Source organism: Azorhizobium sp. AG788, assembly GCF_004364705.1.
Taxonomy (GTDB): domain Bacteria; phylum Pseudomonadota; class Alphaproteobacteria; order Rhizobiales; family Xanthobacteraceae; genus Azorhizobium; species Azorhizobium caulinodans.
Window position 1 is genome coordinate 341,444 of sequence record NZ_SOBM01000007.1, and the last position, 45,584, is coordinate 387,027.

Here is a 45,584-nt window from a genome sequence, read left to right on the forward strand (position 1 = left end):
ACGTCTCCATGCTGCGCCGGGCCTGCGTCGGTCCCTTCCTCGAGGAAGATCTCGTCCCCATGGACGAGCTTCAGGCCCGCGCCGAGGCAAGCGAGGCGGACCTCTTCGACGCGCTTGATCCGGTGGATTCGGCGCTGGAGGAAATCCCGCACCTGTCCGTCACGCCCTCCGACGCGCACCGCCTGCGCTGCGGCCAGAGCGTCATCCTGCGCGGCCGCGACGCGCCCATTCTCGACGGGCATGTGGCCATCTTCTGCCAGGAGGCGCTGATCGCCATCGGCGATGCGCAGGGCGGCGAGGTGCTGCCGCACCGGGTGTTCAACTGGGCGAAGTCCCACCGCCCGCGTCCGGCCGGCGGCGCGCCCGCGGCGCGCCTGCATCGCGACCCGCCGGCAGAGGAAGCCTGACGTAACGCGAATGTTGGCGTGAGGCATGCCATATGCGGCATGCCTCTTGCTTTTCCGGCGGCGGGGGAGTTTCCGCCGTTTGGGAAGGACGCCGTCTGATGACGTTCCGATTGCTACGCGCCGCCGCTTTGATAGCGAGCGTTGCGCTTGCCGGGGCCGCCAAGGCCGAGTCCGTGGTGCGCTACGGAATCTCCATGGCTGACATTCCGCTGACCACGGGGCAGCCAGATCGTGGTGCGGGTGCCTATCAATTCACCGGCCACACCATCTATGACCCGCTGGTGGCCTGGGAGATGAACGTGGCCGATCGGCCGGGCAAGCTGGTGCCCGGCCTTGCCACCGAATGGAAGGTGGATCCGGCCGATCCGAAGACCTGGATCTTCACCCTGCGCAAGGGCGTGAAGTTCCACGACGGATCCGACTTCACCGCCGATGCGGTGGTGTGGAACCTCGACAAGGTGCTGAACGACAAGGCCCCGCAATATGACCAGCGGCAGGCCGCGCAGGTGCGCACCCGCCTGCCCTCGGTGGCCACCTGGAAGAAGATCGACGATTACACGGTGGCGATCACCACCAAGGACGTGGACAGCTTCTTCCCCTATCAGCTGCTCTGGTTCCTGATATCCTCGCCCGCGCAATACGAGAAAGTGGGCAAGGATTGGGACAAGTTCGCCTCCGCGCCCTCGGGCACCGGCCCTTTCAAGCTCGACAAGCTGGTGCCCCGCGAGCGGGCCGAACTCGTGAAGAACGAGGCCTATTGGGACAAGACGCGCATCCCCAAGTCAGACCGCATCGTCCTCATTCCCATGCCCGAGGCGCTGACCCGCACCAACGCGCTGCTCTCGGGGCAGGTCGACATCATCGAGACCCCGGCGCCGGACGCCGTGCCCCAGCTCAAGGCTGCGGGCATGAAGATCGTGACCAACGTGACGCCGCACGTCTGGAACTACGACCTTTCCAAGCTGCCGGACTCGCCCTGGGCCGACGTGCGCCTGCGCAAGGCGCTCAATCTCGCCATCGACCGCGAGGGCATCGTCGCGCTGATGAACGGCCTCGCCATGCCCGCCAAGGGGCAGGTGGACGCCTCAAGCCCCTGGTTCGGCAAGCCGACCTTCGACGTGAAGTATGATCCGGAAGCCGCCAAGAAGCTGGTGAAGGAGGCGGGCTACTCCGTGGAGAAGCCGCTCAAGACCACCTTCATCATCGCCCAGGGCGGCACGGGGCAGATGCTCTCGCTGCCGATGAACGAATACATCCAGCAGAACCTGAAGGACGTGGGCATCGACGTGGAGTTCAAGGTGGTGGAGCTGGAGACGCTTTATACCCACTGGCGCAAGGGCGCGAAGGACCCCATCAACAAGGGCATCTCCTCCAACAACATCGCCTATGTGACCTCGGACCCGCTCTATGCGCTGATCCGCTTCTTCGACAGCCGGCAGGTGGCGCCGGTTGGCGTCAACTGGGGCTATTATTCCAACCCCAAGGTGGATGCCCTCATCGACGAGGCGAAGAGGACCTTCGATCCCAAGAAGCAGGATGAGCTGATGGCGCAGGTCCATGCGCAGGTGGTGGACGACGCGGCCCTCGTCTGGGTGGTGCACGACACCAATCCCCACGCCATGACGCCGAAGGTGAAGAGCTTCATCCAGGCCCAGCACTGGTTCCAGGATCTGACCACCATCGGCCTGCAATGACGAAAAAGGGCGGCCCGTCAGGGCCGCCCTTCATGTCCGGATCGGGTTTTGATCCTGCCGGGGGCGGCCGTCGCACCAGACCCCCCGTGACACCGGCCCTTGAGCCAGCGTCCGGTGGAGCGACGGCGCCCCTGCCAGATCAAAACCTGACAGGATAATCATGAACACGAATGATCAATTGATCAATATCAAATCGCCCCGTTCCGGATCGGTCGGGCGTAGAAAACGGGCTGCATTTTCCGTGTTGTAGACAGGCGCTTGGCGCGCGGCAGCAGACCGACGCACAAGGCTGGCCACCGCTGTTCGCCCTCCCGGTCCGAGAAATGGACGCGCGCTGTCGCTGCGGGGCCAGTCGCGGCCGCCATCATGCCAAGCGCAAGCTTGTCCGTACCTTGCCCTGGGGATTGAGGCGAACGGCCGGCTCAGCCGGCGGCGCTCATGGAGGCCCGGAAGGCCCAGCCGGCCATGCGGCGTTCCAGCACCGCGAAGACCGCGTACATGAGGATGCCCTGCACAGCGAGCGCCAGCAGTCCGGCGAACACCAGCGGCATCTGGAAGTTCGAGCCCGCCTGCACCATCAGATGCCCGACGCCGGCATTGGCGCCGATGGTCTCCGAGACCACCGCGCCGACGAAGGCCAGCGTGATGGCCACCTTCAGCGAGCCAAACAGATAGGGCGCCGTGCGCGGGATGCCCACCTTGCGCATGATGTCGAGCTTGGAGGCGCCGAGCGCCCGCAGCACGTCCTCCAGCTCCGGCTCCGTGGTGGCAAGGCCGGTGGCCACATTCACCACGATGGGGAAGAAGGAGATGAGGAAGGCGGTGAGGATGGCCGGGATCTCGCCGATGCCGAACCACATGATGAGGATGGGCACCACCGCCACCTTGGGAATGGAGTTGAAGCCGATCATCACCGGATAGAGGCCGCGATAGATGGCCCGCGACCAGCCCACCACGAGACCGAGCGCAATGCCGAACACCACGGCGAGCGCAAAGCCCGCCACCGTGGTCCAGAGCGTGACGAAGGAATTGCGCAGCAGCGGCCACCAGTACTGCGCCGCCGCAGCGAAAATGGCGCTCGGCGCGGGCAGGATGAAGGCGTCGATGCGGAACAGGCGGCAGGCCGCTTCCCAGATGACGAAAAGCCCGACCGTGAAGGCGACGGGCGTGATGTCTTCGGCCGTGATCTTCATGCCTGACGCACCTCGGCGATCTTGCCGCGCAGTTCGTGGACCAGTTGGGTGAAGGCCGGCTCGTAGCAGACCTCCAGCGGGCGGGGGCGGGGGAAGTCCACCCGGCGGGTCTCCACCACGCGGCCTGGGCGGGCGCTCATCACATGGATGGTGTCGGCCAGAAACGCCGCCTCCCGCAGGTCGTGGGTGACGAGGATGACGGTGAAGCCGAGCCGCTGCCACAGATCGCGCAGCACCACCCAGAGCTCCTCGCGGGTGAAGGCGTCGAGCGCGGCGAAGGGCTCGTCCAGCATGAGCAGCGCCGGCTCATGGATCAGCGCCCGGCAGAGCGAGGCGCGCTGCTGCATCCCGCCGGACATCTCCCACGGATAACGGTCCGCGAAATCGCGCAGGCCGACGACGCCCAGCAGATCCAGGGCCTGCTCCCGATAGGCGGCCTTCTCGCGCCGGTAGCGACTGCGGTGGGGCTCCACGATCTCCAGCGGCAGCATCACATTGTCCAGCACCGAGCGCCACGGCAGCATGTTGGCGTGCTGGAAGGCCATGCCGGCGAGCTTCACCGGGCCGTTCACCGGCTTGCCCTCGACGCTGACTGCGCCTTGGGTGGGCCGGATGAGGCCGGTCACCAGCTTCATCAGCGTGGACTTCCCGCAGCCCGAAGGGCCGACGACCGCCGCGAATTCGCCCCGCGCCACCTCGATGGAGGTGTGGGCGAGCGCCGTCACATCGCCGGTTCGGCCCTTATAGGACAGGGTCACATCATCAAGCCGGATCAAGGCGGTGGGCTTTCCTTGGGGTGTGGCGGTTAACGCCCTCCCCCCTTGTGGGGAAGGGCCGGGGAGGGGGTAATGCCCTCTCCGCCGGAGCGGCATTGGGGGAGCAGATGGGAAATGGAGCGTCCTTCCCTGCCTTTCTACCCCCCTCCCTACCCCTCCCCCGCAAGGGGGGAGGGAATGCGCTTTCACGGTAGAGGGTGTCGGACCCTCAGAGGTCTCCAACTACCTCCCCCTTGAGGGGGAGGGTTGGGGAGGGGGGTAGTGCCCTCTCCGCTTGAGCGACTCACGGAAGCATGGATCGGAGCCGCGCCCTTACTTCGGCATCCGCTCGGCGGCGGGGGGCAGGAACTCGGCGGTGAAGACATCCGCCGCCGCCGGCTTCTTCTCCTTGAAGTCGTAGGTGACGGCGATCTGCTCGATGGACTTGGTCATGCGGTCCACGTCGATGCCGCCGATGCCGTTCTTCGTCACCCATTCGGTGATCATGTTGTCCTTGAGCGCCATCTTGAGGCGGGCGAGCTCGATCTTCTCGTCACCCGTCTCGTTGCGCTTCATCACCGCCTTGATGGCGGCGTCGGGATCGCGCGCGGTCTCGATGATGCCCTTGATGGTGGCGCGCACGAAGCCGGCCACTTCCTTCGGATGCGCCTTGGCGAAGTCGGGGTTCACGATCACCGCGTTGCCGTAGAGCACGAGGCCGTAATCGGACATCAGCAGCACCTTGATGTCCTCGGGCTTGATGCCCTTCTGCAGCAGGTTGAAATAGGAGGAGAAGGAGAAGCCGGTGATGGCGTCCACCTTGCCGTCCGCCAGCATGGGCTCGCGCACCGGGAAGCCGACATTCTCGATCTTCACCTTGTCGGCGTCGATGGCGTTCTCCTTCACGAAGGCCTTCCACTGGGCATAGGCGCCGTCGGGTGCCGGGGCACCCAGCACCTTGCCTTCCAGATCCTTCGGCTTGGAGATGCCGGTCTTGACCAGGGTCACGATGGAGAAGGGCGGCTTGTCATAGACCATGAGGACGGCTTTCAGCGCCTTGTCCGGGTTCTGGTCGTTGAACTTCACCAGCGAATTGATGTCGAAGAAGCCGAGCGGATAGGTGCCCGCCGCCACCCGCGCGATGCCGGCCACCGAGCCGGGCCCCGTGTCGACGGTGACGTTCAGGCCCTCGGCCTTGTAGTAGCCCTTGTCGATGGCGACGAAATAGGGCGCGGACGGGCCCTCGAACTTCCAGTCGAGGGCGAACTTGATGTCGGTGTCCGCGCGGGCGGGCAGTGCCGCCGCCGCGATGAAACCGAGCGCCCCGATCAGGCCGCGAAGCATATGCCGCATGGGTCTTCCTCCTGTCCGCTGACAAGAGGCAAGGCACATGCCACCGCCGGAGGCAGAGCGGCCGGATCAGAGGTGGCGATGTCTGCCTAAACGTTGGGCAAATGGACGCGCCGCCGCCCTTCCCCTGGGCGAGCTCAGAAGGGGCCGCCCTGATCGAGGAAGGTTTCCATGCGGGCCTCGTGGGAGCCAAGCTCGAAGCCCTGCGCCGCCACCCAGGCATCGTCATAATAGCTGCGCAGGTAGCGCTCGCCCCGGTCACAGATAAGGGTGACGAGCGAGCCGGTCTCGCCGCGCCCCATCATCTCGGCCGCGAGCATGCACAGCGCATGGAAGGCGGTGCCGGTGGAGGGGCCGACCTTGCGGCCGAGCCGGCGCGCCAGCACGCGCATGGCGGCGATGGAGGCGGCGTCGGGCACGCGGATCATGTGGTCGATCACCTCCGGGATGAAGGAGGGCTCCACGCGCGGCCGGCCGATGCCCTCGATGCGCGATCCGGGGCAGGAGGTGAGGCTGCGGTCGCCGGTGCGGAAGGCGTCGTAGAAGACGGAGCCTTCCGGGTCAGCTACGCACAGGCGGGTGGCATGGTGGCGATAGCGCAGGTAGCGGCCGATGGTGGCCGAGGTGCCCCCCGTGCCCGCGCCCATCACGATCCAGGTGGGGACGCTGCGCGGCTCGCCCTGCATCTGCTGGAAGATGGATTCGGCGATGTTGTTGTTGCCGCGCCAGTCGGTGACGCGCTCGGCATTGGTGAACTGGTCCACATAAAGCCCGCCGAGCCGTTCCGCGAGGGCGGCGGCCTCCGCATAGACCGCGCTGCTGTCGTTCACGAAATGGCAGCGCCCGCCCTCGCGCTCGATGTCCGCGATCTTCTCCGGCGAGGTGGTGCGGGTCATCACCGCATAGAAGGGCAGGCCGAGCAGGCGGGCGAAATAGGCTTCTGAAACCGCTGTTGAGCCGGAAGATGCTTCCACCAGCGTGATGCCTTCGCGGATCTGGCCGTTGCAGACGCCGAACAGGAAAAGTGAACGGGCGAGCCTGTGCTTCAGGCTGCCGGTGGGGTGGCTCGATTCATCCTTGAGATAGATGTCGATGCCGCCGAGCCGGTGCGCCTCGAAGGGCAGGAGGTGGGTATCTGCCGACCGCCGGGCGTCGCGCTCGAGAATCCTGAGCGCCTGATCGGCCCAGATCCGGCGGGCGTCCCGCTCGCTCGGTGTGGCACCGGCGGCGGGGGACGTGAGGGACGGAACGGCGGAGAGGGGCTCGATCTTCATGACCAGACCATTATTCACAGGGGCCGCGGCGATTTGCGGATAACGCAATCATGACCGCTCGCGCGCAGAAATCATCACCGCCGGCGATGCTTGCGGGAGCCCTTTTGCGCAATCTCATTTCGCTCTGCGCCGGATACGCGAAAAATTCCTCGCGCCGGCTCCATTCGGGAGCAGTTGCATCTTTGCCTGACACCTTGTCTCCTACCATACGGAGGGGAGGGTCATTTCATGGAGTCGAAATCGCTTAAGATCTTGGAGCAAGATGTGTCTGGACAGCGCTCAGATGAGCAGACGTTCGGTAGTGATCCGCTGCAGCGGGTGACGCTCGGGTATCTGATCAACCTGATTGCACGTTTGCTGGCCCAGTCGCTCAAGGCGCGCAACGGCGTCGAGGGAATCTTGCCGGGACAGTATCCGATCGTGCTGGAATTGCTGACGAAGGACGGGCCGACGCAGCGTGATCTCTGCGACTTCGTAAAGATCGAGCAGAGCACCATGGCCAATACTTTGAAGCGCATGGAGCGGGACGGCATCATCGAGCGGCGGGCCTCGCTGGAGGACGGTCGCCAGGCGACCGTCCACCTCACCGAGCGTGGCCGGAAGCTGGCCGAGGTGGCGGTGGTCAACGCGTTCGATGTGAACCGCGTCGCGCTGGAGCCGCTGGATCGGGAGGCCCAGGTGCAGTTGCGCACCAGCCTGATCGCCATGGCCGAGCGTCTGGAATCGGATCTGGCGGAGCATCGGGGCGGGCGCGGACACGGCGCCTGACGCAACGTATCGCTTACGCTGGAAATATATTGCTCAACATGCGACCGTGACGCCGGCAGGCGCCACGGTCCACCATCCGCGAGCCTGCTCACCAAAAGACGTGGGAGGCGTGCGTGAAGGCGGCGATCATCCGGTCTCACGGCGGGGCCGAGGCTCTGGAACTGGTGGAAGACTGGCCGCGGCCGGTTGCGGGTGCCGGCGACGTGGTGCTCCGCGTCAAGGCCAGTGCCTTGAATTATCATGACGTTTTCACGCGCCGGGGGATGCCCGGCATCAAGCTCGACCTGCCGGTCGTGCCCGGACTCGACCTCGCCGGCGAGGTGGTGGAGACCGGCGAAGGCGTTACTGACTTCACGGTGGGCGACCGGGTTCTGGTCGATCCGCTGAACCGCGTCGAAGGCGGCCTCATGGGCGAGACCGTCGATGGCGGCCTGCAGCAATATGCGCGCGTGCGCGCCCATCAGCTCGTGCCCATTCCCGAAGGCGTCACCTATGAGCAGGCAGCGGCGCTGCCGGTGGCCTATGGCACCGCACATCGGATGTTGTTCACCAACGGCGGCATCAAGGCGGGCGACACCGTGCTCGTGCTCGGCGCCTCGGGCGGTGTCGGTACCGGCACCGTGCTGCTGGCGAAGCTTGCCGGAGCCCATGTGATCGCCTGCGGGTCCAGCGCGGAGAAGCTGGAGCGGCTCAAGGCCATGGGCGCCGATGAGGTGATCGACTACACAAGAAGCGATTTCACAAAGGACATCTACGCCCGCTTTGGGAAGCCGCACCGCCGTACCTACGATGGTGGTGTTGATGTGGTGGTCAATTTCACCGGCGGAGACACCTGGATACCATCCCTGCGGGCGCTGAAGCGGGGCGGCAAGCTGCTCACCTGCGGCGCCACGGCGGGTTTCGATCCGAAGGAAGACCTTCGCTTCATCTGGACCTTCGAGCTGAAGATCCTCGGCTCCAATTCCTGGGCCCGCGAGGATCTCGTCGCGCTGCTGGATCACATCGCCGCCGGCCGCCTCTCTCCGGTCATCGACCGCGTACTGCCGCTTGAGGATGCCCGCGAGGCGCTGCGCCTCATCGAGGAGCGGGAAGTGATCGGCAAGGTGGTCATCGCGCCTTAGGCGCGGCCCCGTTTCCGCCTGACCTTTTCCGAACGGAGCCCGCTTATGAACGAAACGCCTGTTCCGGCCGTGCCGGACCGCGCCGAACTCGACGCCCGCATCCGCCGCGCGCCCTATCACCAGTGGCTCGGCCTCACCGTTGTGGAAGCGGGCGACGGGGAAATCGTGGTGGAGGTGCCCTGGCGCGAGGAATTCGTGGTCAATCCGGACATCGGCTACACCCACGGCGGCATTCTCGCGACGCTGGTCGATCTCGTCGCCGACTGGGCCATCGCCACGAAGCTCGGCCGGCCCTTCCCAACCGTCGATCTGCGGGTGGACTATCACCGCCCGGCGCTCAAGGGCGTGCTGCGCGTGCGCGGCAAGGTCATCCGCATCGGCTCCAGCTTCTCCACGTCAGAAGCCTATGTGGAGGATGAGAGCGGCAAGCTGCTGGCGAGTGGGCGGGGCACCTACGCCACTTCCACCAAGTAGCGCTCGGCTGCCGGCCGTCTCCGCTGCTGCGACGGACCGATCCGCGATTCGGTCCCGGTTTGGTCTCGCACCGTTCGTATGGGGCGAGCGCGGTGTGCCGTTTCGGGACGGGCCTCAACGGGCGTTGCGCCTGTAGAACGCCTTGTGAACTTCGTCATGCGAGCGATTCGGACGCCCTTTGATCCCCGCCCGTTCACCGTCGGCCGGGACCGCGTCCCGTTTCGGGACACGAGACCGCAAAGCGGCGGCCGGAATGCTCCGGCCGCCGTACTCCGTCAGTTCGGGCTTACTCGCCTTGCGTCATCAGCGCCGCATTGCCGCCGGCGGCGGACGTGTTGATGGTCACGGTCTGCTCGCTGGCGAAGCGCAGCAGATAGTGCGGTCCGCCGGCCTTCGGGCCGGTGCCGGAAAGGCCGTGGCCGCCGAAGGGCTGCACCCCCACCACCGCACCGATGATGTTGCGGTTCACATAGACATTGCCCACCGGCAGGCGCTCCGTGACCTTCTCCACCAGGCTGTCGATGCGGGTGTGGAGGCCCAGCGTGAGGCCGTAGCTGGTGGCGGCGATGGCATCGAGCACGCCGTCAATGCCGCCCGCCTTGAAGCGCACCACGTGGAGGACGGGGCCGAAGACCTCGTCCTTCAGGTCCGCCGCCTGCTTCAGCTCGAAGACGTGCGGGGCCACATAGGTGCCGCGCGTCGGCGCGGTGCCGGCATAATGGACACGAGCGGTGCCAGTCAGTGCCCGGATGTGCGCCTCCAGCTTGCCCTTGGCCTCGGCATCGATCACCGGCCCCACATGCACCGAGGCGTCGCGCGGATCGCCCACCTTCAGCGCATCGGCGGCGCCGACGATCATCTCGATCATCTTGTCCGCCACGTCCTCCTGCACGAAGAGGATGCGCAGGGCCGAGCAGCGCTGGCCGGCGGAGCGGAAGGCGGAGGTCACCACGTCATCGGACACCTGTTCCGGCAGGGCCGTGGCATCCACGATCATGGCGTTGATGCCACCCGTCTCCGCGATCAGCGGCACGATGGGACCGTCCTTGCCGGCAAGCGTGCGGTTGATGATGCGGGCGACCTCGGTGGAGCCGGTGAAGACTACGCCCGCCACCTTGGGCGCCTCCACGAGCCGCGCACCGATGCGGCCGTCGCCGGTGACGAGATGCAGGGCAGAGGCGGGGACGCCGGCCTCATGCAGCAGCCGCACCGCTTCGAAGGCGATGAGGGGCGTCTGTTCGGCGGGCTTGGCCACCACCGCATTGCCGGCGGCAAGCGCGGCGGACACCTGCCCGAGGAAGATGGCCAGCGGGAAGTTCCAGGGCGAGATGGCGACAAAGACGCCGCGCCCGCGCAGGCGCAGCACGTTGCTCTCGCCGGTGGGGCCGGGCAGCGTCTCGCCCGCGCCACACAGACGCTCGGCCTCGCCCGCGTAATAGCGCAGGAAGTCTATGGCTTCCCGCACCTCGGAGATGCCGTCATCCAGGGTCTTGCCCGCCTCGTCCTGAAGGAGCGCGAGGAAGGCCGCCTGCCGGGCCTCCAGAAGGTCTGCCGCGCGGCGCAGCCGGGCGGAGCGCTCGCTTGCCGGCGTGCGGTCCCAGGCCACAAAGCCCTTCAGCGCGGCGGCGACTGCCGCATCCGCCGTGGCCGCATCCGCCTCCACCACGCGGCCGATGGCGCTTCCGTTGATGGGGCTGACCACTGTACGGGTCGCGCCCGCATGGGCCACACCATCAATGAGCGTTGATGCCGTGACCTCGCGGCGGTGGCCCGCGATGTCCTTCAACGTCGTCGCCAGCACCGAGCGGCAGCCCAGTTCCACCCCGTGCGAGTTGCGGCGGCCGGGGCCGTAGAGATCGGGCGGCAGGGGGATATGGCGGTTGCGGGCTTCCTCCGCATTGCCGATGAGGGTGGCCGGGCGGCGCAGGAGATCGCTCACCGGCACGTCCGGATCGCCGGCCACGGAGACGAAGGAGGAATTGGCGCCGTTCTCCAGCAGGCGGCGCACCAGATAGGCGAGCAGGTCGCGATGCCCGCCCACCGGGGCATAGGTGCGGCAGCCCACATCCGGATGGGCGGCCAGCCGCTCCCCATGGGCCGCATCGCCCATGCCGTGCAGGCGCTGGAACTCGAAGCCGCCGGTGCCGCCGGATAGTTCCGTGATGGTGGCGATGGTCAGCGCATTGTGGGTGGCGAACTGCGGGAAGATGCGCGGCCGCAGCGCCAGCAGCTTGCGGGCGCAGGCCATGTAATTGAGGTCCGTCATCGCCTTGCGCGTGAAGACGGGATAGTCGTCCAGCCCGCGCTCCTGCGCGCGCTTCACTTCCGTATCCCAATAGGCGCCCTTCACGAGACGCAGCATGAGACGGCGGTCCAGCCGCTCGGCCAGCGCCGCCATATGGTCGATCACCGCCGCGGCGCGCTTCTGGTAGGCCTGGATGGCAAGGCCGAAGCCGTCCCAGCCCGCAAGGCCGGGATCGGCGAGAACCGCGTCGATCACGTCGAGGGAGAGTTCGAGCCGGTCGGCCTCCTCCGCATCGATGGTGAAATTGAGGTCATAGGCCTTCGCCTTGCGGGCGAGCTCGATGACCTGCGGCACCAGTTCGATGAGGACGCGCTCACGGTTCACCGCGTCATAGCGCGGGTGGAGGGCGGAGAGCTTTACCGAGATGCCGGGCCGGTCGGGCAGCTTCATGTTGCCGGCGCGGCGGCCGATGTCGTCGATGGCGGTGGCGTAGCTGTCGAAATAGCGCTTGGCATCGGTGAAGGTGCGCGCGCCCTCGCCCAGCATGTCGAAGGAATAGCGATAGGCCCGTCCGCTCGCGGATTCCGCCCGGTCGAGGGCCGCATGGATGGTCTGGCCGAGCACGAAGTGATTGCCCAGCACCTTCATGGCCTGCCGCGTGGCGGTGCGCACCGCCGGCAGGCCGATGCGCTTGGCAAGCTTGCCCAGCACCCCTTCCGGCGTCTCGCCCGGCTGGATGACGCGGGCGGTGACGCCGAGCGCCCAGGACGAGGCATTCACCAGCAGGGCGCTCGATCGCGAATCGTGGTTCAGGAAGTCGCCCTGCGCCAGCTTGTCCTCGATCAGCCGGTCGGCGGTGGCGGAATCGGGGACCCGCAGCAGCGCTTCCGCCAGCGTCATCAGCGCCAGCCCCTCCTTGGTGGACAGGGCGTATTCGCGCAGCACTTCCTCGATGCCGCCGACCCCGCCTGCATTGCTGCCCTTCCGGATGGCGGTGATGAGCCGGGCGGCGAGCGCGTCGATGCGGGCCTCGGCTTCCGGCGCCAGCGTGCCCTGCGTGAGCAGCGGCCGGGCAAGGGCCACGTCGTCGGGTGCGAACGGTGCCTCGAAGGGCGGCACGAGCGACGGCGGGAGGGAGGCGGAAACGGGGGATGTGGGGGCAGGCATGGCACTCTCCGGCGGATATGTTTGCGTAATCCACGAACGGCCGTGCTTCGATGGCTCTTTTCGCCATTGTGCCTTATCTTTCACGGAAACACCCTGACGTGACCGTGAAACATGAGCGCGCTGGACCGCACCGACCGAAAAATCCTTCAGATCCTTCAAAAGGATGGCCGCATTTCCGGCGTCGAGCTGGCGGAGCAGGTGGGGCTTTCGCCCACCAGCGCCGGCGAGCGGCTGAAGCGGCTCCAGCGGGACGGCTTCGTCTCGGGTTTCGGCGCACGGCTTGATCCGCAAAAGCTGGGGCTGGGGTTCCTCGTCTTCATCGAGGTGCATCTCGACAAGACAACGCCGGACGCGTTCGAGCGCTTCGCCCGCGCGGTGCGTCTCGCGCCCGAGGTGCTCGAATGCCACATGGTGGCCGGCGGCTTCGATTATCTGCTGAAGGTGCGCCTGCCCGACATGACCGCCTACCGCCGCTTCCTTGGCAACGTCCTGCTGGGATTCCCCGGCGTGCGCGAGACCCGTTCCTACGCGGTGATGGAAGAGGTGAAGAGCGACGCGCCGCTGCCCGTGTGAGGGGCTGTGACGAAAGTCCGGCTTTGAAACGTTGGTCTCCTGCCGCCTAATGCGCGCCCCGGCCCCAAGGCTGCGGCACGAATGTTCAGGAAGGGAGAGACATGTTCCCCGAGCTTCGCCTTCTGTGCTTCGAGGATCTGGCCACCGGCATGACCGAGACCCTCACGAAGACCATCGCCTCCTCCGACGTGGTGGGCTTCGCCGAGGTGACGGGGGATCGCAATCCCATCCATCTGTCCGAGCATTTCGCTGCCCGCACGCCCTTCGGCACCCGCATCGCCCACGGCCTCTACACGGCGAGCCTCATCTCGGCCGTGCTCGGCACCCGCCTGCCGGGGCCCGGCGCGGTCTATATCTCCCAGACCCTGAACTTCCGCGCCCCGGTGAAGATCGGCGACACGGTGGAGGTGAAGGTCGAGGTGGCCGAACTCATCCCCGAGCGGCGCCGCGCCCGTCTCGCCTGCACCTGCCGGGTCGGCGAGGAGGTGGTGCTGGACGGCGAAGCCTGGGTGAAGGTGCCGCCGCGCAGCGAGACCGAGCGCTCGCCCCTGGCTCGCCCTGCTGCCGGCTGACCCAGCCGAAACGTCATCGTGATGCGCGGCCGCGCGCCTTGGTTTCGCGCGGCGCCGAACGGCTGTTGCGGGCGCCGGGCCGATCTGGCACGCAGGCCGGGACCACGACAGACGAGGAGGGCGCCGTGCAGATCTGGGGCCGCGGAAATTCAACCAATGTTCGCAAGGTGCTGTGGTGCGCGGCCGAGCTCGGCCTCGCCTATGAGCACGTCAATGCCGGCGGCGCGTTCGGTCTCGTCAACGAGCCGGCCTATCGCGCCATGAACCCCAACGGTCTTGTGCCCTGCCTGAAGGACGGGGATCTGGTGCTGTGGGAATCGAACGTCATCGTGCGCTATCTCGCCCGCCAATACGGGCAGGAGCCCTTTGCCCCGAAGGATGCGAAGGCCTGGGCCAGCGCCGACAAATGGATGGACTGGGCGTCCCTGTCCTTCGGCGCGCCGTTCCGGGATGTCTTCTGGAACCTGGTCCGCCTGCCGCCCGAGCAGCGGAACATGGCGGAGGTGGCGCGCGGCACCGAGCAGTGCGCCCGGCTTATGACCCTCGCGGACGCGGCTCTTACCGAAACGCCCTATCTCTCCGGCCGCGACCTCGGCATCGGCGACATTCCGCTCGGCTGCATCGCCTATGGCTGGTTTTCCATGCCGATCGAGCGTCCGGAACTGCCGCATCTGGCGGCCTGGTATGCGCGCCTCACCGAGCGGCCGGCGTTCCAGTCGGCCGTCATGACGCCGCTGACCTGAGCCGAGCGGGCCAGAGGCCGGTTGTCCGGCGTCTGGCCCCGGTCAGGGCTCACTTCATCGAGGTGTAGAGAGAGGCGCCCGTGGTGGCCGGCGAGGACACCAGGACGAAGATCTGCATCGCCTTCTGCACGTCGGTGATCGGCGCGTTGGTCACGTAGATCACGTCGCGATTGAAGATCGGGAAGTGCTGGGCCACGAACAGGCTGTTCGTGTCACGCAGGTTCAGGCGATACACCACGGGGGTCAGGCCGCCCGGCACCACCAGCGGGCTGCCGGGACGCAGCTTGCGGGCAATGAACTCGGGCTCGTAGCGAATCACGAACACGCCCGACGGATCGGAGCGATTGTCCTGAAGGCCGCCGGCCTTGACGAGGGCGGTGGCCAGCGTGATGCCCGAGGAGTTGAACGGCACTTCCGCATTCGCGCCCGTCGCGCCATAGGCGAGGAACACCTGCGGGTCGCGCACCACGGTGAGCACGTCGCCGGGCTGCATGTAGACGTTCTCGCGCGGATCGCTGACCACGCGCTCCATCGACACGCGCACCGTGCGGTTGCCGCGCGAGAGCTGGATGAAGGTCTCGTTCACCGGTGCGCGCACGCCGCCGGCGGTGGCGATCACGTCGAGCAGGCGGTCGCCCTTGGCGGTGAGCGGCACGCGGGCACCCTGAACCACTTCGCCGGTCACGGTGACAGTGCTGCTCACGGGCTTGGTCACGGTGACCAGGACCTGCGGTTGGATCGCCTTGCCGGTCAGCGCCTTGACGATCTCGTCCTGGATCGCCTCGGTGGTGCGGCCCGCGGCCTGCACTTCGCCCGCATAGGGAATGGAAATGGTGCCCGAGGGCTTCACCACCTGATCGGGAATGGTGGCGGTCTTGGAGCCGGTGGTGAAGCTGCCGGCCACGACGGGCGCGGAGAACAGGCCGCCGGCGCCGGCTTCCCAGATGTTCACGGCCACAAAGTCGCCGACACCCACGAGAGGCGAACGCGCCGGGCCGGAATGACCGAAGCTGGTATAGAGCGTGTCCTGCGCACGCAGGCGCACCACGTCGAGCACCGCATTGTCGATGTCGACAACTTCATAGCGCTGCGTGTTCTGTTCTACGGACTGGGAGACGACTTCCTGCGCGTTCGGACCCACCTGTGGCAGGGATTCGCAGCCGGAAAGGGACAGGGCCACGGCGGGAAGCAGAAGCGGCCAACCAGATACTTTCCGCATAAACGTTCCGTCTCCAATCCCGACGCCAGATACCATGGCGCACTGCGGCGACCAACCCCGACCGGTCACCGCCCAGCCGATACAGTCTACGCTGTTTCCCTATTGCCACACCTTTGGGCAATGGCAAAAGGTGCGCATCGTTAACGGAAGGTCGTGCCCTCCCGTTGCCCTGGACCCACCGCCTCCGACAGCGCCGCCGGACGCTGGCGCGGGGCAAGTCCACTTCCGGTTACGATCTTGTATGGTATCAAAGTAATGCCTTGAGGGCGCAAATGCCGCTAGGGAAGATTGGGCGCATCCGCCGATAGCCGGGTTGATCGAATCCACAATCTCTGGTTTTCGAGCTAATGTCCCCACAAGGCGTGCGGTGCAAAATGCAGAGCTTGCGGGGTTTCGGCTTCATATTGACCCACCCCCTGACGCCTTGTGATAACGCGAATCGTCCCGTGCGGGGGCGCGAGGGTTCGGTGGCTTTGATGACGGGTGGGCGCATTGCGGTTTAAGGGACCTCTCCGGGAAAACCCGGCTGGCACAACCAGCACCGCAATCATCGGGGCGGCCTGCCGCCTGCCCGGGGCGCCCAACGAGGCAGCCTTCCGCCGGTTGCTGAAGGATGGCGTGTGCGCCGTGCAGCCGGCACCGGTCGGCCGCTGGAGCGTCGAGCGCTTCCTGCATCCGCGCGCCAGCGAGCCCGGCTTCAGCTATTCCTTCGCCGGCGGCTTCCTTGAAGCGCCGTTCGATTTCGACCCCACGGTGTTCGGCATGTCGCCCCGCGAGGCGGCGCAGATGGACCCGCAGCAGCGCCTGCTGCTGGAAGTGGTGTGGGAGGCGCTGGAAGATGCGCGGATCGCGCCCTCCAGCCTCGCCGGCACCGAGGTCGGCGTCTATGTGGGCGCGTCCAGCCTCGATCACGGCAATCTCCTGGCCTCGGACCCGGCGGCCATCGAGAGCCACTTCATGACCGGCAACACCCTCTCGGTGGTGTCGAACCGCATTTCCTACGCCTTCGACTTGCACGGGCCGAGCTTCACGGTGGATACCGCCTGCTCGTCCTCGCTCGTCGCTTTCGCGCAGGCGCTGTCGGACCTGAGGGCCGGGCGCATCGACACGGCGGTGGTCGCCGGCGTCAACATGCTGCTGACACCCGCCTCCTATATCGGCTTCTCCCGCGCCTCCATGCTCTCGCCCACGGGCCTGTGCCGGCCCTTCTCGGCGGCGGGAGACGGCTATGTGCGCTCGGAAGGCGCGGTGGCCTTCGTGCTGCGGCGGTCCGATCTTGCCGCGCCCGGCTCCATCCGCGCGCTGGCGGTGGCGGGCGGCGTCAATTCCGACGGCCGCACCTCGGGCATCGCCTTGCCGGGCGTCGAGGGCCAGCGGGCGCTCTTGGAGCGCCTTTATGGCGAGGCGCGGCTGCGGCCGGACGACATTGCCTTCGTGGAAGCCCACGGCACCGGCACGCGCATCGGCGATCCGGTGGAGGCGACCGCCATCGGGTCCGTGCTCGGCCGGGGGCGCGCGGCGCCGCTGCCCATCGGTTCGGTGAAGTCCAACATCGGCCATCTGGAGCCGGCGTCCGGCGTGGCGGGCATCCTCAAGGCGGTGCAGGCGCTGGAGACGCGCGAGCTGCCGCCCTCGCTGCATCTCGATGAACTGAACCCGCTCATCGATTTCGCGGACCTCAACCTTCTTCCGGCTCGCGAGGCAGTGGCGCTCGACCGCTCTGCGCCGGTGCTTCATGCGGGCGTGTCGTCCTTCGGCTTCGGCGGCACCAACGCGCATATCATTCTTGCGAGCGCGCCTCCGGCTGTGCCCAAGGCCGAGCCGCAGGCGGAGGCGCCGCAGCATCTGGTGATCTCCGCCGCCACGGCCGACGCCCTGCGCGCCGCCGCCGGCGCCTATGCGGATGCACTCTCGAACGGGATCGACCCCGAGCGTCTCGCCGCCGCCGTCGCGGGCGGGCGCGAGACGCAGCGCTACCGTGCTGTCGCCGTGTTGGACGCGGCGGACGTGGTGGCGGCCGGCTTGAAGGAACTGGCCGAGACCGGCACCTCGAAGGCCGTGGCCACGGGCGCCGCCCCGGCCGGCGCGCCCAAGGTGTGCTTCGTCTATTCCGGCAATGGCGCCCAGGCGGTGGGCATGGGCCGCACCGCTTATCTGCGCAACGCCGCCTTCCGCCAGCGCTTCGACGAGATCGACGCCGCCTTCAAGGCCATCGGCGCCGGCGGCGTGAAGGAGGACATGTTCGCCTCCGATCTCGACGCGCGCATTGGTCTGGCGTCAGTGATCCAGCCGCTCATGTTCGCCGTGCAGGCGGCGCTCTCCGCCGCTCTGGTGGCGGAGGGGCTCAAGCCGGACATGGTGCTCGGCCACAGCATCGGCGAGGTGGCGGCGGCGGAAGCGGCCGGTGCCATCGACCTGCTTCAGGCCGCACGCATCATCCACGCCCGCGCCACCAGCCAGGAAGGCGCGCGCGGGCGCGGCCTCATGGCGGTGTTCGCGGCGACGCGCGAGCGCATGGAAACCTTCCTCGACGGCTTCGGCCGCGCGGAACTCGAGATCGCCGCCGACAACGGCCCGGCCTCCATCACCCTCTCCGGCGCGACGGACGCGCTGAAGCGCGCCACCAAGGAGGCGCGCCGCCAGCGCATCGCTAGCCGCACGCTGGACATGGAATATCCCTTCCATTCCCGCTTCCTCGACGACACGGAGACCGCCTTCCGCACCGCCGCCGGCAGCGTCCGCGCGCGGCCGGCGACGACGGCGATGATCTCCACCGTCACCGGCGCGCCTATCGGCGCCGATCTGCTGGGCGAGGATTACTGGTGGCGCAACGTGCGCGCCCCCGTGCTCTTCCGCGACGCCATCGAGGCGGCGGCGGGCATGGGCGCGACGCTGTTCGTGGAAATGGGCCCGCGCCCCATCCTCACCTCGCCCATCACCGAGACGCTGAAGGAAAAGGGCGCGGTGGCCGCCGTCCTGCCGAGCTTCACGGAAGCGGACGACCGCGAGCCGCGCCGCGATCCCGTGCTCTGGGTGGTGGCCAACGCTCGCGCCAATGGCGCCCCGCTGCCGCCCGCGCCTGTGGGCGCGGTGGACCGCACCCTGCCGCTGCCCACCTATCCCTGGCAGCGCACCACCTATCATTTTCAGGGCACCACGGCGGCGCTCGACCTGTTCGGCGGCGCGGCCCCGCGCCATCCGCTGATCGGCGGCCGGCTGGCGGAAGGCATGCCTGAATGGCGCACCTTCCTCGATTATGAGGTGGTGCCTTATCTCGCCGACCATGTGGTGGGTGGCGAGGTGGTGGTGCCCGGCGCCGCCATCGTCGAGATGGTGCTGGCGGTGGCCCGCGAGCTTCGGCCCGAGGGGCCTCTGGGCGTCGAGGACTGCGACATCTTCCAGCCCCTCGTGCTGGCCCCGCAGGCCATGCGCGAGATTTCCGTGCGCTATGCGGCCGCGACCGGTGATGTGGAGCTGTTCAGCCGCCCGCGCTTCGGCGCCGACGAATGGACGCTGCACGCCCGCGGCCGTCTGGTGGACGTGGCCCATGCGCCGCGCACGCCGGCAAAGCCCCGTGGCCGCCTGATCCGCGCAAGCGCCGACGAGATCTACGCCCGCACCGAGGCGTGCGGCCTCGGCTATGGTCCGGCCTTCCGGCTGGCGAAGTCCATCAAGCGGGATGCCAAGACCATCGAGGTGGAGCTGAAGCCGGCGGACGCGGGCACGGGCGCCTTCACCCGCCCCCAGCTGCTGCATCCGGCGAGCCTCGATGCCGCGCTCCACGGCCTGTTCCTGCTCATCGAAATGGAGCCGGGCGTCCGGCGCACCTATCTGCCGATCCGGCTGGGGCGGCTTGCGCTGTTCCGCGACCATCCCGTCGTCACCGCCGCCACCATCACGGTGGACCGGCACACGGACCATTCGCTGAAGGTCCACATCCTGCTCAAGGATGCGGACGGCGCGGTGGTGGCCGAGGTGGAAGACGCGCTGCTGAAATCGGTGGTGCTCTCGCGCACCGATCCCGATGACGGCTTCCTCTATGTGGAACGCCACCGCACCGCCCGCAGCGGCGCCGTTCGCGATGTGGTGGGCGAGGTGCTGGCTGGCGTTAAGGCCGATGCCCCGCCCTCCGACGCCCCGCTCATGCTGCGCGCCGTGCTGCGCGCCGCCGCTCATCGCAGCCTCAGCCGGCTTGCCGATGCGGACGGCTTCATCGACTGGCAGGCGCTGGCCCTCACGGGCCGCCTCGCGGCCCCGGCCCGCGCCTATGCCGCCATGCTGGCCGAGGAACTGATCCTCGCGGAACTGGCGACGGTGGACGGCGAGGGCGTGCGCCTCGTGGCCGAAAGCGGCCTGCCCGAGCCCGCGCGCATCCTGCGCACGCTGGCGGCCGATTATGCCGGCGCATCCGCCGACCTGCTGCTGGCGACCCGCATGGCCGGGGCGCTGGACGAATTCCTCGCCACCGTCACTCCCGTCGCTCACCGCCCCGAGGTGCTGGAGCAATTCGCCGCCCAGAGCGTGCTCCTCAGCTCCGCCGCCGAAGCGCTGGTGCGCGCTGCCGAGGCGGTGGCCAAGGACGAGACGCCGCGCATCCTCATTGCCGAGCCCGATGGGCGGGGCCTCGTGGCGGCCCTGCTGCCGCTCGCCCGGTCCGGTCGCGTCCGGCTCACGGTCGGCGGCCTTGATGCCGCCCGGCTGGAGCGTCTGGAGCGCCGCCTTCCGGCGAGCGTGCCGGTGGAAATGCTGCTGCTGGACGCCGCCGAGGGTACGCCCGCCGGCTTCGATCTCGCGCTCGTCGCCGGCTGGCGGCTCAGCGGAGAGGACAGCGCCACCCTGCTCGGCCGCCTCGCCACGCAGGTGAAGGCGGGCGGCGCGCTTGCCGTCGCCCAGCCCGCGCCGGATGCGGTGGTGGACTTCCTGCTCGGCACGGAGGCGGACTGGTTCGCCCGTTCCGCCGATCCGGCCTTCCCGGTCGGCCGCATGCCGTCCACGGACGAGACCCGCTCCAGCCTTCTCGCCGCCGGCTGCCGCCGGGTGGAGACGGTGGAACTGGCCGATGGCGGCGCGCTTCTCGTTGCGCAGGCGCCGGACGTCGAGGCCGGGGCTGCCACTGGGCGCACCGTGCGTCTCCTTGAGTCCGACGCTAGCCTGCTGGCCAATGCACTCACGGGCGCCTTCGCCGCGCGGGGCGTGGTGCTGGAGAGCGCCGGCGTGGCGGCGAGCCTCGCGCCCAGCGATGCGGACCTCGTGCTGCTGGCGGATGGGGCAGGGGCGAACGACCGTGCCCGCATCGAGGACAGTGTGCTGCGGCTCGCCCGCCTGCTGGCCGATCAGCCGGAAGGGGCGGCGAAGCCCCGCCTGTGGCTGGTGGTGCGGGGCGCGCACACCGCCCCGCTCGATCCCGTGGCCGACGCCCTCTGGGGCTTCGCCCGTGTGGCCACCAATGAGTATGCGGACGTGGACATCCGCCTCGTGGATGTCGCGCCGGGCCTGCCAGAGGCGGAGGCCGCCGCGCGCGTCGCCGGTCTCATCGCCGCGCCGGGCATCGAGCGGGAAGTCCTGTTCGACGCCGAGGGCGCCGAGGTGCTGCGCGTGCGGCGGGGCGTGCCGCAGGCCACCGAAGCTTTGCCGGACGAGGCGGGCCTGACGCTCCACTTCCCCCGTCGCGGCGCGCTCGATCATTTCGCCTGGGTGCAGAAGCCGCGCACGGCGCCGGGCCGCATGGACGTGGAAGTGGAAGTCGAGGCCGCCGGCCTCAATTTCCGCGACGTGATGCTGGCCATGGGCCTGCTGGACGACGACGTGCTCGATGACGGCATGGCGGGCGCGGTGTTCGGCTTTGAATGCGCGGGCCGGGTGGCGCGCGTGGGCGCGGGCGTGACCGATCTCAAGCCCGGCGACGAAGTGGTGGGCTTTGCCAGCAACGCCTTCTCCAGCCATGTGACGGCGCCGCGCCGGGTGTTCATGCCGCTGCCCGCCGGCACCACGGCGGAGAGCGCGGCGAGCATTCCCGTCGCCTTCCTCACCGCCTGGTATGGCCTCGTGGAACTCGCCAAGCTGAAGCGCGGCGAGAGCGTGCTCATCCATGGCGCGGCGGGCGGCGTGGGTCTCGCGGCCATCCAGATCGCCAAGGCGCGGGGCGCCCGCGTCATCGCCACCGTGTCCACGCCCGACAAGAGGGCACTGGTGGAGCTGTTCGGTGCGCAGGAGGTGCATGATTCGCGCTCCCTGGCCTTCGCGGACGCCATCCGCACCGCCCATGGCGGCGTGGATGTGGCGCTGAACAGCCTGAGCGGCGAGGCCATGCGCGCCAGCCTCAAGTGCCTGAAGCCCTTCGGGCGCTTCGTGGAGCTGGGCAAGCGCGACTATGTGGCCAATACCGAGCTGGGCCTGCGCCCCTTCCGCCGCAACCTCACCTATTTCGGCGTCGATCTCGACCAGTTGCTCGCCCATGACCCGAAGCTCGTCGCCAAGGGCCTGAAGGATCTCGCGCGGGGTTTCGATCGCGGCGACTATGCCCCGCTGCCCTATCGCGCCTTCGGGGCTGACGGCATCGGGGAAGCCTTCCGGCTCATGCAGTCGGCCGGGCATGTGGGCAAGATCGTGGTGCGCCCGCCGGCTCCGGCGGACGTTCGTGCGCCCGTCTCCGCACCCGCCGCCTTCGCGCCCGAGGGCGTGCAGCTTGTGGTGGGTGGCGCCGGTGGCTTCGGCCTTGAGACGGCGCTGTGGCTTGCGGATCAGGGCGCGCGGACAATCGTCGTGGCGTCCCGGCGCGGGGCACTGGACGAGACCGACATCGCCCGCGTCGAAGCGCTGCGCCAGCGGGGCGTGACCTTTGCCGTGGAGCAGGTGGACGCGAGCGACCGGGCGTCCGTGGACGCGCTGATCGGGCGGGTGGTGGCCGCCCACGGCCCCATCGGCGGCGTCTATCACACGGCCATGGTGCTTCAGGACGGCCTGATCCGTACCATCGATGCCGACGCCCTCGACCGGGTGCTCGCGCCCAAGGTGGACGGAGCCCGGCATCTCGACGCCGCGACCCGCGGCCAGCCGGTGCGCCAGTTCGTGATGTTCTCCTCCGTCTCGGCACTGATCGGCAATCCGGGGCAGGGTGCCTATGTGGCGGCCAATGCTTATCTGGAAGGCCTTGCCCGCCGCCGCCGCGCCGAAGGCCTGCCCGCGCTCGCGGTGGGCTGGGGGGCCATTGCGGATGCAGGCGTGCTGACCCGCGACCAGTCCACGGCGGAGCAGCTGGAGCGCATCACCGGCATGACCGGCATGGCCTCCGCCGAGGCCCTCGGCCGGCTCGGCCGGCTGCTGGCAGCGGGCGACGCCTTGACCGAACCGGTGGTCTATTGCGCGCGCTGGCAGCGCGCGGGCCTCATGCGCGACCTGCCCATTCTCTCGACACCCGCCTTCGCCGACGTGTTCGCGGAAGAGGGCGGCGCGGGCGAGGCGGTGGAGCTGGATCTGGCGAGCCTGCTCGCCGGCAAGAGCGACACCGAGGCCCAGAAGGTGCTGGGCGAACTCATCGCCGCCCGCATCGCCCGCATCCTGCGCCTCTCCGCCCAGGATGTGGATCTCGACCGGCCCTTCGCCGAAATGGGCATGGATTCGCTGATGGCGCTCGAACTCAGCATGAGCATCGAGCACGAATTCGGGGTCAATCTCCCGCTCGTCGCCATCACTTCGGTTCCCAATGTGCGGGAACTGAGCCGACGCCTGCTGCAATCGCTGCGCGCGCCGCAGGCGGCGGAAGAGATTGACGCCGACGACCGCCGGCTCATCTCCATGCATGGCGGTGACGAGGCCGACTTCTCCGACGTGGGCGAGCGCCTCGCCAGCCGCCGCGACCAAGTGACGAGGGTGATGTGACGAAGAAAGCGGACGCGGGCCGTCTGTCCGACACCGAGCGCAGCGCCTTCCTTTCCTCCATGCGCCGCACCGCCGCGCCCCAGCCGGCGCGCACGGCGGCCGTGGCGGCGCCGGTGCGGGATGTTTCGTTCGAGACGCTGCCGGGCTTCAAGATGCTGAAGACCCAGCGCGCGGCGGCGGACCTGCTGGGCCTCAGCAATCCCTTCTACCAGACCCACGCCACGCGGGCTGGGGCGCAGTCCATCATCGGCAACCGGCCGGTGATCAACTTCGCCTCCTATGACTATCTCGGCCTCAACGGCCATCCCGAGATCACGGCGGCGGTGGCGGAAGCGGCCGCCGAATGGGGCACCAGCGTCTCGGCCAGCCGGCTGACGGCGGGCGAGCGGCCCTTCCACCAGCAGTTCGAGGCGGAGTTGGCCGCCCTGTACGAGACCGAGGACGCGCTCGTCTTCGTCGGTGGCCATGCCACCAATGTCTCGACCATCGCGGCCTTACTGACGCCGAAGGATCTCGTGATCCATGACGCGCTGGCGCACAATTCCATCGTGGTGGGGGCCGAGCTCTCCAAGGCCAACCGCCGCATCTTCCCGCACAACGATCTCGACGCGCTGGAAGCCATTCTCGAGACGGCCCGCGACAAGCACGAACGCTGCCTGATCGTGACCGAGGGCCTCTTCTCCATGGATGGCGACGGGCCGGACCTCGCCCGCCTCGTGGACATCAAGACCCGCTGGGGTGCGTGGCTGATGATGGACGAGGCCCACTCGCTGGGCGTGCTCGGCGCCACGGGGCGCGGCATCTTCGAGCAGCAGGGCGTCGACCCGCGCGGCATCGACATCTGGATGGGCACGCTCTCCAAGACGCTGGTGGGCTGCGGCGGCTATATCGCCGGCTCGTCCGATCTCATCACCTATCTGAAGTTTCAGGCGCCCGGCATGGTCTATTCCGTGGGCCTGCCGGCAACCACCTCCATCGGCTCCATGACCGCGCTGCGCATCATGCGGCGCGAGCCGGAGCGGGTGGCGCGGCTTCAGGCCAACGGCCAGCGCTTCCTGGAGAAGGCCCGCGCGGCCGGGCTCGATACGGGCGACAGCTGGGGCTATGCGGTGAGCCCGGTGGTGCTGGGCGACAGCCTGCGCACGGTGATGCTGGCGGGGCGCCTGCTGGAGCGGGGCATCAACGCCTTCCCCATCATCCCGCCCGGCGTGCCGGAAAAGTCCGCCCGTCTGCGCTTCTTCATCTCCGCCTCCCATACTGCGGAGGACATCGACACGGCGGTCGCGGCCGTCACCGAGGAGATCGCGCGGCTCGATGCGGAGGGCGTCTCCGTCGCCAAGGTCGCGGACCTGATGAAATAGCGGCGGAAGGGCCGGGCATGGCAGCCGAACTGACGGTCATCACCGGCGCCTCCAGCGGGATCGGCGCAGCTCTGGCCCGTGCCCTCGCAAAGCCGGGTGCCGCGCTTGCGCTTGTCGGCCGCAATGCCGAACGGCTCGAAAGTGTGGCTCAGGACTGCCGCGCCCGCGGCGCGCACTGCGTGACTGGCGCGCTCGACGTGTGCGACCGGCCTGCGCTTGAAGCGTTTCTCGATGGTTTGGGCGAGCCGGTTGGGCTCTTCATCGCCAATGCCGGTATCCTCGACGGCCGGCGCGATGGCGAGACCGTCGAGAGTGGCGCGGCCGCCCATCGGGTGCTCGACACCAACCTGCTCGCGACCGTCGATGCCCTGCACATGGTGCTGCCCGGCATGCGGGCGCGGCGGAAGGGCCGGCTGCTGCTGATTGCCTCGCTCGCAGCTTTCGCCCCCTTACCCGATGCGCCCGCCTATTCCGCCGCCAAGGCGGGCCTCCTCTCCTACGGCCTTGCCCTGCGCGAGGCGCTGCACGGGGAGGGCATCTCGGTCTGTGTTGCCTGCCCAGGCTATGTGACGAGCGCCATGAGCGCCCAGCATCTCGGCCACCGGCCGGGGGAGATCACCGCCGATGACGCCGCCGCCCGCATCCTCGGCGCACTGGAACGTGATGCCGCCGTCTCCGGCTTTCCCTTCACGCTCTACTGGAGCTCGCGCCTCTCCCTGCTGGTTCCGGCCTTTGTCCGGCGCCTCGGAATGAAAGGGCTGCGCTTTCGCGTGGGCGGGTAGGGAATTCGATCCGGAGCGGCAGGAGATTTCCGAAACGGAAAGGGTCTGTCCTCAAGATTGCTGCAATCCCATGGGATTGGCCACCGTCCCGCCCTCGCGTGCGGGCGGTGCATCAATCTGCTAAAAAGGCGGCAGGTGCCGGCGGAGACAGGCTGAAGGATGAGCGTGACAGAACGATCCCTGCCGGCGATCGTGACCAACCTCCTGTCCGGTGCGAAGCCGCCGCCGGGGGTGGGTCGCGCGGCCGAGGCCTATCTGGCGGCTCTCACCTGGCGCAAGCATCTGGCGCGCATCGGTTTCTGCCTGCTCGTGGTGGCGCCGACCCTTCTCGCGACGGTGTTCTACGGGCTTCTGGCAGCGCCCCGCTATGTCTCCGAGGTGAAGTTCATCGTCCGCAGCGTCTCCTCGCAGCGGGCCACCGGCCTCGACATGCTGTTCCGCACCTTCGGCATTTCCAAGACGGTGGATGATGCCAACGTGATCCAGCAATATCTGCAATCGCGCGATGCCCTGCAGGGCGTCATCGACGCTGGCGTGGATGTGAAGGCCATCTTCCAGCGCCCGGAAGCGGACTGGTGGTCCAGCTATCCCTATTTCTGGCGGCGGGACACGACCGAGTCCCTCTTTGACTATTTCTCAAACCGCGTCTCGGTGGTGGAGGACAGCACCAAGGGCATCCTGGAGCTGAAGGTGGTGACCTTCCGGCCGGAGGATTCCCTGCTCCTGTCGAAGACGCTGCTCAAGCTTGCGGAAGGCATGGTCAACCGCATGAACGAGCGCGCGCAGCGCGATGCCATGGGCTCGGCGCAGCGCGAGGTGAATTTCGCCATGGAGACGGTGATCAAGGCGCAGGGCGAACTCACCGCCTTCCGCAACAAGGAGATCATCGTCGATCCCTCCAAATCCACCTTCTCGCTCATCGAGACCATCGGCAATCTCTCCACCGACCTGTCCTTCGCGCAGGCCGAGCTGAAGCAGATGCTGACGACATCGCCCAACAGTCCCCAGATCCCCACCCAGCGCGCCAAGATCGCAGCACTGGAGGAACGCGTCCGGGTGGAGCGGGCCAAGATGGCGGGCGGCGACAATTCGCTGGCCAACAAGATCGCCACCTATGAGCAGCTCGCCCTGCGGCGCGACCTGGCGGACAAGAGCCTCTCCAACGCCATGAACGCGCTTGACGTGGCCCGCCAGGAAGCGCGCCGCCAGCACATCTATGTGGAAGAGGTGGTGGAGCCCAACCTGCCGGATGAATCCACGGAGCCCAGGCGGTTCCGGTCGGTGATGGCCGTTCTCGTGTTCGGCTTCGCCATCTTTGCGGTCATCTGGATCGTGTCCGTCGGCTACGGGGAGCACACGCAATGACGCTGGTCGAAAGGCTGCGCGCGTTCGCCGAGGTGCCACAGCCGGAGACCGGCACGCGCCGCCCCTTCGGCGCTGCCTTCCTGGTGCAGACCCGCGTGGTTATGGCCCTGATGCTGCGGGGCGCTTTGTCCCGCTACGGCCATGAGAACCTCGGCTTCTTCTGGTTGATGGGCGAGCCGCTGCTGATGACATGCGGCGTCATGGCGATGTGGTCCATGGCGGGAATGGACCACGGGCATGGCGTTGGGCTCGTGCCGTTCGTTCTGACCGGCTACACCATGCTCACCCTCTGGCGCCATATCGTCGGGCACATGGCGCACGCAATGGGCCACGGCGCCGGCCTGATGTTCCATCGCAACGTGCGCATGCTCGACAATCTGTGCGGCAACGTGATCCTGGAAAGCCTCGGCGGGCTGTCGGCTTTCTTCATCGCCTACATTCCGCTTTATATGGCCGATCTCGTTCCGCCCATTCACGACCCGCTGCTGCTGCTCGGCGGCTGGGCCATGATCACGTGGCTTGGCCTCGGTTTCGGGATGATCATCGCCGCGTTGTCGGAATTCAGCGAAGCCGTGAGCCGGTTTATCCCGCCCGTCATGTATGTGAGCATTCCGGCGACGGGCGCCTTCTACATGCTGGAATGGATGCCGGAAAAGGCGCAGGCAGTTCTGGTCTGGTCGCCGCTGGTGCATCCGTTCGAAATGTTCCGGGGCGGGCTGTTCGGCGACATGGTCGGCGCCAAGTTCAGCTTCGGCTACATGAGCCTCGTCTGCACCATCCTCACCGCTGTCGGTCTGGCCATGGTGCGCGCGGCTGAAAAACATGTGCACGTGCAATGAGTCAGCCTGTCCAGACCAGTAATTCCGAGGACCGCGCCGTTGCCGAACCGGCAGTGCCGCGGATTGCGCCCCAGCGGCATATCGAGCTGGTTCCCATCGCGCCCGAAGCGCTGCCGCAGCACGTTGGCGCCGAGGGCCGCCCGCACGTTGCCGTGCAGCCTTGGTGGCGTCGGCATGGGCTCTTCCTCGGCCTCTTCGTCCTGCCGGTGTTCGCCGCGCTGCTCTATTTCGGGCTGATCGCGTCGGACATCTACACGTCCGAGGCCAAGTTCCTCGTCCGCGCGTCCGCGCGCAGCGTCGCCGGGAGCCTTTCGGCCATGATGCCGGGGGATTCCATGTCCCGCGCGGCGGACGAGACCTATGCCGTCTCCGAATACATGCTGTCCCGCGATGCGGCTGCGGAGCTGGCCAAGACAGCCGGTCTGCGGGACGTGATGGACCGGTCTGAAGCGGACATGTTCAACCGCTATCCGAGCTGGTTCGGCAAGGAGAACGAGGAGCAGTTCTACCGCGCCTACCGCCGGATGGTGGATGTGGTGCCGGACGGCGGCACCGGCATTTCTACCCTGGTTGTGCGGGCCTATCGGGCCGATGACGCCCAGGCGGTGGCCAAGGCCCTGATCGCCGCGGGCGAGAAGTTCGTCAACAAGCTCAACCTTCGTTCCAACGAGGACGCGGTCAAGTTCTCGGAAAGCATGGTGAAGGAGACCCAGCTTCGCCTGTCCGACGTCGAGGCGCGCCTCGCCGCCTACCGCAACAGCCAACTCGTGGTGGACCCGGAAAAGGAGTCCACCCAGTCGCTGGCGATCCTCGGCAAGATGACGACGGAAATCTCCCGCCTGGAAGCGACCCTCTCGCAGCAGATGGCGATGGCGCCGGACAGCCCGGCCATCACGCCCCTGCGGGAACGCATCGCCGCCTACCGGACGGAGATGCAGAAGCAGCAGAAGAATGTGGTGGGCGGTGCGGATTCCATCGCCAGCAAGCTCCAGGGCTACGAGCTCCTGATCCTGGAACGGGATCTCGCGGGTCGCGCGCTCGCGGTGGCGACGGCTTCGCTCGAAAGCGCCCGGCAGGAGGCCCAGTCGCAACGCATCTATCTGCAGGAGGTGACGGAGCCGAACCTGCCGGACCAGGCGTTGCAGCCGAAGCGCCTGCTCGCGATTTTCGTCGTCGCCTTCCTGTCGCTTTGTGCCTACTGGATCGCCCGCAGCTTCATCGCCAACACGCTGGATCATCAGGCATGACGGATCTGATGGTGCGGGGAGACGTGCAGCCGCCCCCCGCTCTCGGCGAGCTTCCGGACGGCATCTCCCTCGACGGCATCGTCAAGGAATATCACACACCCATCGGCAACCGGCGGGTGCTGGACGGTATCAGCTTCGACATCGCCAGGGGCGAGAAGATCGCCATCCTCGGCCGTAACGGTGCGGGCAAGTCCACGCTGATGAAGATCATTGGCGGGGTCGAGAAGCCCACAAAGGGCAAGATGCGGTTCGGCATGTCCATGTCGTGGCCCATCGCCTTCGCCGGCGGCTTCGACCACACCATGAGCGGCCTCGACAATATCCGCTTCATTTCCCGGCTCTATGGCGTGCCCGAGCAGGAGGCGGTCGCGCGGGTGGACCAGTTTGCGGAGCTGGGCCGCCTTCTCAACCTGCCGGTGAAGACCTATTCCACGGGCATGCGCAGCCGCCTGATGTTCGGCCTGTCGCTCGCGGTGGACTTCGACTGCTTCCTCGTGGACGAGATGATCTCGGTCGGCGACCAGCGCTTCCAGCGCAAGTGCCACGAGGAAATGTTCGTGAAGCGCGCCCACTGCTCCATGATCCTCGTCAGCCATGACACCAACATCATCCGCAACTACTGCAAGAAGGCGCTGGTGCTGAAGAACGGGCGGGGTCGCGTGTTCGAGGACCTGGAACTCGCCCTGCGCATCTACGACTCGCTATAGGGTCGGCCCGACCTGTCCCTTGCGCGCCGGCCGCCATCGGGACCGGGGGGCGCCGGGCCGGACGCCCTACCCCAGGCGCTGGATGCGGATGCTCTTCAGGCTGACGGTCGCCCGGTTGTTCTTCGGGCGGCAGACCAGTTCGAACTGCGGCAGGTCGGTCTCGATCAGCACGTCCGCCGTCAGATTGTCAGGCCCGAGAAGCACGCTCGTGGTCGGATAGCCGAAATGATGCGCGAGGACGACCTCGATGATGCCGTCGGTCGTGCCCTCGAGCGTCAGGCGATAAATGCCGCGGTGCAGATACCAGTAGGGCCCGTGGAAAATGATGTCGCCGGCCTCACCGCCCACGACGAGCATGTCCCGCGTGCGTTCCTTGACGCGTTCGGCGTTCGCCAGGAACTGGCGGGGATAGATGCGGAAGTGATTGCGGTTGCGCTCGATATCCGGATCGTGCGACGCAACCACATAGCCTGAATAAGCCGAGAGTTCGCCGTCGGCGATGGGAAAGAGCAGGCTGTCCGCCGTAATGCCGAACAAATGCAGTCCGGCGCCGCGCAGCACGGCCTCGATATCGGCCTCATAGCCGCGGTCGCGTTCGAGCTTCTCGAACAGCAGCACCGCCTTCGGCGACCGCGCGATGAGGCCCTGCATGCCCCGCAGCACTTCGAGCTCGAAGCCCTCCACGTCGATCTTCGCGAGATCGAAGGTGAAATCCGACCCCAGGAAGTCGTCGAGACGATGCACAGGGGTAACAACGGCTGTCGTGCCCGCCGCCGCGGCCGCCATGCCGCCGCCACCCAGATGTCCATCCGGGTAGGCGAGCGTCACCTCCCCGTTCGTATCGCCGAGCGCGCACTGGTGCACGACGATGACGCCATCGTCCGCGGCGAGTTGGCTGAACCCGTTGAGATAGGAGCTGGCGCGGGCCAGCCGCACGAGCGTCGGATGGGGCTCGAAGGCATGGATCTTTCCATGCAACTTGTTCCGCTGGGCCACCTTCAGGCTGTAGAAGCCAAGGTTGGCGCCGATGTCCAGAAAGACGGTGTCGTCCCGGACGAAGCTCATCAGCACGTCGAGGTTTTCTTTTTCATAGATGCCGCCGTTGATGAAATTGGCCGGCGGCCCGAAATCGTTGGAATTCACATAGATGGGCGTCTCGTCCTCGAGATAGGTGATCGCCGTGTTGCCGCCGATATAGGTGCCGGCCCGTTTCCGCAGGAATTCCGTGTTCAGGTAGATGTGCTCGATCTTCTGGACCGCATCGCTCAGGCGCGAGAGGCGCTGCAGTATCTCGACCATCTCGGGGCTCATGGCGGAACCTTTGCGACTCATCGTACTCGCGCCTTCTCAATCAGGATGAAGCTGTAGGGGCTTTGCGTCGGTCTCAAGATCAGGCGGCCTGGACGGGCCGGCCCGATTTTCGCGGATAGAGGTCTACGTTGACGATCGATATCTCCCTAAGCGTCAGCCACCCTTCGATTGCGCCCTCTGTTATCGCAAGCTGTATGATGATCGGGTAAAAAGGGTCTTGGCATTCAAAATCGATGTCATAATAAAAAAGCCCGCTCTTTGGCAGAACAGCGGTAACCGTCGCGAAAACCTGATCTTCCGCAAAGACGTCCGACCGCAGTCTGTTGCCTGACAGGTTCTCGGATATCTCGACGAACACCCGTGCGCGCCAGCGGCCCTGCGGCAGGCACAGGGAATGGCCGCCGATGAGGATGCGGGCGGCCCCCACCATTTCAACCGACCCGTCCAGATAGGCGATCTCTGGCTCGAACTTGAAGCAGACGGTGGGCGGCCAGATGAATTCCACCGGCGCCAGATCGCGCAGGAGCGGCTCGTATTGCGACAGTACGAAGCGCGCGTCCTCGGCCAGGCTGGAGCGGGGGTATTGCGCATCGTGGTTATAGTCCGGGAAGAGGAGGCTGAGGCTCTCCTCCACGGACATGTCGGGCCGGTCGGCGAGGCGCATTTCGGCGAGCAGGCCCGGCAGGCTCGAGACGGACGCCTCGATGCCGTAGAAGTTGAGGAGCTGTTCGATCAGGTCGACGGCCCGGTCCGGATAATTGGCTTCCGACACACGAAAGATGAACGCGCAATCCTGCAGCGTCGACAGCGTGCAGGCGCTCTGCGTGGTGATGCGCGCCGCGAGGATGGGGTCGAGCTGCCGCGTGGTGATGCAGTAGCAGGCGACGCGCCACAGGGGCTCGGACACGAGGACCAGCGGATAGTTGTTCTTCAGGAAGATCCGCCGCAGCTCCTCGCGCGGGGAGTCGCTGTGGAAGATGATGGACCCCGACTTCTTGGCCGCCCACGAATTGCGCAGATCGTCGAGCGAGGCGGCGGCGATGAAGGTGTGGTCCGCGGAGACCTCCCGCGCGATGGCGACCGAAACGTTGATGATCCAGCGTGTCAGTGCGGACGGCGTTCCGAACACCGACATCAGGTATGATCGTTTCTCGCTCATGCCCTGGCCCGGCACTCCTCAGGCCATGCGGGACGCGCGCAGAGAGGGGCCGGTTGCATGCCAGCGCGCGCCGACACACCCTCGGCGCCCCGGCGACGGGCGGCGCTCAGCGGGGCACGTTCCAGGGCCCGCTCTGTCGCACCGTCCGACAGCAGGACGGCAAGAAACCCCTTATTCCGTTGCGGCATCACACCAGACGTTCGTACATGGCCTGCACCCGCTCCGCATAGCGGGCGAGCGAGAAGAATTCCGCCCGCGCCCGGCCCCGGGCAGCGAGGTCGGCGCGCATATCGGCATCGTCATGCACCGCCCGGAGCGCGCGCGCAATGCTGCCGGTATCATAGGGGTCCACCAGCAGCGCGGCATCGCCGGCGATCTCGGCCGTCGCCCCGATGTCGGAGGTGATGACCGGCGTGCCCAGCAGCATGCTCTCGAGGATGGGCAGGCCGAAGCCCTCATAGAGCGAGGGGAAGACGGTCGCCTTCGCGCCGCGGATGACGCTCACGAGCAGGGAGAAGGGCGCATACTCGAGCCGCCGCACCCGCTCGCGTGTGAAGGTGCGCGTGCCCACCTGCTCGATATATTTCTGGCTGCTGTCATTCAGCAGACGCAGCTCCTCGTGGGACTTCCAGGCCGCATTGCCCAGAAGGACGAGCGGCGCGTCCATCTGCGTGCCGAGATAGGCCTCGATGAGGCGGCCAACGTTCTTTTTGGGCTCGATGGCGCCGAAGAAGAGGAAATAGCCCTTGTAGGGCAGGCCGAAGGCACCCTCGATGTCCGCCCGCACCTCTTCCTCGGACCGGTCGAGATATTTCTGCGGGATTTCGGCGGACTGGTAGGTGTTGGTGATCTTCTCCGGCGGGCAGCCCAGCAGCTCGATGATGTCGCGCTTCGAGGTCTCCGACACGGTGACGATATGGTCCGCCGTCTGAACCAGCTTCTGGGTGAGGCGCAGGTAGCGCCCCTTGTGGTCCAGCGTGGTGTAGGGCAGGCGCAGCGGCACGAGGTCGTGCAGCGTGTAGATGTTCCTGGCTCCCGGCAGCGTCAGTGGCAGCGGATACGTCCAGTGCATGATGTCGGTGCGGGGCAGGCCCCGGACGTTCATGAAGCCGTTGGTGACGGCGAACTGGGTCGTGGCCGTCTCGAACACGTCCGGCGCATTCCAGATGCGATCGAAATGCGGCAGGCGCGAGCGCTGCGAGCCGAGGATGACGGCGCCGGTAACCGGCACTTCGAACGCCTTCGCGCCGCCGGGCCGCGGCACCAGCCGGCCCGCCGTGCGCAGCGCGGATTCCAGCGGGCTCTTGGGCTTGAAGGGATCGAAGAAGGAGATTTCGCGCAGCAGCTCCGAGCGGCCCGGCCCGAAGGGCGCGCCATAGAGGATTTCCGTCCGAAGGCCGAGGTCCCGGCAGGCATAGCTCAGGTTGCGCGCATACGTGGCAACGCCGGTCCCTTTCTCCAGCCCCAGGTTGTAGCCGTCGATCATGACGGTGGGCGACTGGGCGGGACGTGACATGCGGGACCCTCTGGCAAGATGAAGCGGCCGGGAGCACGCCACGATTTGCGCTGCATGGCAACCATGCATCCGCAGGTGCCTCCATCCTCCCCGTCTTTCAGATTTCCGCCGGCGTGGATGCTTTTCTTAATGTTTAGCTTGCCTGATGAACATACCGATCGCGAGGCTATCCGCGCCTGTCGCCGACGACCTGCGCTGAATATGCCGTTGCCCCGCGATGACAATGCTGCCAGTAATGACAAAATGGGGTGGCGGAATGTTCTTGTGGTGCCGTGCAACGTCCGTTGTCGAACGGTGCTTATCACGCTGCGGAATGTTCATCGGGTGACGGCGGTGATCTGAAATGGTGAGTGTACCCGTCGCCTATGACGTGACCCGCTTGTTTCTCGGCCCGCTCAGCCGGACCCCGCGCGGCATCGATCGCGTGGACTTCGGGCTCGCCGCCCGCCTCTTCCGCCAGTCCTCCTTCCCGTGCGTTGGCGTCATGCCCACGCTGCATGGAACCCGCGCCTTCAGCCACCACGCCGTGCGGCGGGGCCTCGTGCGCCTCCAGCAGCTCTGGGCCGAGCGACAGGGCGGCGACAAGACGGCCATCTGGACCGATCTCGTGGCGGAACTCACCGGCCAGCGTGTCGGGAGTGCCACCATTCCGGCGCCCGCGCCGCTGACCGCGCTGCAGCGGGCGCGGCGGATGACCTCGCTTCTGGCGGCCACCGGATTTTCCTTTGGCAATTCCGCGCGCACCCATGTGCCGGAGCGGGCGGTCTATGTGAATGTGGGCCACATCAGCCTCGCCATGCCCTTCTTCCTGCGCTGGCTGGATGCGCGACCCGACGTCACGCCCGTCTTCATGCTGCACGACGTGATCCCGCTCGACACGCCGGAATATGTGTCGCCTTCCTCTGTGCGGCACCACGCCACCATGGTGGCCTCCACGGCCCGGCATGCGGCCGGCCTTCTGGTGACGACGCAGACCGCCCAGCGCACCGTGCGCGATGCCCTCGCCCGCATCGGGCGCACCGACATCATGACGCTCGCGCAGCCGCTGCCTCTCTCACGCGTCTTCGACACCACGGCCGAGCCCGATCCTGCTCTCGCGGGCGTGCCCTATTTCGTGATCTGCGGCGCCATCGAGCCGCGCAAGAACCACGAGCTGCTGTTCAATGTCTGGCGCGGGCTCACGGCCGAGCTCGGGGCGAAGGCGCCGCACCTCGTCATCATCGGCTCGCCCGGCTGGAAGTGCGACGAGATCCTCCAGCCGGTGCGCAACAATCCGCAGATGTGCCGGCACGTGCACGTGGCCTCCGGCCTCTCGAGTCCGGCGCTGAAGCGCCTGCTCGCGGGGGCGATCGCCCTGCTGATGCCCTCGCACGCGGAAGGCTTCGGCCTGCCGCTCATCGAGGCCATGCGCCTCGGCGTGCCGGTGATGGCCTCCGACATTCCGGCCCACCGGGAAGTGGTGGATGCGCAGGCACTGCTGCTCGACCCGCGCGATCCCCTGGCCTGGGATGCCGCCATCCGGCACTGGGCCGACGGCGGCCGCCCGCAGGTGCATCCGCGCTCCCGCCAGGACACGGTGGACGAGCGGGAGACCTATTTCAGCGGCATCGAGGACTTCCTCGAGGCTTGTGCCGCCGAGCGGGCGAAGCAGCTCGGCCCGGTGGCTCGCCGCACGACGGCGGCGGGCGGGGCGCTGATCGGCAAGCCCGCGAGCGCCGAGAGCAGCGCGCTCGATTCTTTCTGACCGCTCGTCATGCGGCCGTTTTCCGGGCACATGCTGTTCGGTGCCGGTCCGCGTGGCGAAGAGCGGTGGGTGTGGACGCATCTGGCGTCCGATTGCGTGGAGTCCGTTCGTCCGTGACCAAGCCGACCGAAAGCCTGTTCGAGCGTTTCCACGAGAGCTTTCTGGCCGGGCCCGAGCGCCGGCTGCTGCGCTGGATGGCGGCCCGCCTGCCGGCCTTCGTGATGCCGGACCACCTGACCGCCTTCGGCGTCTTCGGGGCGCTGGTGGTGTTCATCGGCTATCTCGCCGCATTCCTCTCGCCGAACTTTCTGTGGCTCGCCAACTTCGGCCTGCTCATCCACTGGTACGGCGATTCCATGGACGGCACGCTCGCCCGCGTGCGCGACATCCAGCGGCCGAAATACGGCTATTTCCTCGACCAGAACATCGACGTGATCGGCAATCTGCTGATCGCCGCCGGCCTCGGCCTCTCGCCTTATGCGCGGCTCGACACGGCGCTGCTGGCGCTGACCGGCTACCACATGTGTTCCATCTACGTCTTCGTGCGGAACGTGGTGCGGCGGGAGTTCCACCTGGCGGTGATGGGCTTCGGCCCAACGGAGGTGCGTATCGGCATCCTGGTGATGAACCTCACCATCCTGATCGCAGGCGCGCCGACCTTCACGCTGTTCGGCCAGCTCTTCACCTGGTGCGATCTGGTGCTGCTCGGCACCTTCGTGCTGCTGACCGTGATGTTCGCCATTTCCTTCGCCGAGGAAGCCAAGCAACTGGCGCGCGAAGGGGAGTAGCGGTTTCCGGGTGACGTTGCCCCCAGCCTTTATCCAGTGTGTTTCGGTATGGAAGATTGCCCCCGTTGTGAGGGGGATCGGCGTGTAATTTTGACCCCCCCTCTTGGCTCATGGTCCGTCGTTTTGTTGCGACGGGCGGGCTGGGGATGAAGGGCGTGGTTACGATTGCGCGGATCCGGCGCGAGCATTTCGTGCGCGGCAAGTCCATTAAAGAGATCGTGCGGGAGCTGCACGTGTCGCGGAACACGGTGCGCAAGGTGCTGCGGACCGGAGCGACGGCATTCAGCTACGAGCGGGCGGTGCTGCCGCTGCCGCGGATCGGGCCCTAGCGGGAGGCCCTGGATGGGCAGAACCCAGTCCTTGAACGGAGCGCCGTTCCTGAGGGCGCCGGGCTTGCGCGCCGGGACCGGCACATAGTGCCAGCGGTCGAAGATGGTCTGGTCCCGGCCGAAGCAGCGCGGGTGGAAGCCGACCGGCCGCCCATCCTGACGCAGTTCGATCCGCTCCGCATAGGCCGTACTCGACGCGGAAGCCGCCGATCCGCCGGACCCTGACGACGAGAGCGGGCCGGGGGGCGTCGTTCTGCATGCGCTGGCAGGGCCGGCGCCTGCGGGGCGAGGATGATGGACCGCCCGACCGGGCGCAGCGCTGCTTCACCGACCCTGACAGCCGCATCCTGCCGACGAGCGACGGCTTCATCTAGGAGGGCTACAACGGTCAGATCGCGGTCGATGCCGCGCATCAGGTGATCGTGTCGCATCGGCTGGTGACCAACTTTCCCGACTATCGCGCCCTCGTGCCACTGATCGATGGCATGCGCGCCCATCTCGGGCGTATACCGCGCGAGGTATCGGGGGTGCCGGCTTCGCAAGCGAAGCAAACCTGGCCGCACTGAGGGACCGGGGGATCGCAGCCTACCTCGCACCGGGCCGGGCGCGTCACGGTGAGGCGGATACGCCCGGGCGTCGGCGGCTGGCGAAGAGTAAGCCTCCGGTGAAGGCTACGCTGCTATTGGGAGCGATCAGCTCATGTGGTTTCGGCTTTCTGCGAAGGCGGCTTTGCCCTGGGCGCGGCGTCGGGCGATCTTGGCGATGCGGGCGCGAATGCGGTCCTTGTCGAGGAGATTTGGATCGAAGGCCCCACCATGCCAGAGCATGAGTTCGTCATGTTGCTCATGTTCGGGATCGGCGATGACCTTGAGGAAGAGCTCGAAGCCCGGGATGCCGCCGACGGCCTCGGGTGGCGCGCGGCGGGCATCGTCGAGATAGCGGGGGTAGTCCGTGGCGGGATCGGCTGTTGCGGTCGCCTCGATCGTGATCGTGCGCCGCCAGTCGTCGCCGAAGTCATAGGTGTAGGTGAGCTTGGTGATGCCGCGGTTGATGAGGGCACCGAGCTTCGTGGCCTTGGCAGAGTAGGTCCTGTCGGGCATGCTGTCCCATTCTGCATCGGGGATGGCGAAGCGTTGCCCGTCAGCTCGGAACCCGAACAGGTGACAGTTCTCGAACGGTATCACGGCCTGGATGACGTCGTGCAAGGCTTTGAGCGAGGAGCCGAGCGGCACCTCGACGCGGCGCCAGATGGCGGGCCACCAGTCATCGAGCTCGATCTTCAGCCGCGCGATGCGATCGGTGTGGCTCATGCTGCGAGACTCCCAGGATAGCACGCCGCACGCCAGTTCCAGGGCAGGAGTTCCGCCGGCCGGTTCTGCGGGGTGTCCGCGATGCGGACGAGGACGTCGGCGAGCCAGGCCTGCCGATCGATGTCGTTGAGGCGGGCGGTGCCGATGAGGCTGTACATGACGGCGGCACGCTCGGCGCCGCGGTCGGATCCAGCGAACAGTCAGGCCTTGCGGCCGAGCGGGCGATGCCGCGCAGCGCCCGCTCGGCCGCATCCGGTGGCGGTCTTGCCCTTCGCCAGGATCGGCACCGGCGTGTCGTCGCTATGCAGGCGTGCCGCGGACAGGACATGGCGCTCGATCCGCGCGTGGAGCGGGCGCAGCGCCGTAGCGCAGGCCCCGACATGGTCGGCCAGGGTCCACAGCGGCAGGTCGATGCCCTCACGGGCATAGCGCTCGCTCTGCGGGTTTAATGGCTGGTGCTGGCCGAACTTCTCGAACAGCACCATCGCCAGCAGGTTCGGTCCGGCATGGCCGCGGGGGATGACATGGAAGGGCGCCGGCGGCTGGGTGACCGCCTCGCAGGCCCGGCAGGAGAAGCGTTCCCGCACCGTCTGGATCGCCTTCCACTGACGCGGGATCACCTCCAGCGTCTCGGTGACGTCCTCGCCAAGCTTCACCAGCCGGGACGAGCCGCAGCACGGGCAGCTCTCCGGCGCGGAGACGACGACACGCTCGCGCGGCAGATGGTTGGGAAAGGGCTTGCGCGCGGGCCGGCTGCGCTGGAAGGCTTGAACAGCGGTGGATCGTGCTGCAGCTTCCGCCGCCAGCTCATCCTCGGTGGCGTCGGCTTCCAGGTTTTCGAGTTGCATTCCATCTAGTCGAGCAGGCGCGCCTTGCGCTCCGAGCGCGGGCCGTAGAGCTCGCGACGGAGCTTCTCGATCTCCAGCTTCAGTCGCGCGATGAGGGCATCCGTGCCGGTGTTCTCCGCCTGAGCCCGCGCCGCCAGCGCCTCGGCTTCCATGCGCGCGGTGCGCTCCGCCAGGATCATGGCGTGGGCTGCGGCAAGGTCGCTTGGTAAAGGATCCATCGAGCTCGACATGCGGCGATGGAATCATATCCGCCAGAGCAACGCCACGCCCAGTCACCCTGTTGCGCCCGGCCGCCACGTCTGCTGCGGGTGCCGCCAATCGATGCCCTCCAGCAGGTAGCCGAGCTGGGCCGGGGTGATCGTCACCACGCCGTCGGACGGCGATGGCCACAGGAAGCGGCCGCGCTCCAGCCGCTTCGAGAACAGGCAGGCGCCCTGGCCATCGTGCCAGATCACCTTGAGGAGGTCCCCGCGCCGACCGCGAAACACGAACAGGTGCCCGCCATGGGGATCGTGCCGCAGGACCTCCTGCACCTGCAGCGCGAGACACGCGAAACCCTTGCGCATGTCGGTATGGCCCGTCGCCAGCCCCGCCCGCACCCGCTCGGAACTGGGACCATCGCCGGTCCAACACCGCGACAAGGCGCCCGATCGCTTCCGGGTCGACACCCGCGTCCACGATGATCCGCCGACCGCACAAAAGGACGATCTCCATCCGTCCGCCAGCTCCGAACTCTTCCTGGACGGTGCCCATCTTGGCCGGGGCAATGACCGCAGGGATAAATGCGGGGCCAACCGACGCTGCTGTCCTCGTCGTCTGGAAAGCGCAAGCTGTGAGCGCGACAGCCCGTGGCGCCGCGCCGTCTCAGAAACGAGACGTGGGCCGGCCAGGCTCTCCTGAACGATCTTCAGCTTCGCATCATCGCTCCAACGCCGGCGACGACCTGTCTCGACAATATCGAGCCGCTCAACGTGACTGTGCATATGGCTGTCCATGCGCACTCTTCTCTGCCCCCGGACGCTTCGCAAACAAGACGGCACTCACCGGAGGGATACGGCGAAGATGCCCATGATGAGCGCGATGGCGGCCCGGCTGAAGCGGGCCGGCCGCTGGAGCCGCTATCGGCTCAGAAAGCAGGTGGTCGAACCGGTGTTCGGGCTGATGAACAGGCCAGAGGCTTCCGCCAATTCCTGCTGCGCGGGCTCGATCAGGTCCGAGGCTAGTGGACCATGATCTGAACCGCCCACTACCTCTTGAAGCTAGTAAAGGCCACTCGCTATGCCCCACCGTACACACTTCGTCCCAACAACTCCCACTTAAAAAAACCAGGCGCCTAAACTCGTCGCCTGGCCAGGCTCCACTTAGGGGGACGTGACTGCGGCGGCGAGCCCTATCTCCGGCGAATCGATGGCATCACTGATCGGAAGCCGCTGCTCGGACAGCAATCTGACGGCCTCTGCCAGGAGATGTTGGATCTGCTCTCCTCCGCCGTCGCCCGGGAGCGCTCCAGCGGCTTGATAGATAAGGCGTATGGAGGGGCCGAGATCCGCGTAAATTGCGGACAGCGCCGACCGTCTCGCACTCTGCGCAAGAGCGGCAAACATGTCTGCCCGAACATGCTCCCGCTTGGTGATGAGCTTGTAGGCTCCCCGTTCGAAACGCCTATCCAAGTGGGCTTTGGCGTACGCTGCCCAGCTGGATTGGAGCGCCGCGTATTCGGTGGCGTCATGAAAGCAGGACCTCAAGCGCTTCTTGGCATTCGCGATGCTGATGGTGGGGACCGTCGCTCCGTTTCGCCTGCGTTGCATCTGCACAGGGGCCACAAACAGGTCCACCACGCCGGCCCCTTCTTCATCGCAGTCATATCTGACGGCGAAACAGCTGCCAGGTCCACACCATGATTCCGCCCAACCGCGAGCATGGGCGACAAGCGCTCGCACGCGCCAGTTCTGGCGGGAGTAGGGGCTATCCCCTTCCTCGCAAAGCCACTCACTGGAGACGATTGCCATCAGGTGCATCGCAACGGCGGCCCCTTTGCGAACCACGGCCCGTGCACGCCGCAGGTGGTCGCGATGGGCGTCCAACAGATCGAGCCCCCTGCCGTCACCGGCAACGGACCAAGCAATGGGTGGGGCTGCTCGCACAATCCGGGATCTGGATCGCTCGTCGAGGCGCCTGCCGTGCGCCTCAGCCGCTCCCAGACCTCCGCTCCCATTGCCAAGGCTCTTGAGTGGCTCGCATCGGACACAGGTAAATAGAGGCATCGCGTATATCTCCGGTGAGAATGCCTGATGCTATTCGCGGGCCTCGCAAGTCACCGATGCTCAAAATGTACGCGGTCAGTTGCGGTCCTTTCCTGCCCGAGAGCTGGACAAGCGATCCGGCACGATTGGCCCGCGCCGGTGTGCCGGACGATCATGCAGGCTATCGGAGCAAGCCCGAGATCGCGCTCGCCGAGATTGATCGGGCGCGGACGGCCGGCCTGCGCTTCGGCTGCGTGCTCGCCGATGCCGGTTATGGCCTCTCCGCGCCGTTCCGGCAGGCATTGAGCGCGCGTGGCCTCACCTGGGCCGTCGGCATCAGAGCACGAACGGATTCTGGCTATGAAAGGGGACAAACCGGGGGCAAGGTCAACGCGACGAGACGGCAGAACGCGGAGCTGGATAGAAGTTGGGGGCAACGTAAGCCACGATGGCTGGCCTGGTACAATCACCAAAGACACCATGGTAGCCTCGATAGAAGGGCACTCGATCGGGCTCTCGCAGGAACAACCATCCGAAGTCACAGCTAGGGACACGATCCTCCGCCGCGGGCCTTCATATTAGGCTCTGGAGTATATTAAGCTCTAGAACCCATTAGAAGTTATGCGCCGCCTGGTAGCGTCTTTGCGTGATAGCTATGCGGTGATGCTCGAGTCGCCTCGGGGCGAGCGTTGTTCGGGAATTGTGAGGTGGTCTCCGGAATCCGGACAGGGAGCTAAGCTTGGTTCGCCCTGCCGAGAGGCCTTGTCGTTGACCGCCCTGATCAGGTCTGGTGCGCCGACATGACCTACATCCCGATGCAGCGCGGCTTTTTCTCCTTGAACCGCCCCTAGATTCCTAGACGCCTTCTTCCCTAAATTTTGAGGCAAGGAGGCCCCGATGGGCAAAGCGAACTTCACCGAGGACTTCAAGCGCGACGCGGTCCTTCAGATCACCGAGCGGGGCTATCCGGTTGCGGAGGTGGCGGCGCGGCTGGGGATCAGCAAGTACTCGCTCTACGAGTGGAGGAAACGGTACGGCAAGCCTGCCGCCGTGGCCCGCGATGACGATCAGGCCGCTGAGGTCCGCCGGCTGAAGCGCGAGTTGCAGCGCGTGACGGAGGAGCGCGACATCCTAAAAAAGCGGCCGCGTACTTCGTCAAGGATGCAAAGTGAAGTACGCGTTCATCGCCGAGCGTCGCCTGCAGTTTTCGATCCGTGCCATGTGTCGGTGACTCCGCGTCCAGCCCAGCGGCTTCTACGCCTGGCTGAAGAAGCCGCTGAGCAAGCGCGCGCAGGAAGACCAACGACAGACCGAGTTGATCCGCGCAGCGTTGAGCGAGAGCGGCAGGGTCTATGGCTATCGCAAGCTTCATGACGACCTGGCGGACATGGGCGAGAGCTGCTGCCCCAACCGGGTTGCGCGGCTGACGCGGCTTGCCGGCATCCGGGCGCAGATCGGCTACAAGCGCCGCCCCGGCCCATATGGCGGCAAGCCATCCCTGGCGGTCGACAACACGCTCGATCGCCGGTTTGACGCGGAAGCGCCTGACAAGGCCTGGGTGACTGACATCACCTACATCCGCACCCACGAAGGCTTCGCCTACCTGGCGGTCGTGCTCGACCTCTTCTCGCGCCGCGTCGTCGGATGGTCGATGCAGCCCCGGCAGACGACCAACGTCGTCCTGCAAGCTCTGCTCGCTGCCGTCTGGCGACGCAAGCCGAAGGATCGTGTGCTGGTGCATTCGGACTAGGGGAGTCGGTTCACCAGCATGGAGTGGGCTTCGTTCCTGAAACACCACGATCTGCAACCGTCGATGAGCCGTCGCGGCAACTGCCATGACAACGCCGTCGCCGAGAGCTTTTTCAACCTGCTCAAGCGCGAGCGTATCCGCCGCAAGATCTACCGCACGCGCGACGAGGCACGCGGGGACGTGTTCGATTACATCGAGATGTTCTACAACCCCACCCGCAAGCACGCACGGAACGGGATGCTGTCGCCCATCGAGTTCGAACGGCAGCACAAAGCCAAAGCCGAGGGCGTCTAGAAAACGCGGGGCGGTTCAAGACGATGCGTCCGCCGCGCCGGACCTTCAGATAGGTTGCGTCGATCGACAGATAGGGCCAGTCGCCCTCGATCGGCCGGTTCAGGAAGGCTTTCACCTTGCCGTCGATCTCTTCGCACAGCCGCGACACCTGGCTCTTGGAGATCCCCGACATGCCCATGGCCTTGGCCAGATCACCGACGGACCGTGTCGAGATGCCCTGCACATAGGCTTCCTGGATCACCGCCGTCAGGGCCTTCCCGGCCATCAGGCGCGGCTCGAGGAAGCCGGGGAATAGCTGCCCTTGCGCACTTGGGGATGCGCAGCTCCACCGTTCCGGCCGCGTCTCCCAGTCCCGCTCGCGATAGCCGTTGCGCTGGGCCCGCCGGCCGGGGTCTTTCTCGCCATAGGCAGCGCCCGTCACGGCGCCCACCTCCAGTTCCATCAGGTGCTCGGCCGCAAAGCCGATCATCTCGCGCAGAAGATCAGCATCGGGGGACTTTTCCACGGGGTCCCGGAAGCTCATCACGTCGGTAGTCATCGGTGGATCTTTCGATCTGGCGTTGGGGTTCGCAACCAGACCCTAACCGAACATCCCCGGTGACCACCTCTGCCGGCACCTACACCACGTCCGGGGACACGATCACGTGCGATCGTCGCGCCCCTTGTCGCCCCACCGCGAACGGCAGGCGCGGAACACATCCAGCGCCACCGCCCAATCCTCGTCCGTCATCCGCGTCAACATGGTCGACCTCGCCAAAAGCCGACCCGCTATGAATCACCGCAATAGCAGGAAGGGAATCCCCACCGCTGCGCCGCCGCCAATACCGTCCACTCCGCCTAAATAATACCTCCTCATCGCCTTCCTGACATATGGAAATCATCGCCTTTAGTCCGTCCAAATATTTGCGTTACACTCAAGCTCACGCCTGAGTGCGAATATCTCACGCTATCTTTTTTTGAGAATCGGTCGGAACTGCCATATAGATATGCCCTACGATCCGCCCTCGGCACATTGATCGTTGCCAGTATGCCTGCGAAACAAAAAAGTATATGAGATGGACAAATATCACGCATATAATATTCCATACTATATTCATAGTGACGGAAATATAAGCCTCGCTCCTCAAGGATATTTGAGCGAACGCGTTGTAGTGATTAGCTCGCCGAAAAGCGGAACATATTACCTAGCGGAAATTTTAAAGGAGTTTGGATTTGTTTCCACAAACTGTCATCTGTCGGATTTGTCAATGACAGATTATAGGTTCTCAACTATCGCTGATAGCGTCTCATCATATAGAAATCTGAACATTGATATGCCACTGAGTGAATCGCTGCCCCTCATCAGGGGCGGTCAGTTTGCAGTAGGCCACCTTCCGCCGTTGGATAACGTCGCGACATTGCTAGGGGATTTCAAAAAGATATTCTTATATCGAGAATGTAGGGCGTCCCTGGTCTCTTTTATGAGATTTTTCAGAAATCCCGGACGGGGAGAAGAATTCGGAACAGAATGGAAGGGCATCGAAGATCCGAAAGACAGAACGTACAGATTCATGTCTCTCTATATCGCAAACCTTATTCAATGGCTGAACGGCATGACGAAGTGGCGTTCGATGGATGGTATATTCACTATAAATTACGAATCGATGATGGGAGATTTCGGAGAAGAAAAAAGAATGAGCACTTTTTTATCATTGGCAGATTTTATCGGCCTCACGCTCGATGAAAATGCAATTCAGCGCGCCCTGGGCTGTGCCACCGGCCGTCCGACGAAGACGTGGTCTGGCGGCAGATCCGTAGTTGCAGAATTTTGGGACGAACGTTCCGAGTCATTGTTCAATCAGTTCGGTGGCCCCGAAGTGAACAGGCTGAATGGCTATACCTAAGGTAGCGATTGTAGGAGGGTATGCTTAATCGGGCGGATACTCATCGTCAGGACGTCATTACGCCTATACTCGCCAACCGGGGGCCTTCGCCAGTCAGCGCTGCTCGAAGGTATAATTGCGCCTGAGATGAACCGACACTGAACGTCCGGTTGCGGAGCTTGCGCCCGGGTGCGTGCCCATTTCATTCGTCAAACCGATTGGCCGCTCGTTACAAAGAGCCACGCCAGCGCGCCCGCGCACAAGGCGGTGATCATTAGGAGGGTGGTAACTTAGTCACCTTCCATGGGCGCCTCCCTGTGCCCCCTGCCGCCCCGATGGTGCTCGCTCCGTTTGGATCACGCACACATCGAAGATGCGTGGATCGGCGCGCCAGCGTCTTTTGGGCGGGGCCTATTGCCCCTGAACGGGGGCGCTGACGGTGGCGCGCAAATCTTCGCTGGGGCCAACCCGATCTGGCTGTCGGTGGCGTCCTCCACGCGTACCCGGACGGGGCGCGAGCGAAGCGCCTCGGCGTCGCGCAAGGCGATCCTCCTGAGATCAGCTTGTGCGAGAAGCCACATCCACTGGCCTGCCCCCTGAGAAGTGGTCCTCCGTGAAGTAGGCTTTTTGAGCCTTTGGAGGATGGCGCGATGGCGCAGAAGAAGCACAAGCCGGAAGAGATCGTCGCGAAGCTTC

Annotated in this window: 30 protein-coding genes and 8 pseudogenes (1 of these 38 cut by a window edge); 23 read left to right on the forward strand and 15 right to left on the reverse strand. The window is 66.4% G+C overall.

Going from position 1 to position 45,584, the window contains the following annotated elements; all coding sequences use genetic code 11:
- On the forward strand, positions 1-407 hold the 3' end of the coding sequence (gene truB / locus DFO45_RS19915) for a tRNA pseudouridine(55) synthase TruB (RefSeq protein WP_133866215.1). The gene continues 682 nt to the left of window position 1, outside the view; 407 of the gene's 1,089 nt are visible here — the last part of the coding sequence; the start codon falls outside the window, past its left edge; it ends in the stop codon at positions 405-407.
- A gap of 98 nt (positions 408-505) precedes the next feature.
- The gene (locus DFO45_RS19920; protein ID WP_133866216.1) at positions 506-2,101 is read left to right on the forward strand and encodes an ABC transporter substrate-binding protein; all 1,596 of its coding nucleotides are present in this window, start codon (positions 506-508) and stop codon (positions 2,099-2,101) included.
- Between the two features lie 422 nt (positions 2,102-2,523).
- Here DFO45_RS19920 and DFO45_RS19925 read toward each other — a convergent pair whose 3' ends face one another.
- From DFO45_RS19925 to DFO45_RS19940, 4 genes are all read right to left on the reverse strand, one after another.
- Positions 2,524-3,294 carry an ABC transporter permease gene (locus DFO45_RS19925; protein ID WP_133866217.1) on the reverse strand — a complete coding sequence of 257 codons (771 nt, stop codon included), beginning with the start codon at positions 3,292-3,294 and terminating at the stop codon, positions 2,524-2,526.
- The gene (locus DFO45_RS19930; protein WP_245518188.1) at positions 3,291-4,070 is read right to left on the reverse strand and encodes an ABC transporter ATP-binding protein; all 780 of its coding nucleotides are present in this window, start codon (positions 4,068-4,070) and stop codon (positions 3,291-3,293) included. Before DFO45_RS19930 ends, DFO45_RS19925 begins: the two co-directional genes overlap by 4 nt.
- Before the next feature lie 312 nt (positions 4,071-4,382).
- A complete protein-coding gene (locus DFO45_RS19935; RefSeq protein ID WP_133866219.1) occupies positions 4,383-5,402 on the reverse strand; it encodes an ABC transporter substrate-binding protein in 1,020 nt (339 codons plus the stop codon).
- Positions 5,403-5,536: 134 nt separating this feature from the next.
- Positions 5,537-6,673 (reverse strand): PLP-dependent cysteine synthase family protein, encoded by a 1,137-nt coding sequence (locus DFO45_RS19940; protein WP_133866220.1) that lies wholly within the window; start codon positions 6,671-6,673, stop codon positions 5,537-5,539.
- 228 nt (positions 6,674-6,901) lie between these two features.
- Between DFO45_RS19940 and DFO45_RS19945 the strand changes: the two genes are divergently transcribed.
- From DFO45_RS19945 to DFO45_RS19955, 3 genes are all read left to right on the forward strand, one after another.
- Positions 6,902-7,441, forward strand: a complete 540-nt coding sequence (locus DFO45_RS19945) for a MarR family winged helix-turn-helix transcriptional regulator (protein ID WP_081433848.1) — start codon at positions 6,902-6,904, stop codon at positions 7,439-7,441.
- Between the two features lie 113 nt (positions 7,442-7,554).
- A complete protein-coding gene (locus tag DFO45_RS19950; RefSeq protein ID WP_012168560.1) occupies positions 7,555-8,562 on the forward strand; it encodes a zinc-binding dehydrogenase in 1,008 nt (335 codons plus the stop codon).
- Positions 8,563-8,607: 45 nt separating this feature from the next.
- The gene (locus DFO45_RS19955; protein ID WP_133866221.1) at positions 8,608-9,036 is read left to right on the forward strand and encodes a PaaI family thioesterase; all 429 of its coding nucleotides are present in this window, start codon (positions 8,608-8,610) and stop codon (positions 9,034-9,036) included.
- A 286-nt stretch (positions 9,037-9,322) separates the two neighbouring features.
- Here the strand turns inward: DFO45_RS19955 and putA are convergent, their stop codons facing one another.
- On the reverse strand, positions 9,323-12,448 hold the full coding sequence (putA, locus tag DFO45_RS19960; RefSeq protein WP_133866222.1) for a bifunctional proline dehydrogenase/L-glutamate gamma-semialdehyde dehydrogenase PutA: 3,126 nt from the start codon (positions 12,446-12,448) through the stop codon (positions 9,323-9,325).
- A 111-nt stretch (positions 12,449-12,559) separates the two neighbouring features.
- Here putA and DFO45_RS19965 point away from each other — a divergent pair, with 111 nt between their 5' ends.
- The 3 genes from DFO45_RS19965 (at position 12,560) to DFO45_RS19975 (ending at position 14,336) form a co-directional block, all read left to right on the forward strand.
- On the forward strand, positions 12,560-13,021 hold the full coding sequence (locus DFO45_RS19965) for an Lrp/AsnC ligand binding domain-containing protein (RefSeq protein WP_133866223.1): 462 nt from the start codon (positions 12,560-12,562) through the stop codon (positions 13,019-13,021).
- A 101-nt stretch (positions 13,022-13,122) separates the two neighbouring features.
- The gene (gene croR, locus DFO45_RS19970; protein WP_012168564.1) at positions 13,123-13,593 is read left to right on the forward strand and encodes a 3-hydroxybutyryl-CoA dehydratase; all 471 of its coding nucleotides are present in this window, start codon (positions 13,123-13,125) and stop codon (positions 13,591-13,593) included.
- Between the two features lie 125 nt (positions 13,594-13,718).
- The gene (locus DFO45_RS19975; RefSeq protein ID WP_133866224.1) at positions 13,719-14,336 is read left to right on the forward strand and encodes a glutathione S-transferase; all 618 of its coding nucleotides are present in this window, start codon (positions 13,719-13,721) and stop codon (positions 14,334-14,336) included.
- A 49-nt stretch (positions 14,337-14,385) separates the two neighbouring features.
- Here the strand turns inward: DFO45_RS19975 and DFO45_RS19980 are convergent, their stop codons facing one another.
- Entirely contained in the window at positions 14,386-15,555 is a 1,170-nt protein-coding gene (locus DFO45_RS19980; protein ID WP_133866225.1) for a polysaccharide biosynthesis/export family protein, read from the reverse strand.
- A gap of 483 nt (positions 15,556-16,038) precedes the next feature.
- On the opposite strand from DFO45_RS19980, the gene DFO45_RS19985 reads away from it, so the two are divergent.
- The 7 genes from DFO45_RS19985 to DFO45_RS20015 all read left to right on the forward strand — a co-directional run bounded on the left by DFO45_RS19985 (position 16,039) and on the right by DFO45_RS20015 (position 29,734).
- Positions 16,039-23,433: a type I polyketide synthase gene (locus DFO45_RS19985; protein ID WP_133866226.1), complete on the forward strand. Its 7,395-nt coding sequence runs from the start codon at positions 16,039-16,041 to the stop codon at positions 23,431-23,433.
- Entirely contained in the window at positions 23,430-24,794 is a 1,365-nt protein-coding gene (locus DFO45_RS19990) for an aminotransferase class I/II-fold pyridoxal phosphate-dependent enzyme (RefSeq protein ID WP_245518189.1), read from the forward strand. Before DFO45_RS19985 ends, DFO45_RS19990 begins: the two co-directional genes overlap by 4 nt.
- A 17-nt stretch (positions 24,795-24,811) precedes the next feature.
- Positions 24,812-25,576, forward strand: a complete 765-nt coding sequence (locus DFO45_RS19995) for an SDR family NAD(P)-dependent oxidoreductase (RefSeq protein WP_133866227.1) — start codon at positions 24,812-24,814, stop codon at positions 25,574-25,576.
- A gap of 159 nt (positions 25,577-25,735) precedes the next feature.
- The gene (locus DFO45_RS20000; RefSeq protein ID WP_012168570.1) at positions 25,736-26,941 is read left to right on the forward strand and encodes a WcbD protein; all 1,206 of its coding nucleotides are present in this window, start codon (positions 25,736-25,738) and stop codon (positions 26,939-26,941) included.
- Positions 26,938-27,780 carry an ABC transporter permease gene (locus DFO45_RS20005; RefSeq protein ID WP_012168571.1) on the forward strand — a complete coding sequence of 281 codons (843 nt, stop codon included), beginning with the start codon at positions 26,938-26,940 and terminating at the stop codon, positions 27,778-27,780. Before DFO45_RS20000 ends, DFO45_RS20005 begins: the two co-directional genes overlap by 4 nt.
- Positions 27,777-29,027, forward strand: a complete 1,251-nt coding sequence (locus DFO45_RS20010; RefSeq protein WP_133866228.1) for a hypothetical protein — start codon at positions 27,777-27,779, stop codon at positions 29,025-29,027. Before DFO45_RS20005 ends, DFO45_RS20010 begins: the two co-directional genes overlap by 4 nt.
- Entirely contained in the window at positions 29,024-29,734 is a 711-nt protein-coding gene (locus DFO45_RS20015; RefSeq protein ID WP_245518190.1) for an ABC transporter ATP-binding protein, read from the forward strand. Before DFO45_RS20010 ends, DFO45_RS20015 begins: the two co-directional genes overlap by 4 nt.
- A gap of 66 nt (positions 29,735-29,800) precedes the next feature.
- Here the strand turns inward: DFO45_RS20015 and DFO45_RS20020 are convergent, their stop codons facing one another.
- The 3 genes from DFO45_RS20020 to DFO45_RS20030 all read right to left on the reverse strand — a co-directional run bounded on the left by DFO45_RS20020 (position 29,801) and on the right by DFO45_RS20030 (position 33,720).
- Positions 29,801-31,033 carry an FkbM family methyltransferase gene (locus DFO45_RS20020; protein ID WP_166657194.1) on the reverse strand — a complete coding sequence of 411 codons (1,233 nt, stop codon included), beginning with the start codon at positions 31,031-31,033 and terminating at the stop codon, positions 29,801-29,803.
- 91 nt (positions 31,034-31,124) lie between these two features.
- Entirely contained in the window at positions 31,125-32,204 is a 1,080-nt protein-coding gene (locus DFO45_RS20025; protein WP_133866230.1) for a hypothetical protein, read from the reverse strand.
- 187 nt (positions 32,205-32,391) lie between these two features.
- Entirely contained in the window at positions 32,392-33,720 is a 1,329-nt protein-coding gene (locus DFO45_RS20030) for a glycosyltransferase family 1 protein (protein ID WP_245518191.1), read from the reverse strand.
- Between the two features lie 343 nt (positions 33,721-34,063).
- Between DFO45_RS20030 and DFO45_RS20035 the strand changes: the two genes are divergently transcribed.
- The 4 genes and pseudogenes from DFO45_RS20035 to DFO45_RS20050 form a co-directional block, all read left to right on the forward strand.
- Entirely contained in the window at positions 34,064-35,464 is a 1,401-nt protein-coding gene (locus DFO45_RS20035; protein WP_012168578.1) for a glycosyltransferase family 1 protein, read from the forward strand.
- A gap of 113 nt (positions 35,465-35,577) precedes the next feature.
- Entirely contained in the window at positions 35,578-36,252 is a 675-nt protein-coding gene (locus tag DFO45_RS20040) for a CDP-alcohol phosphatidyltransferase family protein (protein WP_052285811.1), read from the forward strand.
- Between the two features lie 146 nt (positions 36,253-36,398).
- A pseudogene (locus DFO45_RS20045) lies at positions 36,399-36,578 on the forward strand (IS21 family transposase); the annotation flags it as partial.
- A gap of 169 nt (positions 36,579-36,747) precedes the next feature.
- Positions 36,748-37,233: pseudogene (locus DFO45_RS20050) on the forward strand (IS5/IS1182 family transposase); the annotation flags it as partial.
- 40 nt (positions 37,234-37,273) lie between these two features.
- On the opposite strand, the gene DFO45_RS20055 reads toward DFO45_RS20050, so the two are convergent.
- The 4 genes and pseudogenes from DFO45_RS20055 to DFO45_RS25130 form a co-directional block, all read right to left on the reverse strand.
- Positions 37,274-37,891: a plasmid pRiA4b ORF-3 family protein gene (locus DFO45_RS20055; RefSeq protein WP_133866231.1), complete on the reverse strand. Its 618-nt coding sequence runs from the start codon at positions 37,889-37,891 to the stop codon at positions 37,274-37,276.
- Positions 37,888-38,918 (reverse strand): annotated as a pseudogene (locus DFO45_RS20060) (IS66 family transposase). Before DFO45_RS20060 ends, DFO45_RS20055 begins: the two are co-directional and overlap by 4 nt.
- A gap of 93 nt (positions 38,919-39,011) precedes the next feature.
- Positions 39,012-39,305: an IS66 family insertion sequence element accessory protein TnpB gene (gene tnpB / locus DFO45_RS20065; RefSeq protein WP_208299841.1), complete on the reverse strand. Its 294-nt coding sequence runs from the start codon at positions 39,303-39,305 to the stop codon at positions 39,012-39,014.
- Positions 39,306-39,618: 313 nt separating this feature from the next.
- Positions 39,619-39,734, reverse strand: a pseudogene (locus DFO45_RS25130) (IS66 family insertion sequence element accessory protein TnpB); the annotation flags it as partial.
- 64 nt (positions 39,735-39,798) lie between these two features.
- On the opposite strand from DFO45_RS25130, the pseudogene DFO45_RS20075 reads away from it, so the two are divergent.
- Positions 39,799-39,962: pseudogene (locus DFO45_RS20075) on the forward strand (transposase); the annotation flags it as partial.
- Positions 39,963-40,100: 138 nt separating this feature from the next.
- On the opposite strand, the gene DFO45_RS20080 reads toward DFO45_RS20075, so the two are convergent.
- The gene (locus DFO45_RS20080) at positions 40,101-40,577 is read right to left on the reverse strand and encodes a hypothetical protein (protein ID WP_133866232.1); all 477 of its coding nucleotides are present in this window, start codon (positions 40,575-40,577) and stop codon (positions 40,101-40,103) included.
- A 515-nt stretch (positions 40,578-41,092) separates the two neighbouring features.
- Here DFO45_RS20080 and DFO45_RS20085 point away from each other — a divergent pair.
- A pseudogene (locus DFO45_RS20085) lies at positions 41,093-41,320 on the forward strand (transposase); the annotation flags it as partial.
- Positions 41,321-41,879: 559 nt separating this feature from the next.
- Positions 41,880-43,026 (forward strand): annotated as a pseudogene (locus DFO45_RS20090) (IS3 family transposase).
- 19 nt (positions 43,027-43,045) lie between these two features.
- Here DFO45_RS20090 and DFO45_RS20095 read toward each other — a convergent pair.
- Positions 43,046-43,564 (reverse strand): annotated as a pseudogene (locus DFO45_RS20095) (transposase); the annotation flags it as partial.
- Positions 43,565-44,081: 517 nt separating this feature from the next.
- Here DFO45_RS20095 and DFO45_RS20100 point away from each other — a divergent pair.
- Positions 44,082-44,909 carry a sulfotransferase domain-containing protein gene (locus DFO45_RS20100; RefSeq protein WP_133866233.1) on the forward strand — a complete coding sequence of 276 codons (828 nt, stop codon included), beginning with the start codon at positions 44,082-44,084 and terminating at the stop codon, positions 44,907-44,909.
- Positions 44,910-45,584: the final 675 nt, after the last annotated feature.

Bases quoted from the DNA above. Each gene is read 5' to 3' on its own strand.
- DFO45_RS20025 (WP_133866230.1), bottom strand. From the start codon at position 32,204: ATGAGCGAGAAACGATCATACCTGATGTCGGTGTTCGGAACGCCGTCC.
- DFO45_RS20020 (WP_166657194.1), bottom strand. From the start codon at position 31,033: ATGGTCGAGATACTGCAGCGCCTCTCGCGCCTGAGCGATGCGGTCCAG.
- DFO45_RS20010 (WP_133866228.1), top strand. From the start codon at position 27,777: ATGAGTCAGCCTGTCCAGACCAGTAATTCCGAGGACCGCGCCGTTGCC.
- DFO45_RS20030 (WP_245518191.1), bottom strand. From the start codon at position 33,720: ATGTCACGTCCCGCCCAGTCGCCCACCGTCATGATCGACGGCTACAAC.
- tnpB (WP_208299841.1), bottom strand. From the start codon at position 39,305: ATGCGCAAGGGTTTCGCGTGTCTCGCGCTGCAGGTGCAGGAGGTCCTG.
- DFO45_RS20015 (WP_245518190.1), top strand. From the start codon at position 29,024: ATGACGGATCTGATGGTGCGGGGAGACGTGCAGCCGCCCCCCGCTCTC.
- DFO45_RS19940 (WP_133866220.1), bottom strand. From the start codon at position 6,673: ATGAAGATCGAGCCCCTCTCCGCCGTTCCGTCCCTCACGTCCCCCGCC.
- DFO45_RS19955 (WP_133866221.1), top strand. From the start codon at position 8,608: ATGAACGAAACGCCTGTTCCGGCCGTGCCGGACCGCGCCGAACTCGAC.
- DFO45_RS19920 (WP_133866216.1), top strand. From the start codon at position 506: ATGACGTTCCGATTGCTACGCGCCGCCGCTTTGATAGCGAGCGTTGCG.
- putA (WP_133866222.1), bottom strand. From the start codon at position 12,448: ATGCCTGCCCCCACATCCCCCGTTTCCGCCTCCCTCCCGCCGTCGCTC.
- DFO45_RS19935 (WP_133866219.1), bottom strand. From the start codon at position 5,402: ATGCGGCATATGCTTCGCGGCCTGATCGGGGCGCTCGGTTTCATCGCG.
- DFO45_RS19925 (WP_133866217.1), bottom strand. From the start codon at position 3,294: ATGAAGATCACGGCCGAAGACATCACGCCCGTCGCCTTCACGGTCGGG.
- DFO45_RS20100 (WP_133866233.1), top strand. From the start codon at position 44,082: ATGGACAAATATCACGCATATAATATTCCATACTATATTCATAGTGAC.
- DFO45_RS19965 (WP_133866223.1), top strand. From the start codon at position 12,560: ATGAGCGCGCTGGACCGCACCGACCGAAAAATCCTTCAGATCCTTCAA.
- DFO45_RS20035 (WP_012168578.1), top strand. From the start codon at position 34,064: ATGGTGAGTGTACCCGTCGCCTATGACGTGACCCGCTTGTTTCTCGGC.
- DFO45_RS19945 (WP_081433848.1), top strand. From the start codon at position 6,902: ATGGAGTCGAAATCGCTTAAGATCTTGGAGCAAGATGTGTCTGGACAG.
- croR (WP_012168564.1), top strand. From the start codon at position 13,123: ATGTTCCCCGAGCTTCGCCTTCTGTGCTTCGAGGATCTGGCCACCGGC.
- DFO45_RS20005 (WP_012168571.1), top strand. From the start codon at position 26,938: ATGACGCTGGTCGAAAGGCTGCGCGCGTTCGCCGAGGTGCCACAGCCG.
- DFO45_RS19980 (WP_133866225.1), bottom strand. From the start codon at position 15,555: ATGCGGAAAGTATCTGGTTGGCCGCTTCTGCTTCCCGCCGTGGCCCTG.
- DFO45_RS19995 (WP_133866227.1), top strand. From the start codon at position 24,812: ATGGCAGCCGAACTGACGGTCATCACCGGCGCCTCCAGCGGGATCGGC.
- DFO45_RS20000 (WP_012168570.1), top strand. From the start codon at position 25,736: ATGAGCGTGACAGAACGATCCCTGCCGGCGATCGTGACCAACCTCCTG.
- DFO45_RS20055 (WP_133866231.1), bottom strand. From the start codon at position 37,891: ATGAGCCACACCGATCGCATCGCGCGGCTGAAGATCGAGCTCGATGAC.